This is a genomic window from Xanthomonas sp. CFBP 8152 (assembly GCF_014199025.1).
Classification (GTDB): Bacteria; Pseudomonadota; Gammaproteobacteria; order Xanthomonadales; family Xanthomonadaceae; genus Xanthomonas; species Xanthomonas arboricola_B.
In genome coordinates, this window is record NZ_JACHNO010000002.1 from 57,672 (window position 1) to 115,342 (window position 57,671).

The 57,671-nt window shown below is 64.8% G+C and carries 45 protein-coding genes and 1 pseudogene (2 of these 46 cut by a window edge); 11 read left to right on the top strand and 35 right to left on the bottom strand.

The window, feature by feature from the left end:
- Window positions 1-595 carry the 5' end (the start) of an excinuclease ABC subunit UvrA gene (locus FHT09_RS07740; RefSeq protein WP_104604535.1) on the bottom strand. It extends 1,943 nt beyond the left edge of the window, so the window shows 595 of its 2,538 coding nt (coding positions 1-595); the start codon lies at window positions 593-595; its stop codon lies beyond the left edge, outside the window.
- A gap of 517 nt (window positions 596-1,112) precedes the next feature.
- Window positions 1,113-1,751, bottom strand: coding sequence for an HD domain-containing protein (locus FHT09_RS07745; RefSeq protein WP_104604533.1), 639 nt, complete (start codon window positions 1,749-1,751; stop codon window positions 1,113-1,115).
- Window positions 1,752-1,899: 148 nt separating this feature from the next.
- On the opposite strand from FHT09_RS07745, the gene FHT09_RS07750 reads away from it, so the two are divergent.
- On the top strand, window positions 1,900-2,646 hold the full coding sequence (locus FHT09_RS07750) for an EAL domain-containing protein (protein WP_047124152.1): 747 nt from the start codon (window positions 1,900-1,902) through the stop codon (window positions 2,644-2,646).
- A gap of 147 nt (window positions 2,647-2,793) precedes the next feature.
- Here FHT09_RS07750 and FHT09_RS07755 read toward each other — a convergent pair whose 3' ends face one another.
- Window positions 2,794-4,488 (bottom strand): FAD-dependent oxidoreductase, encoded by a 1,695-nt coding sequence (locus FHT09_RS07755; RefSeq protein WP_184416904.1) that lies wholly within the window; start codon window positions 4,486-4,488, stop codon window positions 2,794-2,796.
- Window positions 4,489-4,862: 374 nt separating this feature from the next.
- Complete coding sequence (locus tag FHT09_RS07760; RefSeq protein WP_104604531.1) at window positions 4,863-5,501, bottom strand: alpha-ketoglutarate-dependent dioxygenase AlkB; 639 nt, start codon at window positions 5,499-5,501, stop codon at window positions 4,863-4,865.
- A 310-nt stretch (window positions 5,502-5,811) separates the two neighbouring features.
- Between FHT09_RS07760 and FHT09_RS07765 the strand changes: the two genes are divergently transcribed.
- Window positions 5,812-8,172, top strand: a complete 2,361-nt coding sequence (locus FHT09_RS07765; protein WP_104604529.1) for a GH92 family glycosyl hydrolase — start codon at window positions 5,812-5,814, stop codon at window positions 8,170-8,172.
- On the opposite strand, the gene FHT09_RS07770 is transcribed toward FHT09_RS07765, so the two are convergent.
- Window positions 8,166-8,873, bottom strand: coding sequence for a DUF429 domain-containing protein (locus FHT09_RS07770; RefSeq protein WP_104604527.1), 708 nt, complete (start codon window positions 8,871-8,873; stop codon window positions 8,166-8,168). The two genes, FHT09_RS07765 and FHT09_RS07770, sit on opposite strands and share 7 nt — an antisense overlap.
- A 186-nt stretch (window positions 8,874-9,059) precedes the next feature.
- Between FHT09_RS07770 and FHT09_RS07775 the strand changes: the two genes are divergently transcribed.
- Window positions 9,060-9,962, top strand: a complete 903-nt coding sequence (locus FHT09_RS07775) for an SDR family oxidoreductase (protein WP_104538309.1) — start codon at window positions 9,060-9,062, stop codon at window positions 9,960-9,962.
- A complete protein-coding gene (locus tag FHT09_RS07780) occupies window positions 9,959-11,764 on the top strand; it encodes a glycoside hydrolase family 15 protein (RefSeq protein WP_104604525.1) in 1,806 nt (601 codons plus the stop codon). Before FHT09_RS07775 ends, FHT09_RS07780 begins: the two co-directional genes overlap by 4 nt.
- 135 nt (window positions 11,765-11,899) lie before the next feature.
- On the opposite strand, the gene FHT09_RS07785 is transcribed toward FHT09_RS07780, so the two are convergent.
- The 3 genes from FHT09_RS07785 to FHT09_RS07795 all read right to left on the bottom strand — a co-directional run bounded on the left by FHT09_RS07785 (window position 11,900) and on the right by FHT09_RS07795 (window position 15,435).
- A complete protein-coding gene (locus FHT09_RS07785) occupies window positions 11,900-13,456 on the bottom strand; it encodes a glycoside hydrolase family 30 protein (RefSeq protein ID WP_258077160.1) in 1,557 nt (518 codons plus the stop codon).
- Window positions 13,457-13,777: 321 nt separating this feature from the next.
- Entirely contained in the window at window positions 13,778-14,647 is an 870-nt protein-coding gene (locus FHT09_RS07790; RefSeq protein ID WP_104604519.1) for an NAD(P)H-hydrate dehydratase, read from the bottom strand.
- A complete protein-coding gene (locus FHT09_RS07795) occupies window positions 14,647-15,435 on the bottom strand; it encodes a histidine phosphatase family protein (RefSeq protein ID WP_104604517.1) in 789 nt (262 codons plus the stop codon). Before FHT09_RS07795 ends, FHT09_RS07790 begins: the two co-directional genes overlap by 1 nt.
- Before the next feature lie 173 nt (window positions 15,436-15,608).
- Between FHT09_RS07795 and FHT09_RS07800 the strand changes: the two genes are divergently transcribed.
- Window positions 15,609-16,238, top strand: a complete 630-nt coding sequence (locus tag FHT09_RS07800; RefSeq protein WP_104604515.1) for a TetR/AcrR family transcriptional regulator — start codon at window positions 15,609-15,611, stop codon at window positions 16,236-16,238.
- Window positions 16,239-16,240: 2 nt separating this feature from the next.
- On the opposite strand, the gene FHT09_RS07805 is transcribed toward FHT09_RS07800, so the two are convergent.
- From FHT09_RS07805 to FHT09_RS07860, 11 genes are all read right to left on the bottom strand, one after another.
- Window positions 16,241-16,510 (bottom strand): hypothetical protein, encoded by a 270-nt coding sequence (locus FHT09_RS07805; protein WP_104604513.1) that lies wholly within the window; start codon window positions 16,508-16,510, stop codon window positions 16,241-16,243.
- Window positions 16,511-16,897: 387 nt separating this feature from the next.
- Complete coding sequence (locus FHT09_RS07810) at window positions 16,898-19,234, bottom strand: restriction endonuclease subunit S (protein ID WP_104604511.1); 2,337 nt, start codon at window positions 19,232-19,234, stop codon at window positions 16,898-16,900.
- Window positions 19,231-20,700: a class I SAM-dependent DNA methyltransferase gene (locus tag FHT09_RS07815; protein WP_104604509.1), complete on the bottom strand. Its 1,470-nt coding sequence runs from the start codon at window positions 20,698-20,700 to the stop codon at window positions 19,231-19,233. The genes FHT09_RS07810 and FHT09_RS07815 overlap by 4 nt, the downstream gene beginning before the upstream one ends.
- Window positions 20,701-20,704: 4 nt before the next feature.
- Window positions 20,705-21,427 (bottom strand): hypothetical protein, encoded by a 723-nt coding sequence (locus tag FHT09_RS07820; RefSeq protein WP_104604507.1) that lies wholly within the window; start codon window positions 21,425-21,427, stop codon window positions 20,705-20,707.
- The gene (locus tag FHT09_RS07825) at window positions 21,427-22,038 is read right to left on the bottom strand and encodes a helix-turn-helix domain-containing protein (RefSeq protein WP_258077157.1); all 612 of its coding nucleotides are present in this window, start codon (window positions 22,036-22,038) and stop codon (window positions 21,427-21,429) included. Before FHT09_RS07825 ends, FHT09_RS07820 begins: the two co-directional genes overlap by 1 nt.
- A gap of 87 nt (window positions 22,039-22,125) precedes the next feature.
- Complete coding sequence (locus FHT09_RS07830; RefSeq protein WP_104604503.1) at window positions 22,126-24,507, bottom strand: DEAD/DEAH box helicase family protein; 2,382 nt, start codon at window positions 24,505-24,507, stop codon at window positions 22,126-22,128.
- Window positions 24,508-24,586: 79 nt separating this feature from the next.
- A complete protein-coding gene (locus FHT09_RS07835) occupies window positions 24,587-24,895 on the bottom strand; it encodes a type II toxin-antitoxin system RelE/ParE family toxin (RefSeq protein ID WP_104604501.1) in 309 nt (102 codons plus the stop codon).
- A gap of 6 nt (window positions 24,896-24,901) precedes the next feature.
- Window positions 24,902-25,165 carry a YlcI/YnfO family protein gene (locus tag FHT09_RS07840; RefSeq protein WP_104604499.1) on the bottom strand — a complete coding sequence of 88 codons (264 nt, stop codon included), beginning with the start codon at window positions 25,163-25,165 and terminating at the stop codon, window positions 24,902-24,904.
- Between the two features lie 314 nt (window positions 25,166-25,479).
- On the bottom strand, window positions 25,480-27,147 hold the full coding sequence (locus tag FHT09_RS07845; protein WP_343125510.1) for an XVIPCD domain-containing protein: 1,668 nt from the start codon (window positions 27,145-27,147) through the stop codon (window positions 25,480-25,482).
- Between the two features lie 23 nt (window positions 27,148-27,170).
- Complete coding sequence (locus FHT09_RS07855; RefSeq protein WP_181141206.1) at window positions 27,171-27,806, bottom strand: hypothetical protein; 636 nt, start codon at window positions 27,804-27,806, stop codon at window positions 27,171-27,173.
- 789 nt (window positions 27,807-28,595) lie between these two features.
- A complete protein-coding gene (locus tag FHT09_RS07860; RefSeq protein WP_104604495.1) occupies window positions 28,596-29,186 on the bottom strand; it encodes a TetR/AcrR family transcriptional regulator in 591 nt (196 codons plus the stop codon).
- Window positions 29,187-29,256: 70 nt separating this feature from the next.
- Here FHT09_RS07860 and bdcA point away from each other — a divergent pair, with 70 nt between their 5' ends.
- The 3 genes from bdcA (at window position 29,257) to FHT09_RS07875 (ending at window position 32,443) form a co-directional block, all read left to right on the top strand.
- The gene (gene bdcA, locus FHT09_RS07865) at window positions 29,257-29,970 is read left to right on the top strand and encodes an SDR family oxidoreductase (RefSeq protein WP_014506929.1); all 714 of its coding nucleotides are present in this window, start codon (window positions 29,257-29,259) and stop codon (window positions 29,968-29,970) included.
- A gap of 258 nt (window positions 29,971-30,228) precedes the next feature.
- Window positions 30,229-31,092 (top strand): hypothetical protein, encoded by an 864-nt coding sequence (locus FHT09_RS07870; RefSeq protein ID WP_104604493.1) that lies wholly within the window; start codon window positions 30,229-30,231, stop codon window positions 31,090-31,092.
- Window positions 31,093-31,117: 25 nt separating this feature from the next.
- Entirely contained in the window at window positions 31,118-32,443 is a 1,326-nt protein-coding gene (locus tag FHT09_RS07875; RefSeq protein WP_181141199.1) for an XVIPCD domain-containing protein, read from the top strand.
- A gap of 179 nt (window positions 32,444-32,622) precedes the next feature.
- Here FHT09_RS07875 and FHT09_RS07880 read toward each other — a convergent pair whose 3' ends face one another.
- The 4 genes from FHT09_RS07880 to FHT09_RS07895 form a co-directional block, all read right to left on the bottom strand.
- Complete coding sequence (locus FHT09_RS07880) at window positions 32,623-32,919, bottom strand: type II toxin-antitoxin system RelE/ParE family toxin (protein WP_104604491.1); 297 nt, start codon at window positions 32,917-32,919, stop codon at window positions 32,623-32,625.
- Between the two features lies 1 nt (window position 32,920).
- Window positions 32,921-33,205, bottom strand: a complete 285-nt coding sequence (locus tag FHT09_RS07885; RefSeq protein ID WP_104604596.1) for a ribbon-helix-helix protein, CopG family — start codon at window positions 33,203-33,205, stop codon at window positions 32,921-32,923.
- Between the two features lie 577 nt (window positions 33,206-33,782).
- Window positions 33,783-35,075 carry an adenylosuccinate synthase gene (locus FHT09_RS07890; protein WP_104604487.1) on the bottom strand — a complete coding sequence of 431 codons (1,293 nt, stop codon included), beginning with the start codon at window positions 35,073-35,075 and terminating at the stop codon, window positions 33,783-33,785.
- Window positions 35,076-35,502: 427 nt separating this feature from the next.
- Complete coding sequence (locus FHT09_RS07895) at window positions 35,503-35,688, bottom strand: DUF2065 family protein (RefSeq protein ID WP_104604485.1); 186 nt, start codon at window positions 35,686-35,688, stop codon at window positions 35,503-35,505.
- A gap of 161 nt (window positions 35,689-35,849) precedes the next feature.
- On the opposite strand from FHT09_RS07895, the gene FHT09_RS07900 reads away from it, so the two are divergent.
- Window positions 35,850-36,965 (top strand): acyltransferase, encoded by a 1,116-nt coding sequence (locus FHT09_RS07900; protein WP_104604483.1) that lies wholly within the window; start codon window positions 35,850-35,852, stop codon window positions 36,963-36,965.
- A gap of 132 nt (window positions 36,966-37,097) precedes the next feature.
- Here FHT09_RS07900 and FHT09_RS07905 read toward each other — a convergent pair whose 3' ends face one another.
- The 5 genes from FHT09_RS07905 to FHT09_RS07925 form a co-directional block, all read right to left on the bottom strand.
- Window positions 37,098-37,961 carry a protease modulator HflC gene (locus tag FHT09_RS07905; protein ID WP_104538330.1) on the bottom strand — a complete coding sequence of 288 codons (864 nt, stop codon included), beginning with the start codon at window positions 37,959-37,961 and terminating at the stop codon, window positions 37,098-37,100.
- Complete coding sequence (gene hflK, locus FHT09_RS07910; protein WP_104538331.1) at window positions 37,958-39,100, bottom strand: FtsH protease activity modulator HflK; 1,143 nt, start codon at window positions 39,098-39,100, stop codon at window positions 37,958-37,960. Before hflK ends, FHT09_RS07905 begins: the two co-directional genes overlap by 4 nt.
- Before the next feature lie 516 nt (window positions 39,101-39,616).
- Window positions 39,617-40,003 carry a twitching motility response regulator PilH gene (gene pilH, locus FHT09_RS07915; protein WP_104604481.1) on the bottom strand — a complete coding sequence of 129 codons (387 nt, stop codon included), beginning with the start codon at window positions 40,001-40,003 and terminating at the stop codon, window positions 39,617-39,619.
- A gap of 385 nt (window positions 40,004-40,388) precedes the next feature.
- Window positions 40,389-41,279, bottom strand: a complete 891-nt coding sequence (locus tag FHT09_RS07920) for a DnaJ C-terminal domain-containing protein (RefSeq protein WP_104604479.1) — start codon at window positions 41,277-41,279, stop codon at window positions 40,389-40,391.
- 140 nt (window positions 41,280-41,419) lie between these two features.
- The gene (locus tag FHT09_RS07925) at window positions 41,420-41,896 is read right to left on the bottom strand and encodes an Hsp20/alpha crystallin family protein (protein WP_104604477.1); all 477 of its coding nucleotides are present in this window, start codon (window positions 41,894-41,896) and stop codon (window positions 41,420-41,422) included.
- Window positions 41,897-42,056: 160 nt separating this feature from the next.
- Between FHT09_RS07925 and FHT09_RS07930 the strand changes: the two genes are divergently transcribed.
- Window positions 42,057-42,539, top strand: coding sequence for a peroxiredoxin (locus FHT09_RS07930; protein WP_016903926.1), 483 nt, complete (start codon window positions 42,057-42,059; stop codon window positions 42,537-42,539).
- 43 nt (window positions 42,540-42,582) lie between these two features.
- Entirely contained in the window at window positions 42,583-43,143 is a 561-nt protein-coding gene (locus FHT09_RS07935; RefSeq protein ID WP_104604475.1) for a ferritin-like domain-containing protein, read from the top strand.
- Between the two features lie 267 nt (window positions 43,144-43,410).
- Here FHT09_RS07935 and pbpC read toward each other — a convergent pair whose 3' ends face one another.
- The 7 genes and pseudogenes from pbpC to prpF all read right to left on the bottom strand — a co-directional run.
- Window positions 43,411-45,831 carry a penicillin-binding protein 1C gene (gene pbpC, locus FHT09_RS07940; protein ID WP_260283658.1) on the bottom strand — a complete coding sequence of 807 codons (2,421 nt, stop codon included), beginning with the start codon at window positions 45,829-45,831 and terminating at the stop codon, window positions 43,411-43,413.
- Window positions 45,832-45,942: 111 nt separating this feature from the next.
- The gene (locus FHT09_RS07945; RefSeq protein WP_258077156.1) at window positions 45,943-46,719 is read right to left on the bottom strand and encodes a CPBP family glutamic-type intramembrane protease; all 777 of its coding nucleotides are present in this window, start codon (window positions 46,717-46,719) and stop codon (window positions 45,943-45,945) included.
- Window positions 46,720-46,854: 135 nt separating this feature from the next.
- A pseudogene (locus tag FHT09_RS07950) lies at window positions 46,855-47,095 on the bottom strand (glycerophosphodiester phosphodiesterase); the annotation flags it as partial.
- 363 nt (window positions 47,096-47,458) lie between these two features.
- Window positions 47,459-52,375: an alpha-2-macroglobulin gene (locus FHT09_RS07955; protein ID WP_181141198.1), complete on the bottom strand. Its 4,917-nt coding sequence runs from the start codon at window positions 52,373-52,375 to the stop codon at window positions 47,459-47,461.
- Window positions 52,376-53,051: 676 nt separating this feature from the next.
- A complete protein-coding gene (locus FHT09_RS07960) occupies window positions 53,052-54,023 on the bottom strand; it encodes a nucleoside hydrolase (RefSeq protein ID WP_184416906.1) in 972 nt (323 codons plus the stop codon).
- Between the two features lie 107 nt (window positions 54,024-54,130).
- Window positions 54,131-56,347, bottom strand: coding sequence for a TonB-dependent receptor (locus FHT09_RS07965; RefSeq protein ID WP_104604469.1), 2,217 nt, complete (start codon window positions 56,345-56,347; stop codon window positions 54,131-54,133).
- A 188-nt stretch (window positions 56,348-56,535) separates the two neighbouring features.
- On the bottom strand, window positions 56,536-57,671 hold the 3' portion of the coding sequence (gene prpF / locus FHT09_RS07970; protein ID WP_104604466.1) for a 2-methylaconitate cis-trans isomerase PrpF. The gene runs 64 nt beyond the window's last position; the window shows 1,136 of its 1,200 coding nt (coding positions 65-1,200); its start codon lies off the right edge, out of view — the gene reads right to left on this strand; its stop codon occupies window positions 56,536-56,538.

The window sequence follows — 57,671 nt, forward strand, 5'->3', positions numbered from 1 at the left end:
CGTGGCCCAGCGTGGTGAGGATGTCGCGCTGGTTCTGGCCGTGCCAGGCACCGGGCCAGGCAGCAACCGCGCGATCGCGGATGCTCAGCGTGGGATCCAGCACCATGGTCGCCTCGGTCGCATCGTAGATGCGCCCCAGGCCATGGCAGGTGGGGCAGGCACCGGCCGGGGTATTGGGCGAAAAGCCATCGGCGTAGATGATGTCCTGCCCCGGCGGGTAGCTGCCGGCACGCGAATACAGCATGCGCAGGGAATTGGAGATGGTGGTGACGCTGCCCACCGACGAGCGCGCACTCGGCGCGCCACGCGCCTGCTGCAAGGCCACCGCCGGCGGCAGGCCTTCGATGGAATCCACTTCCGGCACGCCGACCTGGTCGATCAGGCGCCGCGCATACGGCGAGATCGAATCCAGGTAACGCCGCTGCGCTTCGGCAAACACAGTGCCGAACGCCAGCGACGACTTGCCCGAGCCGGACACCCCGGTGAACACCACCAGCGCATCGCGCGGGATGTCCACGTCCACGTTCTTGAGATTGTGCTCGCGTGCCCCGCGCACGCGCACCAGACCGGAGGACGACGAGATTGCGTTGGACATGACCACCAGACCGACGTTAGACACAACTAGGCTAGCGCGGGACGCATGCAGCCGATGTCGTCGTAGCTGCGTTCAGATGCAGTCGAGTGCTTCAGGTCAACAGCCTGGTCGGTCGAGGGCGCGGTGCCCTCACCGCTCGCGGGATATGCCGTAAACCCGTTCGTGGTGGCTCGGTGGCGGCATCCATGCCACCACACGGTCCCGCAAGCGGCAAGGACACAGCACCAGAAAGTGGGTCGGTCGCTTTGTGAAAAGCGGACCATCTCACCGGTTGCATTGGCTTGCTGATGCATGCCGCAACCACATAAGAGTTGAACGCGTTAAAGGCGCCTCTTGCAGTGCTTGCACCCTGCACACCGACCATCCCGACGGGTCCTTGCCCGCCCACCGTCGCGGGACCTTACGCGGCATGGATGCCGCGTAAGCGCCTACAAGGACGTACGTGCGGCGTGTCCTGCGATGGTGGGCGGGCAAGGGCCCTGCAGCCAACTCACAAACCAGCCGCTCTACAACGCGATCACCCCAGCGCGTGCGCCGGCACCGGCTGCTCGCCGGTCTCCGCCAGCGCCTGCATGCGCGCCACCACACCACTGAACAGCCGTGCAGTCGCCGCGCCACGCGTGCGGAAGATCTCCTCCAGCACGCCGTAGTACCACAACGTGCCGGCGCGCCCGGCGGTGAACACATTGAAGATGTCCTGGCCCACGGCCGGGTTTTGCAGGTCCTGCACGATGGTGCGCGCGTTGTAGAGCTTGTCGCAGCCGGACACCAGCAAGGCGCGCTCGGGCGTGTTGCGCAGGTGCTCCAGGTAGGCCAGCTTGCGCTCGCGCCAGTCGCGTTTGCGTGCGCTGGCGGTATTGTCCACCTCGGCCTTGTCTTCGGCGGTGGCATCGGTACATGCCATCACGATGTCAGCCACCGCATCGCCGAACTGCGCGCGGATCGACGCCTCATGACCGCCGCCGCAATCTTCCACCACATCGTGCAGCAGCCCGGCGATGGCCTGTTCTTCGTCGCCGCCGCATTCCAGCACCAGCGTGGACACACCCAGCAGATGGCTCAGATACGGAATCTGCGTGCCCTTGCGCACCTGCCCGGCATGGGCGATGCGCGCGTAATCCACGGCCAGGGCGTAACGTTCGGTGAGAGCGGTCATGGGGCATCCGATGCGAGCGATGACGCATTATCGCCGAGCCCCGTGGCGCGCCAGGTGAGGATGGCGCGAGCGCGCGTGTGCAGACTCAATGACGCACTGTTGCGGCCGATATGGCTAGGCTACCCCCACGCCGCACGATTGCTCAGCCATGCCCACGCTCCCCGTTTGCAACGCCTGCCGCGACGGCCAGGACTTTCCCACCGCCATCACCATGGCGTTCCAGCCGATCGTGGACGTGTCCACCCGCAGCGTCTACGCCGGCGAAGCGCTGGTGCGCGGCGTCAACGGCGAATCGGCCGGCAGCATCCTGGCCGCCGTGGATGAGCGCAACCGCTACGCCTTTGACCAGGCCTGCCGCATCAAGGCGATCGAATGTGCCGCGCAGATCGCGCTGCCGGCCTTATTGTCGATCAACTTCATGCCCAATGCGGTCTACAACCCCGAGCACTGCCTGCGCGCCACGCTCTCGGCCACCGCGCAGTACGGCTGGCCGCTGGACGCGATCATTTTCGAGGTCAGCGAACAGGAACACCTGGCCGAGCCGGCGCATCTGCTCGACATCATGCGCACCTACCAGGCGCGCGGCCTGAAGACCGCCATCGATGACTTCGGCGCCGGCTATTCCGGCCTCGGCCTGCTGGCCGACTTCCAGCCGGACCTGCTCAAGCTGGACATTGCCCTGGTGCGCGGCATCGACGCCGACCGCAGCCGCCAGGCCATCGTACGCCACGCCACCCGCATGTGCGAAGAACTCGGTATCGCCGTCATCGCCGAAGGCATCGAGCACCCCGACGAATACCGCACCCTGCGCGACATGGGCATCCACCTGCAGCAAGGCTATCTGTTTGCCCGCCCACAGATCGGCGTGCTGCCGCAGGTGCACTGGCCGGACTGAGAAGGCGCGTGCGCAAGAAGCAGGCAAACCGCACCCTCTTCAGCAGATGCGCAATCGCCCAACACACATAACCCGCACCCGAAGAAATCAAACAGCGCGCAAACCGCTTTTCCGAATCCCGAATCCCGAATCCCGAATCCCTATTCCCTATTCCCCAGCACTGGCAAGTTCCGATGCCGGCCCCGGGTTGGCCTGATGTGCCAGGTATTGATGGATCTGCGCGACGACCGCCGCGCCCTCGCCCACCGCTGCGGCCACGCGCTTGACCGAGCCGGCCCGCACATCGCCGATGGCGAACACGCCGGGGCGGTTGGTTTCCAGCGGCAGACAGGCCGGCACGCCATCGCCGCGCGTATTGCCGGTGACGACGAAGCCGCGCGCATCGGTCTGCACGCACTGCTGCAGCCAGCCGGTGTTGGGGTCGGCGCCGACGAACAGGAACAGATGCCGCAATTCCACCCGCGTGGTCTGCCCATCGGCGCGCGTGCGCAACACCGCCGCCTGCAGGCCGCGCTCCGGGTCGCCGTCCAGCGCGGCCACTTCGGTGCCGGTATGCAGCTGCACGTTCGGCAGCACGGCGATGCGGTCGATCAGATATTGCGACATCGACGCTTCCAGCCCTTCGCCGCGAATGATCAGGTGCAGCTGCTTCACCCGCGGTGCCAGAAACGCCACCGCCTGGCCGGCGGAATTGCCACCGCCCACCAGCGCCACCACGCCGCCCTCGCACAGCCGCGCTTCCACCGGCGAGGCCCAGTACGACACCCCATGGCCTTCGAAACGCTCCAGCCCGTCGATCTCCGGACGCCGGTAACGCGCCCCCGAGGCAACCACCACGGTGCTGGCCAGCAGCTGCTTGCCGTCGGCCAGATCCAACTTCAGCGCACCATCGTCGCGCCCGCATTCCAGCGTGCCGGCCTCGATCGGAATCGCCAGCTCGGCACCGAACTTCAGTGCCTGGTTGTAGGCGCGCCCGGCCAGCGCCTGGCCGGAAATGCCGGTCGGAAAACCCAGGTAGTTCTCGATCCGTGCCGAGGCGCCGGCCTGGCCGCCGATGGCGCGCTGGTCCAGCACCAGCACCGACAGGCCTTCGGAGGCCGCATACACCGCCGTCGCCAGGCCGGCCGGGCCGGCGCCGACGATGGCCACGTCGTAGCGCTTGTCCGGGTCGATGTCCGGCGTCATGCCCAGGCAGTGCGCCGCTTCGGCATCGCTGGGCTGGCGCAGCACCCGCCCGCTCGGGCACACCATCACCGGTAGTTCCTGTTCCTGGATGCCGAAGCGCTGCACCAACGCGCGGCCTTCCTCGTCGGAAGCATCGATCACCGTGTTCGGGTAACCGTTGCGGGTGAGAAAGCCCTGCAAACGGGTCAGATGCGGATCGTCCGGCTCGCCGATCAACACCGAGCCCGAGGCATCGCCTTCGATCAAGCCGACGCGGCGCAGGATCAACGCGCGCATCACCACCTCGCCCACTTCGGCCGAGCTGATCATCAGCGCGCGCAGGTGTGCGGTGTCGAACGGCAACGCCAGGCAGCCCTGCGGCCCGGCACGCCCGCCGGCCAGCGACGCGCGCCCGGCCAGCTGGCTGACCTCGCCGGTGAACTGGCCGGGCGTCTGCAAGGTGATCGGCTTTTCGTTGCCCAACCCGTCGCGCCGCACCACTTCGATGGTGCCTTCCAGCACCACCCACACCGGCGCATGCGCATCGCCCACGTCGAAGACGATCTCGCCCGCATCGAAACGCTGCGCCGGCCCGCTGGCAAACCGCCGCGTGATCGCCAATTGGCCCGAGTCCAGCTCGGGAAACATCTGATGGTGGCGGGTATCGGCCAGGGACATGGAATGGCGACGCTAAGGGGGGAGTACATGCAAGCATGGCCAGCCGTGAGGGTGATGGCAATCACCCGGATACGCCATGCCGGGCGCGACAGAGCGACCATGCGCAAGCGCCGCGCGAGCACACCGGTGCGGCGTGTATGCAGGCATGACGCGTCACGCGCGTGCACGTCGTGCCGTGCGCTCACTGGAAGCGGTCGGCACAATCAACCGCAACCGTACGGGCAGAACGTGGCCGACGTAGCTGCCGCGCTGGCGGCCAAACGAACACGGCCCTGGACCCGCACCTGGTACGCAGCACTCGAACGCTCCGGTTGCTCCTGTTACTGCTGTTGCTCGGTTTACTCCGCTTGCTCCGCAGCATGCACCACGTCTTGTCAGCCACGCTGCGGTTGTACCGGCTCCCAATGCGGCCCGTGCTGGCCGGCGGCCATGCGCTCGGCCGGGCGCACGCGGAACACCACGCTGATGCGCTCGCCCACCGCACGTGCGGTCTTGGCGATGCCGTGCTCGTGGCTCAGTTGCGAGGCATGGCTCATCGCCAGCAGGCTGCCGGGCGCCAGCTCCACACCGATCGCACGCGTGTTGCCGTCCTTTGCGCGCAGCTGCATCCGCCGCGTCGCGCCCAGCGACACCAAGGCGATCGGATACGGCGCCTGCAGCGTCTGCAGCTTGTCGTGATGCATCGCCACACTGTCGCGGCCATCGCGATACAGATTCAGGCCCACGGCGTTGTACGGCGCTGGCAATACGGCCTGCACGGCATCGAGCAGCGCCTGCAGCGGCAGCGCGGGCGGCAGCGGCGTATCCAGCCGATACGAGGCCAGCAGGCGCGGCACCTCCACCACACGGTCGTACATCTCGCGGCGCTGGCTGTGCCAGTCGGTGGCCTGGCGCAACGCGGCAAAGCATTGCTGCGCCACGGCAGGCGCCAGCAGCTGCGGCCAATAGCGCACGCCGCCTTGCGTATCGTGCAGCAGCTGCACGGGCGCGGTGGGAGTATCGAACAGATCCATCCCGGTGATATGCGGGCGGTTTGCGCGATTTCAGCAGCCTGCCGTTGCGATCTCCCGCAGACGAAGCGCTACGTTCGCACGCTATCTCGCAGCTGCTGGCATTGCGCTCGTTCCGTGTAGAAAGGCGACCGATCTGTGCACCCGCTGTCTCCTGCGCGCAACACCGGCAAACTCTCAAAGACAGGCGTACGCATCACCGCCGCCCGCCGCGCACCGGTTAGCGAGCTCAACGATGCAGGCATGGACCTCATGCGATCAGGCCCGACAGCTGTGCTACGGTCCGGCGCTGCATCCGCCTGGAACCGTTCGCATGCAGCATCGCTCAATCGCCTTGTCTCCCCTGCGTTGGCTGGCGCTGCTTGCCGCCTGCGTCAGCTTTGCCGGCAACGCGGCGCCACGTGGGGACGACGCGGGCTTCAGCGCGGTCGACCCGTTGATCGGCACCGGTGGCGAAGGCCACACCTATCCCGGCGCCACGCTGCCGTTCGGCATGGTGCAGCTGAGCCCGGACACGCAGATCAAGCCGCGCAAGCAGGCCTACGGCTGGGCCGCCGGTTACCGGCATGGCGACACCACGATTGTCGGCTTCTCGCACACGCACTTTTCCGGCTCCGGGCATTCGGACCTGGGCGATGTGCTGCTGATGCCGCAGACCGGCCAGGTCAGGCTCGAACGCGGCGATGCCGCCACACCGGGCAGCGGCTACACCGCGCAGTTCGACCATGCCAGCGAGCAGGCGCAACCCGGCTATTACGCGGTGACCTTGAAAGACCGCAACATCCGCGCCGAACTCACCGCCAGTGCGCGCGTGGGTGTGCATCGCTACACCTTCCCCAAGGGCACACCGGCACACGTGTTGGTGGACCTGCGCACCAGCCTGTACGACTACCCCGGCAAGGTGCAGTGGTCGCGGCTGCGCGTACGCGGCGATGGCACCGTGACCGGCTTCCGCGAAACACGCGGCTGGGCACCCGGCCGCCAGCTGTACTTCGCCATGCGTTTTTCCCGCCCGCTCACCGCCACGCAATTGCACGACACCGAGCAGGACATCCCGTACAAGGGCTTTCCGCCGCCGGGCGAGAAGAATCCCGCACAGCGTGCACAGATCGAAGGCCGGCAGCTGGTCGGCGTGTTCGACGTCGCCAACGATGGCACGCCGCTGGTGGTCAAGGTTGCGCTGTCGCCGGTCAGCGAGGCCGGTGCCATCGCCAATCTCGATGCGGAGGTGCCCGGTTTCGATTTCGACCGCGTGCGCGCCGATGCGCGCGCGCAGTGGACACAGGCGCTGGCGGCGATCGATGCGCAAGGCACGCCGCAACAACGCACCCAGCTCTACACCGCGCTGTATCACACCCTGCTCGGCCCCACCCTGTTCATGGACAGCGATGGCCAGTACCGCGGGCCGGACAACGCCGTGCATCAGGCACATGGCTGGACCAACTATTCCACCTTCTCGCTCTGGGATACCTACCGCGCGCTGCATCCGTTGCTGACCCTGGTGCAGCCGCCGCAACGCAGCAGCGACATGGTCAATTCGTTGCTCGCCTCGCGCCGCGAGAGCGCCTACGGCATCCTGCCCGTCTGGGCGTTCCACGGCCTGGAAACCTGGTGCATGATCGGCTACCATGCCGTGCCGGTGATCGCCGACGCCTACATGAAAGGCATCGGCGGCTTCGATGCCGAGCAAGCGCTCGATGCCATGGTCGCCAGCGCCAACTACGGCCCCTACGACGGCATCGCGCAGTACCGCGAGCTGGGCTACGTGCCCATCGACGAAGAAGGCGAAGCCGCCTCCAAGACGCTGGAATACGCCTTCGACGACTGGACCATCGCGCGCATGGCCGACAAGCTCGGCAAGCCCGCCATCGCCGCGGAATTCAGCAAGCGCGCCGGCAACTGGAAACACGCCTTCGACCCGGCCACCGGCTACATGCGCGCGCGCACCCGTGCGGGTGACTTCCGCGCGCCGTTCGACCCCTCGGCCAGCGGCTACGGCAGCGACTACACCGAAGGCAATGCCTGGCAATACTCCTGGTACGTGCCGCAGGATGTCGCAGGACTTGCCGCCGCACACGGCGGCGGCGACACGCTGCTCGCGCGCCTGGATGCGGTGTTCGATGCCAAGGTCGACCCCAAGGTGTTCGCGCATATGGAAGACATCACCGGCCTGATCGGCTGGTATGCGCACGGCAACGAGCCCAGCCACCATGTCGCCTATCTGTACGCCTACGCCGGCCAGCCCTGGCGCACCCAGGCGCGGCTGACCCAGATCATGGACACCCAGTATCACGCCGGCCCCGAAGGCCTGGCCGGCAACGACGACCTTGGCCAGATGTCGGCCTGGTACGTGTTCACCACGCTGGGCTTCTATCCGGTGGCACCGGGCAGCAACCAGTACATCCTCGGCCGCCCGTTCCTGCCGCGCGCCACGCTCAAGCTGCCCAATGGCAAGCGCTTCAGCGTGATTGCCGATGGCCTGAGCAAGGCGCGCAGCTACATCGGCAGCGTCACCCTCAACGGCCAGCCGCTGACCCGCGCCTACCTCACGCATGAAGAAATTCAGGCCGGCGGCGAATTGCGCTTCCGCATGCAGGCCACGCCGAACACGCAATGGGCCACCGATCCGGCGCAGCGGCCGTATTCCATGTCCACCAACGCGCTGAGTCAGTAGTGGATGCCCATGCGTAGCCCGCAGGCATCGCGTTCCACCACCGCCGGCAGGCTGCCGGCGGTACCTGCGGCAATGCGCTGCGCGCTCCAGCAGGCCACCAGGGCATCCAGCACATCGTCCGGCTTGGCCAGCGCACGCGGCACCCGCCCCAGCAACGCGGCCACCTGCCTGGCGCCATAGCGCCGGCCCAGCAAGGCGGCGCGCTGTTGATGGCCCGCAGTGCTCTTCTTGCCCGCCGCCAGGCCGTGCCCGCTGGCGAGCACGGCGAACGACACCTCCGGGTGCACCTCGAACACGCGCTCGGCCCACAACGGATCGGCGCGCAAGGCATCGTCCCAGGCGCGGATCTTCGACAGCAGCGCAAACGACTGCACGCCAAAGCCACGCTGCCCGTCGTGGTCCAGCACCCGATGCAACGCAGAAGCGTCCACCTGCGTGCTCGCATGCAGCATGCCGCGCAATGGCGCGGCAAAGATGCTGGATGCGCGGCGCCCACCAACAACGCGCCGCGCCTGCACATCCGCAGCGCGGGGCGCGTGCTCGCTCAAACCGATCGGAATATCCACAGCCAGCACAGCGATGCCGCGTAATGCGTTCGCCACCGCGGCGACGGTGGGGTAGCCGGCAAACTGCAATCCATCGTCGGCCTGCCACACCGCCAGCCAACCGCTACCGGCGCCATCGATCCCTACACACTGCATTGTTGTCCTCCCGGTCGTGGTCTGCAGGCACGGCGCCCGTAGCACCGCTCGCAGGTGATCGGCGTGGCGCGTTCACATCATGCACAACATTCGTTCACCCGCACGCATCGCCAGTGTTTCCAGACTGCTCTGCATCGGGCCGCAGCACGCTGCGCCCTTGCCATCCCCCAATGCAGGAGCCAGTGCATGTCCAGCACCAAGAACCAGTACGAAATGCAGAACCCGCTTACCCAGTTTCCGCAGCCCAAGTTCCCCGAGCAGACCCAGGAAGCACCGGGCACCGTCCATGCATTGCAGCCCAAGGCCGACCATGGCGAGCAGAGCTACCAGGGCTTCGGCCGCCTGAAGGGCCGCAAGGCGCTGATCACCGGTGCCGACTCGGGCATCGGCCGCGCCACTGCGATTGCCTACGCACGCGAAGGCGCCGACATCGTGCTGAACTACCTGCCGGAAGAAGAGCAGGACGCCGCGGAAGTGGTGAAGTTGATCCAGGCCGAAGGCCGCAAAGCCATCAGCATCCCGGGCGACTTGAAGGACGAAGCCTTCTGCAATGAACTGGTCGCACGCGCGGTCAAGGAGCTTGGCGGGCTGGACCTTTTGGTCAACATCGCCGGCAAGCAGACCGCGGTGAAAGACATCGCCGACATAACCACCGAGCAGTTCGACGCCACCTACAAGACCAACGTGTATGCGATGTTCTGGCTGTGCAAGGCGGCCATCCCGCACCTGCCGCCGGGCGCATCCATCATCAACACCGGCTCGATCCAGTCCTACCAGCCCTCGCCGACGCTGCTGGACTATGCGTCCACTAAGGCCGCCATCGTCAACTTCACCAAGGGCCTGGCCCAGCAGGTCGCCGAGAAGGGCATCCGCGTCAACGCAGTCGCCCCCGGCCCGGTATGGACCCCGCTGCAACCCAGCGGTGGCCAACCGCCGGAGAAGATTCCCGAGTTCGGCTCGGAAACCCCGCTCAAGCGTGCCGGTCAGCCGGTGGAGATGGCGCCGCTGTATGTGATCCTGGCCTCGCAGGAATCCAGCTACGTCACCGGCGAGGTCTTCGGCGCCACCGGCGGCCTGCTGCTGTCTTGAGCCGCCACCGGGTCTGCTTCCAACGCGATGCCACCGGTGCCTTGCCGATTGCCGCCTATGCGGCGATCGGTGACGGCCGCTCGGTGGCCCTGTCCGGTGCGGACGGCAGCATCGACTGGTGGTGCGTGCCGAAGATGGACGCACCGCCGTTGTTCGATCGCCTGCTCGATGCCAACGAGGGCGGCTACTTCGCGCTGACGCCACGTGGCCTGCAGCATGTGCAACGCCGCTATCGCGACGGCAGCAACATCCTCGAAACCACCTGCACCACCGACACCGGCATTGCGCGCCTGACCGAATCGCTCAACAGCGGCGAGGCCGGGCTGCTGCCGTGGTCCGAACTGGCCCGGCGCCTGGAAGGCATCGAAGGCGATGCGGTCTTCGATCTGCTCTACCGGCCCGGTACGCGTGCCGGGCAAGCCACGCCCTGGCAAAGCGACACCCCGAACGGGCGGGTGCATCACATCGGCCAATTGATGACCATGCTGCGCTTCGACAGCAACGCCGTGCAGGTCACGCACTGCGACGACCGTGGCGTGCAGGCCACGCTCACGGTGGGCGCGGGCGACACGCATGTGGTCGCCTTGCTGGCTGCCGAAGACGATGCCCTGCCCGTGCCGACGCTGGAGGACATCAACGGCCGTATCGATCGCAGCGACGCCGAGTGGCGGCAATGGAGCGGCAACCTGCGCTACGACAACGGCTACCGCGACGCGGTGATCCGCTCGGCGCTGGCACTCAAGTTCCTGTGGTTCTCGCCCACCGGCGCCATCGCCGCTGCGGTCACCACCTCGCTGCCCGAGCAGATCGGTGAGAACGGTAACTGGGACTACCGCTATGCCTGGGTGCGCGATGCGGCCTACACCACCAAGGCCTTCCTGCGCGTGGGCGCCCTGGCTGACGCCAAGGCCGCCTTCAGCTGGTTGATGCGCACCATCCGGCACCATCGCCCGGGGGTTCGTCCGTGCTACACCCTCGACGGCGCCCTGGTACCGGACGAGCGCGAGATCGACATCCCCGGTTACCGCAATACGCGCCCGGTGCGCGTGGGCAACACGGCCAGCACCCAGTTGCAGCTGTGTCTGTATGGCGACATCTTCGAAATGGCAGCGCGCTTTCTCGATGCCGGTCATATCCTCGACCGGGAAACCGCGCGCCAGCTGTTCGAGCTCGGCAACGAATGCGCCGACACCTGGATGCGCAAGGATGCCGGCTTCTGGGAACTGCAAACCCAAGAGCACTACACCATGTCGAAGGTGGAATGCTGGCTGGCGCTGCGCCGCGCCAGCGAGCTGGCCAGGGCCGGCCACCTCTCCGTCGCCATGTTGCCGCGCTGGGAACGCGAACAGGAACGCATCCTGGAGTGGATCGACGCACGGTGCTGGTCGCAGGCCAAGCAGGCATACACCTTCTATGCCGGCACCGAAGACCTGGACGCCAGCCTGTTGCTGGCTTCGCGCTTCGGCCTGGGCGGCCCGCGCCGCGAGCGCATGATCGCCACCCGCGATGCCATCCGCAAAGAGCTTGGCACCGGCGCGTTGGTGCATCGCTACAGCGGCATGCAGCACCGCGAAGGCGCGTTCATCGCCTGTGCGTTCTGGCTGGTGGAGTCCTACGGCCTGCTTGGCGAGCGTGCCGAGGCCAGGCGCCTGTTCGAGCAATTGCTGCACCAGCTGGGCAACGATGTCGGCCTGATGCCGGAGATGGTGGATGCCACTGACGGCCAGGCCCTGGGCAACCTGCCGCAAGGCCTGAGCCACCTCGCCTTGATCCACGCGGCGCTGGCCGTGGATGGCGATTAGCCGGCGTCGGGCATCACCGCTGCGCGTAACAACCCGGCATCTGCGAATGTGCCTTCTTTTTCCGCAAGGCTGGAGAAAGCGCAGCGCGGCTGAGGGTGCACGTCCTCACCCGCGCGCCCGACGCCACCGCTGGCGCTAGCGCGCCACCACCACTGTCTGAATGGCATGCGCCGGAATGTCCAGTTCGCTCGATGCCTCGCCCACGTACAGGTTGTAACGGATCGCCACATCGCTGGCATTCATCACCACCGTGGCCAGGCTGCCATCGGTGTTGAGAAAGGACGTCGTTGCCAGATTGCTGCGGCTGCTGGCCGCACTCACCCGCCGCGCACCGGGGCGGATGAACTTGGAAAAGTGGCCGATGTACCAATAGCTCGGCGTGTAGATCACCTCGCCGGTGCGCGTGTCGGCATGCACCGGCGCAAAGCAGTAATTGCCCACATGGTTCGGCCCGCCATTTTGATCGAGCAGGATGTTCCAGTCGGTCCAGCCCACCGCACCATGATTGAGATCGTTGATGATGGCGGTGCCATAGCGCTCGCCATTGGGCCAGTACTGCAGCTTTGCCGGGTCGAACTTTTCCACAGCCGCTTCGGTCAGCAGGAGCGGCTTGTCCGGGTACGCCTGCGCCACGGCTGCGACGTTCTCCACCATCGGCGCGAACCCGGCCCAGGTCTCGTACCAGTGGAAGCCCATGCCCCACGCGTATTTCGCCGCTTCCGGATCGTCGAAGATCACGTGCGCGCGGTGCAGCATCATGTCGCGGTTGTGGTCCCACACGATGATCTTGCGGTCGCCATAGCCGGCCTGCGCCATCGTCGGGCCGAGGTGGTTCTTCAGGAAGTCGCGCTCTTCCTCGGCGGAAAACACCATCGACTCCCAGGTCTGCACCGCCATCGGCTCGTTCTGCAGGCTGATGCCCCAGATCGGGATACCGGCTTTTTCGTAGGCCGCAATGAAGCGCGTGTAGTAGGTGGCCCAGGCCTGCGCATACGCGGGCAGCAACTTGCCGCCCTTGAGCATGTTGTTGCTGTCTTTCATGAAGGCCGGCGCGCTCCATGGGCTGGCGAAGGTCGTCAACTTGCCGCCGGCCGCCGCAATGGCCTGGCGCAGCATCGGGATGCGATAACGCTGATCGTGGCTGACCGAAAAGCTCTTCAGCGCCGCATCGCCGTCCTTGATATAGGTGTAGCTGCCACTGCTGAAATCCGAACTGTGGATGGTGGTGCGCGCCAGCGTATAGCCGATGCCTTTTTGCGGGTCGTAGTAGGCAGTGAGCAATGCGCGCTGCGCAGGCTTGGGCAGCTTGGCGAAGGTCTCGGCACTGGCATCGGTGATCGCCCCGCCGATGCCCAGCACCTCCTGGAAGCGCCGCTGCGGATTGACGAAGATGGAGTTCTCTTTCTCGGTCAACGCATGCCGGGCCCTGGGCACCTCGACAGTGCTGACACGCATCTGCTGCGTTGCGCCTTGGGCGGAGGTGTAGACGCGTAGTGCGCCGGCGGGTGCTACTGGTGCAGCAGCAGCATCCGCAGCTTCTACCGCTTTCGATGCGGGCGTGGATGCAGATGCCGTCGATGCCGGCACCGGAATCGGTGTTGCTGATGCTGTTGCTGTTGTTGCTGCAGATGCCAACACCGTCTCAGTCGCAGCACCCCAAACTCCCAGAACTCCCACCATCGACCACGCAATCACTCGCTTCACCGTGCACCCTCCCAGGTTGGTGACCAAGCCTAACCGACCAACGCGGCGCAACATCGCGCAACAAACGAGCGCAACCATGCACCCTTCCACCAATGGACACTCCCTTCTCCCCTCGGGAGAAGGTGGCCGAAGGACGGGATGAGGGTACGCCTGCCAAGAGTGCAACCTGCCCCCTGCAATCAAGGCAACAACATAAACCCCGTCTGGAAAGACAGCCCCACGCCATCAGCAAACGTACCCTCACCCCAACCCCTCTCCGCTGGCGAGGGGCTTTGGGTCTGCGCGCGGCATCACCGCGACGAGCGTCGATCAGCGGCGCGCCAACCGATCCAAAATCCCAGGCACTTCCAACCCAAGCTCCCGCGCCAAAAACCCCACCGGCCCGATCCGCTTGGCCAACTGCCTGCCCGCCGCCGCATGCACAAACACGCCCCATAACGCAGCGCCCAACGCATCGCAGCCGCGCGCGGCAAACCCGGCAATCAATCCCGCCAGGACATCGCCAGACCCGGAGGTGCCCAACCCGGATGCACCCCCGCGATGCATCCACAGCGCACCATCCGGCCCGGCAATAAAACTGTCCGCACCCTTGACGATCACCACGCTGCGCAGCTTCTGCGCAAACTTCAGCGCGTACGCGCCCGGCGCCGCTTCCACCGCCGCCTTGTCGTCGCCGGCCAGGGTGGCCATCTCGCCCGCATGCGGCGTCAGCACGAACGGCCGCCCGATCGGCGCCCGCAGGCCACGCGACAACGCGCCGGCATCCAGCACCAAGGTGCACACCGCCTGTTCGGCAGCGCGCCTGACCATCGCCGTGGTGGTGGCCGACGACGCCATCCCCGGCCCGATCACTGCCGCATCGCAGGCCGCCATCGCCCCGTCCAGCGCGCGGTGCCCACGCACGATCTCGCCCTGCCCGTTCTGCGCCAGCCCCAGCACCAGCGCCTCCGGCACCGCCAAGGCCATGCCCGGCGCCACACTGGCGGCGGTGGCAATCTGCAACTTGCCGGCACCGGTGCGCAGCGCCGCCTCGCCGGCCAGCTGCACCGCGCCCGGCACGCGCATCGAGCCACCCACGATCAACACGCGCCCACGCTGCTCCTTATCGCCCCCCGGGGCCGGCAACGGCATCGACCGCAAGGCCGCAGCGGTGAGCATGCGCATGCGCGGGGCGGCCATCAGCGTGCCCCGGCCGGGCGGTCGGACTCGGTGGTCACCGGCTCGTCGGCCAGCTCTGGCGGCACGAACTTGGTGCGCAGCAATTCCAGCGATTGCCCGTCGGCCGCAGCCGCATAGTCGGTGACGCCGCAATTGGGCACATCGCCCTCGCGGTCGATGCCCAGGATGGTGGCCTCGTCCATCCGCTCGATCAGGTAGCGGAAGCAATTGACGATCACCTGATGCCCCACGATCAGCACCCGCGCGCCCACATGGTTGCGCTGCAGGTCGCCCACCACCCCGCGCAGGCGGAAGATCACATCGCACCAGCTCTCGCCACCGGGCGGGCGAAAGTAGAACTTGCCCACCAGCTTGCGCTGCTCGGCCAGCTCCGGGAAGGTCGCAAGAATGCCGGCCGTGGTGTAGCGGTCGAGCACGCCGAATTCCTTCTCGCGCAAACGCTCGTCCACGCTGACCGACTCGGCCGGCTGCCCCAGCGCACGCGCCACCGCAGCGGCGGTCTGGCGCGCACGTATGTAGGTGGAACTCAGGATCAGCGTCGGGCGCTCCTGCTCGGGCAAGCCGGCCATCCACGCCCCCAGCGCCTCGGCCTGGCGCTCGCCAAGGTTCGACAACGGCACATCCGCATCGCGGTGCTCCAGGTCGATCAAGGCCGCCCCGTTGGACTCGGCCAGATCACGCGCCACATTGCCCGCGCTCTGCCCATGCCGCACCACCCACAACCGCGCCGGCCACTGCGCCGAGACACCGGCTACCGCACTGTTCTCACTCACATGCTTCTCCTGCACAACGTCGGCCTCACGTGTCGCACAGCCGCCGTGAAAACATGGTCGACCAGCGCATCCGTGACCGGCGTTTCAATACGCACGCGCATCCATGACTGATGGCACAGCAACAAGCGAACGCAACGGATGGGTAACGCCGCGCCGCTATACTGCAGCCCCCCACCAGCCCGCCGCCCATGTCCAACGTCCTGGTGCTGCGCACGGCAAAAGAGCGCGAAGAACTGCTGCTGGAAGAGGTGCTGGACGCCACCGAGCAATGCATCGACGCCATCGGCCTGGGCGCCACCAGTTTCGAATTGATCGCCGAGCGCGCAAGGGTCAGCTGCGGCAGCCTGCTGCAACGCTTCGAAGACAAGGACGCGCTGGTGCGCGCACTGCTGGAGCGCAACTACATGCGCGCCATCCGCCAGATGTGGCTGGTGGAACGCCCGGCCAACGTGCACGTGGTGGATTTCATCGCCGGCCTGCTCGAGGAATGGCTGCTGCAGGAAATCAACATCAAGCGCACCCGCATCGACCTGGAACTGCACCTGGCCACCCTGCGCGACCCGGTGCTGGCCGCCTTCATGCGCCGGCAGAGCGCATCGCTCATCGAACACCTCAGCGCCCTGCTCAAGCGCCTGCTGCGCGGCCACGCCGACCCGGCCAGCAGCGAACAGGAATTCCAGGCCCGCGTCTTCGCCGTCGCCGCCATGTGCGGCGGCCTGCACAGCGTGATGACCAGCGGCATGGAGCTCAACCGCATGCATCTGCAGTTGATTCTGCGCGAGAGTTTGTCGGGGATTTTAAAGTCTGCGCCTGTGTAGCGTCAGCCACTTTCCGCCTGGTCTTCCAGACTCGCCGGCCACTGCACCTGCTTCAGCGCATGGGTCATCTGATCGGCAAGCAGCTCCAGACAAAACGCCAGCTCGTCCATGCAGATGGCCGGCTGACGCAATTGCTCTTCGGCCTGCGTGCGTGGCTGCGCCAAACGCGCCAGAAAGCGCATGTGGTCGCGTAATTGCTGCAGGCGGTATTGCGCGCCTTCTGGCAGGTAGTAGCCCGGGTGTGGCTGCCCATCGCGTACAACGTCCGTCATGGCCTGCTCCTCATTCCATGGAATCAGCCCGCCCGCCGCAAGGCGACGGACGGGAAGTCGGGAGGCTCGAAACCGCGTGTAGCCGGCGGGCGTATTCCCCTTACGAGTGTTGTATTAGCCGCCCTCCCGACGCAGGCATCACGTCGGTTGCACCCACAAAAGTTGCAGGCACAAAAAACCCACCGGTTTGTCGGAGGTGGGTACCGCTACACGTAGAGTTTCGAGGCTCCGTGCAGAAAGATTGCTACCGAAAAATTTCTACGTCAAGCATGGATAACGAACGCCGCTGTGAGCTGGAAGACGCATCATTGGCCAGCGACAACGAGGTTTCCCCGTCGGAGCTCAACCGACTCGTTGCCATCAGCCCGTACCCCGCACACTGCAGATTCAATTGAACAAGAAAGCTGCCTGTGACTTCGTCACCGCACTGTTACCCGTCGGGACCAGTCCATTCTCGCGCATCCAACCAAGCCACTTAGCTAAGGTATCCGGTGCGAAGCGCTCCTTCGCCTCATGCCAGTTGCTGCGAAACTCGCTGATCAACCACTCGTCATTGGGATGAAGCCCCCCGGCAAGCGCGTCGTTCCAGACCGCGTACAGCGTTGCGACAGCCTCCAAATCTTCAGTCTTACGCCCCTCAAATAGCGCGATAAGACGATCCAACTCCTTCTGAGCAGAACCGAGTGCGGAAGCCGCTGTTTCGACAGAGCGACTGATGTTCGCCCCGATGTGATAGGAGACCTTTTCCTGCCCCGATTTGAGCACCTCGATCGAGGTCGAATACAGCCCTTCTTGAGCGGCACGCTCCTCCACTCTATAAATCGTCGTATCGAGCGGACCCGCAGCATGGCGACGATATCCATCCATCAAACCCAAGCCCAGATGGGAATCCGCCAAAAACAGCAACTTCATATGCGCAACACGCCCAAAGGTGCGTCGTGACGCGAGCTTTGAAATCAGGTAAGCACTGAAGTCAACAACCTCAGCCCTTGACTCCCTCCCACCATTCAGAGCTTGGCCAATCAACGCATTAGCCAAATTCCCATGCACTTGGCGGGCCTCGCCGAGGCGGGTTTTGAGTTGGTCGCAGAGCGCCATCAGTTGATCGACCTTGGCAACGATGCGGTGTTGTTCGGCAATTGGCGGAACCGCAATTGGCATTTTCAGAAGAATGCCGTGATTTAGATTCACCATGGTAGTACCCACGGCTGCGCCGGCCAGATAAGTGCGAACCGAATGGCACCGTAACAGAATCCAGACATAGGCCCTTGAAATTTCCGACGTAAATCGGAGAACGAAGCTTCCGGTTCCACAGAGCCAACCCTCCTCCGTTTCGGTGACCAGTGCCGCGCGCCCAACTTCACCACGTCGAGCCATAACAATGTCACCAGCCGATAGTCGGTATGAATCAAGGCTTTTAGCCATTTCGAGTGAAAGAGACACAGAACTATCAGCAACTATGCGCCCATCGATCATGTGAGATGGGTTCACCAAGGGAACCCCCCCATCTACATAGTCTGATTGATGTATCAACGATCCAAATGGACCAGTAGAAACATCCAATGCAAGTTCGACAAAGCGTTTCCACCTCCAGCCCAAAGGAAGCTCAAATGACATTTCGGACTCATCAATCTCAGCGAGCGGCTTCTGCTTCTTGAGCTTACCATCAGCCACCAAACTGGTCTTTTCCTCAGCAATACGCTTGAGCAACTCGCTCGCCAGCTCATCGCCAGGATCTTGCGGCACCAATTTCCCCATAACGGCCAGTTGCAGCAGGGTTTGCTTGAGGGCGTCGATGCTAGATTCAGTGGTGAAAAGGGTGTGGAAGTGCTCGGCCAGGCGCTGCCAGTTCTGCGCGAAGTCTTCGGCATCGCGGGCCTGTGTCAGGCTACCCAGCAGCGCCTGCACCAGTTGGGCGTGGGCGCTATCGGCATCGGCCTGCCGGGCTTCCAGACGGTCGCACAGGGCCATCAGCTCATCGACTTTGGCGACGATGCGGCGTTGTTCGGCGAGTGGCGGCAGTGGGCAGAGTGTTTCATTTGCTCTGGCTATAGTGAGCGTGTGTACTGTCGTACCCATGCTCTCAGCGTGAATTTTCTCTATCCATAGCGGAGAAACGAAGTACTTAATAAGATAGCCTGAATTATCCGCTATATGATTTTTGAAAATCAGGACGCTGGCATCCTTAAAGTAAAAACGATCTGTTTTCTGTACGCGGTATGGGACACCAATTGTCCCTACACCTGTCAGCATTATGTCTCCTACTTTCGGCGCTGACTCTCCTGTGGAAAGCTCTTGATATAGAGCCTCCGAAATAAATAATTCGTTTTCGACAAAACCATCTTTGGATAGCCGAACTATTTCCCGGGCACGGTAGAAAGGAATACCGCTAGTTTGCCAGTCTTTCTGGTGTACACGCGAACTAGACCCGACTAAACCCAACTCTCCAAGACGCGTCCACGCCCAGTTGGTAGGCACTTCAAACGGTGTCTCTTCTTCGCCAATCTCGGCAAGTGGCTTCTGCTTCTTGATCTTCCCCTCAGCCACCAACCGCGCTTTTTCCTCCGCAATCCGCTTCAGCAGCTCACTCGCCGGCTCATCATTCGGATCTTGCGGCACCAGCTTGCCACGCACCGCCAGCTCCAGAATCAGCTCGCGCAGCTTCTTGATACCATTGGGCGCGCCTGCCAGCAGCGGCAGATTGCGGGTAAGCAGCGTCGTCATACCCGGCGCTCCAGCGCTTCGGCCAGCACAGCCTTGAGCTGGTCACGCAACCCGTCAATCGCGCCTTGCAGGGCGGCATAGCCGCGCAGCAGCTCGTCCGGGTCGTGGCTGATCTGCTCGCCCACATGCGGGTTCTTGCTGTCGAGGTTCCAGTTGCGGCTTTGTAGCTCTTCGAAGCTGACCTTCCAGGCGAATTCATTTTCCTGGCGAGCAGCAAAGCCATCGGCCTCGCTGCCCCACCAGGCTTCCTCAACGGCGAACTCCTCGACGCGCATGGGCTTGGTCTTGGAGTAACTCTTGTACCCGGCCGGGTACTGGTGCTCGTAGAACCACACGTTCTTGGTGGGCGTGCCCTTGGTGAAGAACAGCAGGTTGGTCTTGATGCCGGTGTAGGGGTTGAACACGCCGTTGGGCAGGCGAACGATGGTGTGCAGGTTGCACTCGGTGAGCAGCTTTTCCTTGATACGGCTCTTGATGCCCTCACCGAAGAGAAAGCCATCGGGTAGCACCACGGCGGCGCGGCCACCGTCCTTGAGCAGGTGCATGATCAGCACCAGGAACAGGTCCGCGGTTTCACGGGTGCGGAAGGCGGCGGGGAAGTTGCTTTCGATGCCGTCTTCTTCCATGCCGCCAAACGGTGGATTGGCGACGATGCAGTCGACCCGCTCGCCCGGCCCCCAACTGATCAGCGGGCGCGCCAGGGTGTTGTCGTGCTTGATCTGGCTGGGCACCTCGATGCCGTGCAGCACCATGTTGGTGGTGGCCAGAAGGTGCGGCAGCGGCTTCTTCTCCACGCCGAAGATGCTGGCCTGCAGGATGGCCTCGTCCTCGGCGGTGCGCACATAGCGTTGGCGCTTGTGCTCGATGGCGCAGGTGAGGAAGCCGCCGGTGCCACAGGCAGGGTCCATCACCTTTTCATGCAGCTTGGGGTCGACCATGCGCACCATGAATTCGGTCACCGGGCGCGGCGTGTAGAACTCGCCTGCGTTGCCGGCGCTCTGCAGGTCGCGCAACAGCTGCTCGTACATGTCGCCGAACGCATGGCGCTCCTGCGCCTTGTTGAAGTCCACACCACTCTGGATCTTGTTGAGCACCTGGCGGATCAGCTGCCCGGACTTCATGTAGTTGTAGGCGTCCTGGAACACATCGCGCACGACAAAGCCCAGCGGCTTGCTGTGGCGCGGTGTCAGATCGCGCAGATCGGGAAACAGGTCAACATCGATGAAGCTTTTCAGCTCATCACCGGTGATCCCTTCCGGATCGGCCGCCCAGTTGCGCCAACGCAGCCGCTGCGGCAACGGCGAACGGTAGTCCTCGTGGATAAGCTCCCATTCCTGCTCACGGTCATCGAGGATTTTGAGGAACAACATCCACACCAGCTGGCCGATGCGCTGGGCGTCTCCGTCGACGCCGGAGTCCTTGCGCATGATGTCCTGGATGGATTTGATGGCACCGCTGATCGACATCGTGTTACCTGTTGAAGGATGCAAGTGCGTCCAGCCGCGTGAAGATCAACTCCTCGCGCTGGCGGTTGTTGTTGGAAGTAGCCTGAACGGCATAGTTGAAGTCGCGGTGGCGCAGGAGTTCGGCGATCCCCTGTGCGATATCCAACTGCAATGTCGTTGACGCCTGCGCGACCTCATCGCACAGGCTGGCGCGGCCATCCACGACATTGAGGATGTCCTCGACATCCCGGCTGGCCAATGGATCACGGTTGCCGCGCCCCCGGTAGGCCTCCAGCTTGGTGCCCAGAAAGTAGGCTGGAGCGACCACGCGGATCTTCACACCGGTCGGCAGTGCGTGATCGTACGCCTCACGCAGCGCATCGGCATACCAGCGATTGCTGAATCCGAGGACGGCAGCGTCATCAGGCATGAAATCGACGATCAGCTCGCTGGCATGTTGATCGCGCAAGCGGGTGCGGCAGACGACGTCGTCATTGGGCGAGGTGCGAAAGCCCTTACCGGCCAGTAACTGCTGCAGGCGGTACCAACTGCCCAAGCCCATGACGTGCACGATCAAGTCGACGTCTTCGGTAAAGCGAACAGCTTCCCGGCTTACCGAGTCTGTCATCAGCAGACCGGTGGTGCAGCCGCCAACGAAGGCGACTTCCGGCAGCAGATCCGGCCCAAGCGCTTCGGCCACGCGTGCCAGCATGTGCTGCTGGATATCCCAGTTTCCAGGCGTGCCCATTACGGCACCTCCCGCAGGTATTGGGTCAGCACACTGCCGGCAAGCGCCGACTCACGCTCACGCCCCAGCCGGATCGCGTCCACCAGCGCCAGCATGGCGTACAGCTTCGCATCGCGACGTACGGCACGCGGCACGCTCTTGTAGAGCGGCTCCACGCGCTGGCCCTGCTCGCTGCCGTAGCCGTCCTCCCAGACGTAGATGTGTTCGCCTGCGGACAACAGGCGATCGACCAGCACCGGCGCGGCGTGTGCCGTGGGAATGCCGCGGACGATCGGGCCCGGGCGCGCCGGGAACACATACTTCAGCCCATTCATCACAAAGCCCAGCAGGGCGCGCGTGTTGGCGCGCGGGATGCCGCTGCCGCGCTCGGCCACGACCAGCCCCACGTCGGCGCAACGCCGGAGCGCCTGACTGACTTCCGATTTGCTGATGCCGGTGGACTCCTCAAGGCCGCGCACGGAGAACGCGTCTTCGGCCAAGCCGCTCGCCCCCCCATCCTCCTGAGCCGCCGACATGGCCCAGCCGCGCCAGTCATCGGGAATGCCGAGCGCTGCTTTCTCGCCGCCTACAGGGACCGATTGCTGGCGCTCAAGGCTGACCAGCTTCAGCAAGAGCAGGATGTCTTGACTTTTCATGAGTAACGGAAAGGGCCCGTCCCATGTCCTGAAACAGAGGACAAGAATACTATGGAACGCAGGTCAGGCAACGTCCGCACTACTGTATAGCTGGCTTTCCAGGTCCAGGATGGCCCGCTGGTAATTCGTCTTGCCGCCAAAGGCCGCCACAAGTTCGACCGGTGCTCCAAGGGTACGAAACGGGTCAAGCTGCAGGATCCTGATGTCCTCGATGTGCTCCACCCCGGTGTCGGCGTACTTGTCCAACAAGCCTTCGAGTACCTGCCGCGCCTTGCCCTGATACCTGGCGAAGTAATTGCGCTTGCGCACACCCTCCGCCCGCTCCCTGCGCGACAGCGGCGGTTGATCAAAGGCCACGTGACAGATCAGATCGAACGGATCGAGCGACTGGCCGAGTTTCTTCTCGACCTCGCCGGCCAGCTCTTCCCATAACACGCCCTGTGTGGCCAGCTCATCGATGATGGCCTTCTTCTGCTGCGCATCGCTCCAGCGCCGCAAGAAGTCATCAAGCGATGCGAACTGGCGCAGGACGCGCTCACGGGTGTAATCGCGCAGCGACTCGGTGATGAGCTTGCCATCGGATCCGTAATACAGGACGCGCTCGGCCACGACCGATACCGGCAATTTGTCGATGACGTATTTGATGCGCTTCGGCCCACCTTCACCTCCGGTGGTGACGTCATCACCGCCATCTGGAGGATCGCCGACCACACCGCCGTCGCCACCCTCGCCGCCCCCGATCTCAGGCGGTACCGGACTGTCATTGGGCGAGGGGTTGTAGATCACCTCCGGGTCTCCGTCGAATGATGGATCAGCGAACAGTTCGGTTGCCTTCTTGAAATCCATGATGGTGAACCAGTACTTGCCGTAGTCCTCATTGATGCGCGTCCCGCGACCGATGATCTGCTTGAACTCGGTCATCGACCTGATGTGCTGGTCCAGCACGATGAGCTTGCAGGTTTGCGCGTCAACGCCGGTCGTCATCAGCTTGCTGGTGGTGGCGATGACGGGGTAGCGCATTTCCGGATTGATGAAATTGTCGAGCTCGGCCTTTCCCTCGTTGTCATCGCCGGTGATGCGCATGACGTACTTGCGATTTTCCGCAACACGCTGCTGATTGAGATTCACCAAGGCCTGGCGCATACGCTCGGCATGATCGATGTCGTCACAGAAAACAATGGTCTTCTGGAATGGACCGGTGGCAGTGAGGAATTCGGTGACTTTCTGCGCGACCAGATACGTCCGCGCTTCGACCACAAGCTGGCGATCCATATCCCGCAGGTTGTAGATACGATCTTCGATCAACTCGCCGTTCTTGTCGCGCATCCCTTTAGGTGGCCGCCAGCCCTGCAGATCGACATCGAAGTCGATGCGCACCACTTTGTACGGTGCCAGGAAGCCGTCATCAATGCCCTGCTTCAGCGTGTAGCTGTAGACGGGCTCTCCAAAGTAAGTACTGCTGGAGACTTCCTTGGTCTCCTTTGGCGTCGCGGTCAGGCCGATATGCGTGGCACCAGAGAAATACTCCAGGATCTCCCGCCACGCAGAATCCTCAGCCGCGCTGCCACGATGGCATTCATCGATGACGACAAGGTCAAAGAATTCCCGAGAGAACTGCTTGTAGATGTTCTTGACGTCCTCTACGCCGGTGACCGCCTGGTACAGGGACAAGTAGATTTCGTAAGACGTATCGATCTGGCGCTTGGTGATCTTGGTCATCGCCGTGCCGAACGGCTTGAAATCGTTGTTTTTTGTCTGATCGACCAAGATGTTGCGATCAGCCAGGAACAGGATGCGCTTCTTCTGGCGCGACTTCCAAAGCCGCCAGATGATCTGGAAAGCGGTATAGGTTTTGCCGGTTCCGGTGGCCATCACCAGCAGGATGCGGTTTTGACCATTGGCCACAGCTTCGATCGTTCGATTGATCGCATTGATCTGGTAGTAGCGCGGCGAGCGACTGCTGCCATCATCGTAGTACGGGGACTCGACCATCTGTCGCGCGTCCTCACCAAGCCCCTTCCAGAGGCAATAGCGACGCCACAGTTCCTCTGGCGAGGGAAACTGATCCAACGTCAGTTCGGATTCGACCTTGTCGCCGGTTGCGGTTCTATCGTGGAAAAGAAATCCGTCGCCATTGCTTGAGAACACAAACGGAACATCCAGCGCATCTGCATATCCCAGCGCCTGTTGCATGCCGGAACCAACGGTATGCTTGTTGTCCTTTGCCTCGATCACGGCCAAAGGAAGATTGGCGCGGTGGTACAGCACGAAGTCGGCACGACGCGCCAACCCTCGGCTGTGCAGCTTGCCGCGAACGACAACACGCCCCTTGGTAAAAGCGACCTCTTCGCGCACCTGGAGATCCAGATCCCAGCCCGCAGCGACGATCGACGGAATGATGAATTTCGTGCAGATATCGCGCTCGGTTAACGACGACTTGTCCATTCAATCCCCTGTGTCTCCACCTTCCCGTCATTGGCGATGCGCCCCGGGCACAGACGCCACTTATCGATTGACTCGCCGCCTAATGATAGTCGTCTTCACGCTGATGCCTGATTGCTAAAACGGTGACGACCTGATCGCTTTCCACCTCAAACAGCAGTACATAACCGCTGGCACCGAAGCCGATCACCAGCTCCCGCAAGAACGGATCTGCCACCCCTGCCTTGCGGCAACTCAACGGGGCCAGTTCAAGCACGGTGACGCCATCGCGGACGGCCTGCAGCGCGCGCTCGGCCATGATGAAGTCGCCTTCGGCACGCTGTAGCAGCCAGTCGTAAAGACGCGCGAGATCGTCGCGCGCTTGCTGAGTGAAGCGGACAGAAAATCCCACCTTGGCTTAGCCCTTGCGCCCCTTGTCCAGCTGGGACTGCAGCCCGGTCAGCACACCCTTCGCGTCGATGTACCGGCCGGATGCCTTGGCGCTGTCACGCGAGGCCAGCCCACGTGCAATGAAGGCTTCCTGTTGCTGGCGCTGCTGCACCTGGGCGCGCACGGAGTACTCGACGAAGCTGGACAGCGTCTCACCCTCCTGCAACACGGCTTCGGCCGCTTCGCGCAGCGCCGGGTCTACCCGGAGCGATGGAAGAGATGCGGATTTCATGGCAGACCCAGTGCGTTGCAATTGCGATGCATCATCGCAAGCGGGCGCCGGTGCTTCAAGGTTTTGTTTGCAAACCTAAGCCGACGATGTCGCATACACAGCACTTCTCCAAGGGATGCATAGGTCGAGGCCCGCCTGGGCAACCCTGCTCGTGTGGCACCACGAGATCCTTGGGCTTCAATGCCACAGCCGAGTCTGCCGCGTTCCATATTCCGGAATATGGAATGCGGCGAACAACGTGTTTGTGCAGGCAGTCTCAGCTACACGCTGCCTGGAGCGGTGGTCTACAGGTCAAAAGCAAAAGCCAAAAGCTCTCACCCAATGCTTCGTGGCTTGACAGCCTCTTCCTGCGCCACAAATCTTTCCTGCGCCTGACTCTGCGCTTGCGCCAAGGTACGCGCATCTAGCTCTTGCAGCTTTGCCAGCGATTGCTCCACCGGCGTACTGACGGCCACGTCAGTGGGCATGCTGGCGCGCAGATGGGCCGGGTTGCTGGGTTCGCCCTGTACCACGAACACGGTGGCACCAGCCGCTGCACGCGGAGCCTGGTTGCTCAGCATTACGTGGTCGATGCGTTCGAGCCCGTGCTCTTTTGCCAGGTGGGCCAGGCTGGCGCTCATCCGCTCGCTGTGCGCATCGCTGGCGCGGCCCATGCTGGCGTCCAACCGGCCAACCAAGGTGCTGGCCTGTGCATGCAACGGATGAGGCGCGGGGTGGGCGTCTTCCGCGTCTGCGTGTCGCGGCCTCCCAGGCGCAGGCGCTGCAGGCCCGCCGTTCTGCCGCTGCGGCTGGGCCGGCGGATGCCCCCGCTCCTCCTGCCCTGGCTGTACCCCTTCACGCCCTCGCCCTTGGTCCTGATGCTGCTCCCGCACCGGCCCGGGCGTGGTGCTGGTCAGCACGTATTGCCAGCGCGTCTGCGCGGGGTTGCCTTGAACCGCCGCGATGAACCCATCGTACTCGGCTGGATGAATTGTCTGGCAGCCAGCCGAATCGGTACTGCCGCTGGAACCGCGATGAATCTTGAAGGTGTCGTTGAGATTTTGCACACCGTTGACATCGGCTTGATCAAACCAGCCGTCCGCATTGCTATCCCGCTGTACGCCGCCCCTCCCTGCATCGACTGCCGCCTGACTTGGGCGTAATGCGTTGTCTTGGGTGCCTGGCCGGCTGGGATTTGGGTGCTGCCCCATCCGCATCTCGATGGTGCCTTCGCTCAGGCGACCGAGATCCCTGATGCCATCGGCATTGACATCCTCGCCTTCGATCTTCCTGGGCCTGGTGATGCTTTCAAAGCCTGGCGACGGTGCAAATGTCCTGTTCTCCATGCCGCCTTCCGCACGCGGGCGCCGCCCCGTGTTGCCTGCATGATGATCGTACTGCGCAGTCGGCTCGGTGTTTGCTTGTTGGGCGACCTGCGTATGACGCGTGCCATCGGCATCCTTCCACAGTACGACCAGGCGGTCGTTGTAGACGCCCGTGCCGCCCTGAGCTTCGTTGATGGCAGGGGTTGCCGGATCGTCGCTCCGCAAGCTTCCGGCATGCGCGCGATCCTGCATGGCCGCAAGCGTTGAGTTTTCCTGGCGAAGGCCTAATACCACGCGCTCGTTGGGTCGCGAGAGTGCCTCGTGCGCGGCTTCGTTACCTCTCACCTGTACGATGCTGGCGTAGACGTCATAGCGCTGTGCGTCGCTCAAGGCAGCCATTTGCGCTTGCGGCGGAATTGCTGGCTGATTCGACGCGGCTAGTTGCAAGCGTTGCAGCACACTGGCATCCGCGGCGGCGACCGGCCCTTGTTGTTGATTGGCGATTGCACCGGCGGACGCTGCGCCGATATAGCGATCCAGTGCGTCACACACGACCTCTGCCTGGCCTAGTCTGCGCTCATCAAGCATGCGCAGCGCCTCGGCCTGTCGATTGGCGTTGAACAACGCAGAAATCTGGTCGGCAGTCGCGCGGATGTCTAAATCGTTGGATCTCGCCATTTCGATGCTCCTTGCAGAAGTGGTCACTCGCTGATGAAACGGTCCTCACCATCTGGATAATCCGCACATGCCGGTTCGCCTGTGCGCTGCTGGCGACACGGCCACTGCGCTCTAGCGACTCGTTCTACCAGCTCGAAGCGTTCGCCTGTCCACCGGAGAAAACCAAAATGGGCGTAAGACCCGACGCGCTTTGGGTCATCGGTGGCCAGCGGCTGGTCAGGATCGAATTCCATCAACCATCGCATTGTCGGCGCCAAGGGCAGCTTGTCATCGAACAGAAAAAGCTCCGAGCCGCCGTGATCGTTTTGCCGGGCGACATCTTCTGCAGTCAGGCTAGGCGCTGGTGGAAACACCGCTGCGCTGACATCGCGTGCGGTGCCGTCCTTGGTGACGCGATACGCCTTTCGCCCCTTGCCTGACTGGCACGCAAGGCCTGCCTCGCCCGCGCCACATTTCACCGGCCAGACCAAGTACACCATTTTGTCGGGATCAGCACTTTCAAACGAACGGATCGTCAGATCACCCGCCACCACGGTGAAGTCCGCGCGCCGTCCCAGGCCGGGTGCGGCCACGTAGACGGCATCGCGCAGGCCCGCTTCGCGCGCTTGCGGCGAGGCATCGACCGCATCTGCAGGCAGAGCAAGCAATGCAGCCGCCATATGCGCAGGTGCCGGGCCTTTGCAAAACCCGTCCCTTAGCAAAGGCGCAGGTGAGGAGCCCTGTGATTGCGTACGGTCCACACAGACGGCGCCCATCTGCCGTTCCAGTTTGAAGGACACCCAAAGTGAAGGCGTGGCAGCAGGCGCCTGAGGAAAAGACGATGCTTTTTGTGCACCACTTGGGGGTTTTGCGGCAGCCTGTTCCATCGAAAGCCGTGCACACCCAAGCGTCATGATGGGCGCCAGCGCGGTCGCCACGATGCAATGCGTCAGCTTCTTCACGGGCATCCTTGAACGGAGAGGACGAACGCCACGGACTGTGGCCGTATGAGCAGGCTCGGTCAAGTGATTGATCGCTGACGAAAACGGTTCAGCGACACTCTCATTTCGGGACCGAAATAGACGCTGCATCCCGCAACGACGCCATCTGGTATGGACTCAGCGCGACTGTCCGGGGTGAGCAGCAATTCGGATAGTTTGAAACGTTTAACCAACACGCTGCGCGCGGCTCCATGTGCTCACCAGCATTGCACAAGGAGGTTGAAGTGGCCTGTGTTAAAGCCAGCCTAGAACATGGATGTCCCACAGGCGCTGCCCCGTCCCTTCCTGATTTACCGCACCAATCATCCGTCAACGACTTCGCCTGAGCGACGGCCGATCACGATCGTCTCGTACCACCTGCCCATTGACCGTACTGGGTAGGGGCAAGCGCACCTCGATTAGCGAGCAGGTGCGCGCACGCCATCGAAAGCCCTCTGCCCGCTCGCACCTTGCCTACCCGCGCCCTGCCTAGCCGCGCAGCGCCACCCGAAGCGCCTCCCCCGCCAAGCGCGCACTCGCCAACAGACGCTCCAGGCTCTGCCCATGCCGGGCGCTGGCCGACAGCCCGGCCATGGTGGTGCTGACGAAATCCGCCAGCCGGTCGGCGTCGTGCGGGCGCTGCTTGGCGATGTGGGAGCGGATCAACTCCTGGGCGGCGACATGAAAACCACAGGCCGCCTCGCGCGCCTGCGCGTCGTTGCTGCGCGTGCCTTCCAGCACCAGGCAGCCGGTGGCAGCGGGGTCTGCGGCGTAGCAGCGCGCGGCCTGCTCCAGCACGTCGGCCAGGGCGTCGGCCAGCGGGCGGGCGGTGTCCAGGATCTGGGGCAACGGGATGGCCCCGGTCTGCGCGTAGCGGTCGAGGATGCGCGCATACAGGCCGGCCTTGCTGCCGAAGGCGGCGTAGAAACTGGGCGGGTTGATGCCCAGTGCCTGGGTGAGGTCGGCCACGCTCAGTGCGTCGTAGCCGCGCGCATGGAACAGCTGCTGCGCGGTGGCGACCGCTTGATCCGGGTCGAATGCGCGCGGCCGGCCGCGCGCCCGGGAGGTTTCTGTAGTCATTGTTACAAAATCCTTGACGGCAGGCGAAATCTATTATGTATTACTCGCTACATTAATTGCGAGGTGATGCATGTCAGCGTTCAAAGACAAGTCGGTGTTGGTGCTCGGTGGCAGCCGGGGGATTGGGGCCGCCATCGTGCGGCGCTTCGTGGCCGAGGGCGCGCGGGTGACGTTTACCTATGCCGGCTCTGCCGAGGCGGCGCAGCGCCTGGCCGGTGACACCGGCAGCACCGCGGTGCTGGCCGACAGTGCCGACCGCGATGCGGTCATCGACACGGTGCGCCGCAGCGGGCCGCTGGATGTGCTGGTGGTCAACTCCGGCATCGCCTTGTTCGGCGATGCCCTGGACCAGGATCCAGACGCGGTGGACCGGCTGTTCCGCATCAACGTGCACGCGCCCTACCACGCCGCCGTGGAGGCAGCGCGGCAGATGCCACCCGGCGGGCGGATCATCGTGATTGGCTCGGTCAACGGCGACCGCATGCCGCTGCCCGGCATGGCGTCCTACGCGCTGAGCAAATCCGCACTGCAAGGGCTGGCGCGCGGGCTGGCCCGCGACTTCGGGCCGCGTGGCATCACCATCAACGTGGTGCAACCGGGCCCGATCGATACCGATGCCAACCCGGAAAACGGGCCGATGAAAGACCTGATGCACAGCTTCATGGCGATCAAACGCCATGGCCGCGCCGACGAAGTGGCCGGCATGGTGGCCTGGCTGGCAGGCCCGGAAGCGAGCTTTGTCACCGGGGCGATGCATACGATCGATGGTGCGTTTGGGGCATGACGCGGCGACGTCTGCATTGACCACGCTGCAGCTCGACACTTAGTGCGATCAAGGGCAGCAAACGCCCTTCTTCAGCACACGTGGCGAGCTGCCGTTGCACCGCCCGCGTTTTGATCCACGCGCCTTTCCTTCCGGCAGAGCGTGATCGCATTCCCATGTCGTGCGGCGCATGGCACGGACAATCGCAGGCTTGGCCCTTGCTGTCGCGCTGATCCCAAGTTGCCTATAGTTGCGGCGAACCCTGCAATGGATTGACCAATGCACATGACGTCATCCGGCCGGTGCCTGGCCCTTGCACTCGCCGTCGCTGTCACCGGCAGTGCATGTGCACGGACGCCATCACCCGAACAAAAAAGGACTTCCCCCATGTCAGGCACCGTCACCACAGGCCGCACCATCAACGGGCACACCTATTCGGACGCGCCGGTTGACGTAAAGCTGGGGCCGAACACCTTCCGCATCCCCGCCAACTATCTGGACAGCCAGATCGCACCATGGCCGGGCGAAGGCGTGACGCTGGTTATCGAATGGCCGGACATGACCCCGACCCCGCCCGGTGCGCGGGCCAATCCGCGTACGAATGATTTCCGAAAGGAGATACACGCATCGATTGACTACGTTGACCGGGTCCCTATTGAGGCATTGCTGGCACGTTATTCATCCAACGAAGCGCTTACCAAGGCTGATTGGGTCGAAAGAGGTAATCCTGTGGAGAGACTCGATCTCCGGATTGCACAGCCTGAAACACTGGGACTGATTCCCTATGCCATCGATGAGGAGAAGATGGATGAGTATGTGGAAGCGTACAAAGCCCACTACGGCAAGCCTCCAGCGCGCAACCCTGCGCTTGAGTATGACTGGTATGTGGCACGAGACGACGGCGGTAACTTGACGACGTTTATCAAATGCGACAGCGCCAAATTTCGCAAGAACGGCATACGGATTGAGGGCAATCAGGTTATTGACGAGGAAGGCTCGGTTGTCGCCGATTGCACTCACTACTTTGTCGATGTAGAGAACAAGCTGTCCATTACGCTTCACTACTACCGGGCATTTCTGAAGGACTGGGAGCGCATGGAACACGCGGTGAAGGACGTACTGGCACGAACCAAGGTCAGATGACCGGCCCATTGACAAGGAGTGAAATATGAGTGGGATGACCGAGGACGATCTCAGAATCCTTTCCAACTATGCAGATAGAGGCAACCGCGAGCTGTATTGGAACTATCTTTCGCAGCTAGATGGTGCAGACGGCTACGGCACGCTGGCGCTGGGCGTAGTGAGAAACGACAGTTTGCCCGGCCAGGTGGCCAACAGTTACGCGCAAGACTACGCCAGGTCCCAACACGATAATGGCTCACGATTTGCCAATGCTCACCTGACCGAGCGGCAATGGGAAGAGTTCGGACAGACGCTACTCACAAAGGACCTGGAACTTAGGCAAACATGGCTCCGTCGAGATCGCCCAGATCTGGCACTGAACCTACCAGGCGCCTCCGTCATGCTCGCGCACGACCGCGCATTTGAGCAGCATCGTCTCGACCCCAACTGCTGGACCCCACGCGTCCTCCTGCAAGCGGCCCTGGAAAAAAGCGGCCCCCAGAAGCTGGAACAGATCTGGACCAACATGCTCGACAACGAATACGCCGGCGTCAGCCGCGTCAGCAATACGGGCTACGAGACCTTTGCGCAGATGGGCATGGCGGCCGGCAGCCAGTATCTGGCCAAGCTCGGCACCACCGAGGCGATCCAGATGCTGGAGGGCCGCTCAGCCGTCGACCCCAACGTCATCGGCAGCAACAGCTTCTACGCGATGTACTTCGAAAAAGAGCAGAAATGGGTAAACGTCAGCGCAGGCGGCGGGCATCTTTCCATGCGCGAGGAAACAAATCCCGGCCGTATCGCCGAACTCGACGATGCCCGCGCCGTGCGTCTGGAACGGCAGCAGAAAGCCACGCAGTTCCATGAGGACGATCCGCACCGCTCGATCACCCGCAGCCCGCTCACGGCATCGGTCGACGGGCTGCCCGATCGGATGCAGCCGCCCAGCAAACTCGCCGATATCGGCCCTGAGCACCGGGACTACGCATTGCTGCAGCAGGTGCGCGCAGGCGTGAACGCGATCGATGCGCACGCCGGGCGTACGCCGGACGAGAACAGCGAACGCCTCATCGCCAGCGTGATGACCCTCGCCCGCCAGAACAACCTGGACCGGGCCGACCATGTGGTGCTGAGCCAACAGACTGCAGACAGCCCCGCCGGCCGCCACGTGTTTGTGGTGCAGGGCGAGTTGAACGACCCGGCGCACCTGCGCGCCCACATGCCGACCGATGTGGCCGTGCAGACGCCGGTGGAAAAATCGCTGCAACAACTGGAAGTCGCCACTACCGATCGCCAGCAGGCGTTGGCGCAGAGCCAACAGCAGGAGGTGGATACCCGGCAGCGTGAGAGTGCGTCGATGCGCATGGGATAACGGCAGCGCTGGGCCGACAGCAAGGCGTTGCGGCGTTTTTTGTCCATGATGTACAGGCAGCCGCGGTTGGTAGCGCCGGCGCGACGCGCGGCGATCCCCGGTAACGTCTTGCGCGGGTCGGGTGGCAATGCATCGAATAACAGGGGCGCCGGGCTACAGCGATCAGAGAACTGCGGACGTCACGGCCCCGCAAAGCCCGCCTCGCGTTGCGAGCGAACGGCCAGCACAAACACCGTGTCGAACTGCGCGACATGGCAGTACAGCGCCAAATAGCCGTGCGCACCGCGACCGATCACCAGTTCGCGCGTGTCGCCGCCAGCCGGCCGGCCGATCAGCGGATTGGTTTCCAGCACATCGATTGCCGCAATGATCTCGCGCAGGCGTGCTGCGACATGCGCCGCCTCGTGGCGCTGAAGGTGGTCGAAGATCCGCTCAAGATCCTGTGCAACCTCCGGTGCCAGCTCGATACGCGCCATGCTACCGGGCTAGTTTGCGGGCCGTGGGACGCTTTGCCGGCTCGCCGGCCATGCGCTTTTCCAGATAGCCACGCATGTCGTCCCAGGCGATGGTCTTTCCGGACGCGACAATGCCGGCATACCGCTGCTCGGCAACCGCATCGAAATCGGCACGACGCTCGACCGATTCCGCCTTTTCGGCGATCGCTTCCAGGATGAAATTATGTGCCGTCGTGCCGCCCCGCTTCGCCGCTGCAGCAACGCGCATCTTGAGTTCGTCTGGAAGACGGATGGTTGTAGTGCTCATGAAATCCTCGAGCTTATGGGTTGCGCACGCGCAAATGTAGCACAGCTGTGTCACAGCACCTTGCATCTACACCGCATGCCGGTTGCCTGCCTGCTCGAAAGCGACCGCGTCCGGGCGGGCGCCTACGCGCCTCTCCCACGGCGGACCAGGGCACCCCACTGACAGCGTGAGGCACCTAAAGCACCGCAACCATGCGTGCGAGTCAGGGTCCCCGCACCCCTTCTGCTTTTGCAAGCACGCCTCGCTCCCCACCTCCAGGTGACTGCCGGCGCGGCAAAGTGAGTCAATGGCGTGGTGGCTGGGCTTGGCGATGCGCGGCACCTGGGTGGTGATGGCCGATGTGGCGGTAACCGGTGCGGATTCGGCGGCGTGGGCGGTGCCGGTCAGGGCGATGACGATCGCCAGGGGAAGACGCATGCGAGTTCCCGTGGACGGGGCAAAGGCGCAGGCTTTGCAGTGCCGGCGATGACCCTCGCTCGCGCATCGCCAAAGGTCTTGCCACTGCTCAGCGATCCTCAAATGCCAACGGCCCGGGCAAGCCGGGCCGTTGGACGATGCCGCGTCTGGGGTCAGCCGATCAGGCGAACGGATCCTGCAGCACCATCGTGTAGTCACGATCCGGGCCGGTGGAGACGATCGAGATCGGGCAGCCGGCCAGTTCTTCCAGCGCGCGCAGGTAGGCACGCGCGGCCACCGGCAGCTTGTCCCACTCGGTGATGCCGTGGGTGTTTTCGGTCCAGCCCGGGAACTCCAGGTACACCGGGGTGCACTCTTCCCAGCCCTGCGCGTCCAGCGGGGCATACTCGGTACGCTTGCCGCGGTATTCGTAGGCGATGCAGACCTTGAGCTTTTCCATGCCGTCGAGCACGTCGAGCTTGGTGATGCACAGGCCGGAGATGCCGTTGATGGCCACCGCACGCTTGAGCGCGACGATGTCCATCCAGCCGCAACGACGCGGCCGGCCGGTGGAGGCGCCGTACTCGGCACCGCGGTCGCGGATGCCCTGGCCCACTTCGTCGTCCAGTTCGGTCGGGAATGGGCCACCGCCCACGCGGGTGGCGTAGGCCTTGGCGATGCCCAGCACGTAGTCGATCGCATCGGCGCCTACGCCGGTCCCGGCCAGTGCGCCGCCCACGGTGGTGTTGGAGCTGGTGACGTACGGATAGGTGCCGTGGTCGATGTCCAGCAGCGCGCCCTGCGCGCCTTCGAACAGCACGCGCTTACCCTGCTTGCGCAGGTCGTGGAGGATGCCGGCCACGTCCGACTTCATCGGCTGCACGTACTCGCCGAAGGCCAGCGCTTCGTCAAAGGTCTTCTGGAAGTCCACCGCTTCCACGCCCAGGTACTTGGTCAGCACGAAGTTGTGGTAGTCCAGCGCGGTACGCAGCAGCTCTTCCAGCTGCGGCGGGTAATGCAGGTCGGCGATGCGGATACCGCGGCGGGCAACCTTGTCTTCATATGCCGGGCCGATACCGCGGCCGGTGGTACCGATGGCCTTGCCGCCGGCCGCCTTCTCGCGCGCCTGATCCAGGGCGATGTGGTACGGCATGATCAACGGCGCGGCCGGGGAGATCTTCAGGCGCGAGCGCACTTCCACGCCGGCACCTTCCAGCTCGCTGATTTCCTTGATCAACGCGGCCGGGGAGATCACCACGCCATTGCCGATCAGGCACAGCGCGTCGTCGCGCAGGATGCCGGACGGAATCAGGTGCAAGACGGTCTTCTTGCCGTTGATGACGAGCGTGTGGCCGGCATTGTGACCACCCTGGAAGCGGACCACCGCACCGATCTCTTCGGTAAGCAGATCGACGATCTTGCCCTTGCCTTCATCGCCCCACTGGGCACCGAGCACGACAACTGACTGACCCATGACGGGTGAACTCCTGAGTTTTGCTGCGGCCATCGGGGCCGCGGGATGGGACCGGTTCACGACTGGCGGCGCCACCTTGCGCGCGGCTCCATCGGGGAGCGTTGCAGCGGCGCGTGAAGCCCTGACACGGAAAAAGCCGAACGAGGTGCCCTATATGAGCGTGCCCGGCCGGCTTTTGTGCATTATCCGGGTTTCCGGTGGCATGCACTACCCCTGGCGGACGGCGGATCGGAGGCTGGTCAGATTGCGGCTGGCCGTCGGTTGCGCGGTGCTCCGAGCGCTGCCGGCCCCTAGCTGGGAGTATCACCGTAGCGACAATCCCAATGGCTCGTAGGAGCGCACCAGGGCGCGACAGGCATTACCGGTAAAGCCGTCGCGCCCGGGTGCGCTCCTACGCTGCCCGTTGCGGTCGGGATGGACCACCACCTCAGTGGCGCACCACCCACAGCGCGATCGCGCCCAGCACCAGCGTCACACCGCCAATCGCACGCAGCTGCGCAGTGGGCAGACTGAACAGTTGCTCGGCCATGCGCTTCCAGGCGGTGGGCGCGGCAAACAGCAGCAGGCCTTCGATGAGGGCAACCAGACAGAGAGCGGTGAGGAAATCGTGCATGGGCTGTACCGCGACATCGTGGGAATGGGAGTGTGCACGGTTGGGAGATGCAGATGCGTCGGCGCCGCGATGACCACTTTTTAGCGGTTGTGGCACGTGCCATTTGAGCTGATGCGCAGTAGCGTCTATGGTTGCCCCCTTTTCTGCATGAGCAAGGACGCATGATCAAGAACGACAGATTGGTTTTTCTTGATGCACTACGCGGCCTGGCGGCCCTGTACGTGGTGTTGTTCCATGTCATGGCAATGCCGGCACCGGCTATTTCTCCGGGCCCATTACTGACGCCGGTGCTGTCGGCTGGCGGCGGCGGGGTTGCGCTGTTCTTCGTCATCAGCGCATTTTCGCTGTGTTACACGATGCCCCGCCACGTGGCCACCGGCAGACCGCTGCTCAGCTTCTATTTGCACCGATTCTTCCGGATCGCCCCACTGTTTTATTGCTGGCTGGCTTTCTCGCTCTATCGGGATGGCCGCGGTGCACATGCCGGCCATCACTGGACGGAAATCGCAGCGAACCTGTCGTTCACCTTCAATCTGGTGCGTGGATGGGAAGCCGGCATCGTCTGGGCCAGCTGGGCCATCGGCGTGGAAATGCTCTTTTACGCGGTGTTTCCATTGCTTTTTGCAGTCGTCCGAAGCCTGACCACTGCGGTGGCACTGGCGGTGTGCACGCTGGTTGCTGCAGGTCTGGCCGCCTCGGGAATGATGGGCGAGCTCGGCACCGCGCTAATTGACGACTACGGCTTGTTACGCCATCTGCCGGTCTTCGCAATCGGCCTGTGCACCTTCTTTGCCTACGAAAAATTCAGCGCGACACAGCCTGAAAAAGCGCGGCGATGGGGAACGTTATTGATTGCAGCCGGACTGCTGGGCCTGGCAGGGGCCATTGCACTGCAGACACTGGGATTGATCAAGCCCGCAGCGTGCTGGATCGTCAGCGGACTGATGTATGCGCTATTGCTGGTCGGCATGTCGCAGTCGCCGCTGCGCTTGATAGTCAATGCAGTGACTGGCTTCCTTGGCAATATCAGTTATTCGATCTACTTGGGCCACCCGGTGGTGATCGCAGTCCTTGTGCCGTTGTTCCGGCGCATTCAAGAAACGATGCCGAATCCAGCACTCTCATATGCAGCGTGTGCAGCAGCGACGCTATTGGTCACGTTGCCGATGGCGTGGCTGACGCACAGATTCATTGAGGCGCCGGCCATTGCCATGGGCAAGCGGCTGGGGCCAAAGATCGACCGTACCGCACTAGCAAATGCAATTGCCAAACGTTGACCAGACTCAACCCTGAGCGGATGTCGTGCTCGATGTTAATTCGTTGTTGATGGGCGACTTGCTTAGTTACAGCAATCGCCAGAGACGACAACGCCCGCATCACGCGGGCGTTGTCGATTCAAAGCAGAGCGATCAACGATCGCTCTTGAGGTACTGCAGGAACGGATCGTTCTTATCCAGCACCACCACGCCGTTGCCATCGGTCATGGAACTGCGATATGCCTCCAGGCTGCGATAGAACGCGTAGAACGACGGATCCTTGGATCCGGCCTGGCCGTAGATGCGGGCTGCGTCGGCATCGCCTTCGCCGCGCAACTTCTGCGCATCGCGCTCAGCGTCGGCCACGATCACGGTGGACTCGCGGTCGGCCTGGGCGCGGATGGTCAGGGCCTGCTCCTCGCCTTCGGCGCGCAGCTTGCTGGCTTCCTGCTTGCGCTGGGCGCGCATGCGCTCGTAGACGTCGGTAATCACCTGGCTGTCGGTCGGCAGATCGATCTGCTTGATGCGCAGGTCGGTGATCTGCATGCCCAGGCCCTTGATCGCGCCGTTGATGCCCTTGAGCTGGTTGGCGATCAACTCGCTGCGATCACCGGAGACCAGCTGCTGCAACGTGCGCGAGTTGATCTGGTTACGCAGCGAGTCGGTGATGATCGGGGCCAGGCGCGAATTGGCCACCGACTCCTCGCCACCGGTGGCGCGATAGAACGCCCGCACATCGGAGATGTAGCCGATGGCGAAGAAGTCCACGCTGACGTCTTTCTGCTCGGCAGTGAAGTAGCGCGCCGGGGCGGTGTCCAGCACCTGGAAGCGGCGATCGAACACGCGCACCGATTCCACCACCGGGATCTTGAAGTGCAGGCCGGGCTTGAGGTCGGCACGCACCACGCGGCCCAGGTTGAGCACCATGGCGGTCTGGTCCTCGCGCACCACGAACACCGAGCCCATCAGGGTCAGCAACACGGCGACGATCAGGCCGATGACTAGCGAATTCTTCATTGTTCGGTTCCTTCACGGCCGGTCGGGCGCGGGCCGCGCTCCGGATTGCGGATGCCCTCGCTGCCGCCCGTGGCTTGCGGCGGATTCAACAGCACATCCTGCGGCACCATCGACGGCATGCCGCTGTTGCCCGCAGCACCGCTGGTGCTGGCGGACTTGCTGGCGTCGGCCGGCAGCGGCACGTAGATGACCTGGCGGCCATCGCTGCCGATCACCTTGCGGTTCTCCGACAGCACCTTCTGTACGGTTTCCAGCCACAGGCGCTTGCGCGTGACCTCCGGGGCGTTGGCATACTGCTCCTGCAACAGCGTGAAGCGATCGGCGTCGCCCTCGGCCTTGGAGATCACCGCCTGCTTGTAGCCTTCGGCGCCGGTGCGGGTGCGCGCACCTTGGCCGCGTGCCTCGGGCACCACCTTGGCGGCGTAAGCCTGGGCTTCGTTGATCAGGCGCTCACGCACCTGCTGAGCGCCGTTGACCTCGTCGAAGGCCGGCTTCACTTCTTCGGGCGGACGCGCGTCCGGCAGGGTCACACCGGTGACGGCCAGACCGGTGTTGTAGGCATCCAATGCCGCCTGCAGGCGGTCCTTGGAGGCAATGGCCAGCGGGCCGCGATTGTTGAGCACGGTATTGAGGTCGGAACGACCGACCTGCTCACGTACCGCACTCTGCGCGGCCTGCTCCAACACCAGATCGGCATTGCGCGAACCGAACAGATACTTGCGCGGGTCGCTGATCTGGTACTGCACGTTGAGCGAGACGTTGACGATGTTCTCGTCGCGGGTCAGCACCGGCACCTGGTTGCTGAAGGTCTTGATCTCGGTGGCGTTGACCTTGCGCACCGACTCGACCGGCCAGGGCAGCTTGAAATTCGGGCCGGGCTGCAGGATGCGCGAGAACTGGCCGAAGCGCAGCACCACGCCACGCTGCTGCTCGCCGATGAGCTGGAAGCTGGAGAACAGCACCATCAGCACCACCGCAACCAGAATCCAGCGCCCCACGCCGCCATCGAACAGCTCTTTCAACGGGGCGGGCAGATTGCCCCAGCCACCACCGTTGCCACCACCGCGCGGGTCCCAGGACCTGCGACGGTTGGGGTCCGGGCCGTCTCCGCCCTTGTTGCCGGGTGTGTTCCAGGCCATGCACGCTCCGTGATCGAGGGGCTGTGCGGGCCAGTCCCGCAGTGCCGCCGTGTTGTGTGATTCGATGATTCTACTAGATGGGGCAGACCGACCGTTTTGAAAGGCCTCAACCGGCGCATGCCGATTTAGCCGCCGGGGTGCATCGAGCGGAGGGAGGGGAATCGGGCGATGGCAGGGCGCGCACCGCCGATGCGCTCTTGCGGGCCGGAAAGGGGCCGACGTTCCGGCCTTGGCTGTCGGAGCAGCCAGACGATGCAACCGGGCCTGTGGGCAATCAACCTGCCGCCTGCGGGCGATCGCCCAGCATGCCGCCGATGGCCTGCGAACACTGATGGGCAGATGGCGGGGAACGCGTCGTTGGTTATGGCATCAGCATCGGGGGGCGCGAGTCGCCGGCACTGGCCCACGCGGCCGGACGCGGTCGGACGCGGTCGGTTAAGCATGCCTTCGTCGATCGCGCCGGCCGCCATCGCGCGCCGCTTCATCACACTGCCAGGCCACACCGCGCCCAAGTATTTATACGGTCGGCGGTTCGTCTCTCTGGTTGAACACGCGCTCCATCACTTCCAGCAACTCGTCTGCGGAGAACGGCTTGGTGATGTAGGCGCGCGCGCCCTGGCGCATGCCCCACATGCGATCGGTGTCCTGGTCCTTGGTGGTCACCAGGATCACCGGGATGTGCTGGGTGGCCGGCTCGCGCTTGAGCGTACGCGTGGCCTGGAAGCCATTGAGGTTGGGCATCACCACATCCATCAGCACCAGATCCGGCAACGAGGACTTGGCCGCTTCCACGCCGGCAGCACCATCGGTTGCGGTGATCGTTTCGTGCCCCAGCTTCTCGACGATGCGCTGAATCCCCAGCAGCTGCGACGGCGAGTCGTCGACGATCAGAATGCGTGCCATGCGTTTCCCCTAGTGTGCGCGGCGAGTGTAGTGCGCCGGCCGCGCTTTCGGTAGCTGGGCCAGGCGGTGCGCCAGGCGATGCGGTTGCGATGTGTGATCCGGTGGCGCGTTGCTGGTGTGCTGTCCAACGCGTACTACGTTGGACAGGGCGCAGCTGGATTCAGCAACATCGCAGAAGGTCGTTGGTCCATGCATCGCATGCATGCTGGCCCCTCAATCCCTCACCCACAGCAGAGGCGATCGGTCCCTTCTCGCATCGGGTGAAGGTAGCGCGCAGCGCCGGATGCGGGTACGGCGGCGTTTTGCCGCCGCAGATCGGCGTTCGCTGGCGCGCCACCTGCCCAAAACCGAACCCTCACCCCTTCCCCGCGGCGGCCCACGCGGCCTATACCGATTCGCCGAACGCCTTGGCCAGGTTGCGGTAGGCTTTTTTCTGCGCATCGTCTGTGGGAGCCGGGGCCAGGATTTCCAGCTCCACGATCTGGTCGCCCGGCGCGGTACCCGGCAGGCCGCGGCCGCGCAGGCGCAGCTTGCGCCCGGCGTCCGAGTCGGCCGGCACCTTCAACTCCACCGACCCGCCCAGGGTCGGCACGTTGATGGTGGTGCCCAGTGCCGCCTGCCAGGGCATGACCTGCAGGGTGTACAGGATGTTGCGCCCGTCCACCTCGAACTGCGGGTGCGCGGCGTATTCGATCTCCAGCAGCAGGTTGCCGCCGCCATTGCCCTGCCCGCTCAGGCGGATCACCTGGCCAGGCTGCACGCCCTTGGGCACGCGCACATCCAGCTGCTTGCCGTTGATGGTGATGCGCACGCTGTCGCCCGCATGTACCGCTTCCAACGGCACCGCCAGCTTGGCGCGGGTGTCGCCGCGCGCCTGCGGCCCCGCGCCGGCACCGGTCCCCTGGCCACGCGGACGGCCGCCGCGCTGGCCGGCAAACAGGCTTTCGAAGAAATCGCTGAAGCCTCCACCGGCGCCGCCGTTGCCGAACACTTCCTCGTAGTCGTAGCCCTGCCCGCCGCCGTAGCTGGGCGGGGCCTGGAACTCGTCGCCCGGGCGGAAGCCCTGCGCCTTGAGCTGGTCGTAGGCCTTGCGCTTGGCCGGGTCGCGCAGCGCCTCGTAGGCTTCGTTGATCGCCTTGAACTTGTCTTCGGCGCCAGCCTCCTTGCTGACGTCGGGGTGGTACTTGCGCGCCAGCCGGCGGTAGGCGGTCTTGATCTCCGCATCGCCTGCGCTGGGCTCCACGCCCAGCGTTGCGTAGTAATCCTTGAATTCCATCTAATCACCTCTGAAAAAAACGGCCCGCAGCCGAGGCCACGAGCCAGTCATATCGCAGCCGGGCGGGCAACCGCACCTATTCTACGGTGCAGTTGCCGCCGGGGAGCGAAGCACGCCGCTTCGCTCCAGGGTTTGCTGCCTTACTGTACGGTGCTGCCGCCGGTGTCCTGGCCATTGCCGACCTGGATGCGGCGCGGGGTGGCCGCCGGGCGCTTGGGGATGCGGATTTCCAGCACGCCGTTGTGCCCGGTTGCGGTGATGCCGTCGGCATCGGCACTGTCGGGCAGCGCGAAGCGACGATGGAAGCTGCCGTAGCGGCGCTCGATGCGCGAGAAGCGCTCGGTTTCGGTGCTGGATTCGCCCTTGCGCTCGCCCTTGATCGACAGGATGCCCTTGTCCATCTGCACCTCGATCTGGCCAGGATCGATGCCCGGCAGGTCGGCATACAGCACGAAGTGGTTGGCCTCTTCCTTGATGTCCACGCGTGGCACCCACTGCGCGGTCACCACCGCCGATTCGTCGGTGTCGCCGTTCTGCTCGAAGAAACGGTCGAATACGTGCTTGATCTCGTTTTGCAGCGCATGGGTGGGCCACTGGGGATAACGAACGATGTTCATTGCAAGCCTCCAAAAGGTTGGGTGAGGGGCCGGCTGCCGCGGCGCACGCCGCCGCGCCGGCCATGTGCGTCAGATAGGCGTGCCGCCGTGGATTTCAAGCGCGTTGACGCGCTTTTCCCCCGCCCCTTCCTAGACTTCGTTCAGCCGCAGGAGCCCCCCCATGACCATCCACGTTGGTGACCGCATTCCCGAAGTCGTGCTCAAGCGCCTGCGCGAGGGCATCGAGGCGGTGGATACCCACAGCCTGTTCGCCGGCCGCAAGGTGCTGCTGTTCGCGGTGCCGGGTGCCTTCACCCCGACCTGCTCGGCCAAGCACCTGCCGGGCTATGTGGAGCACTTCGACGCATTCCGCAAACGCGGCATCGAGGTGCTGTGCACCGCGGTCAACGACCCGTTCGTGATGCAGGCCTGGGGCCGCAGCCAGCTGATCCCCGATGGCCTGCACCTGCTGCCCGACGGCAATGCGGAACTGGCCCGCGCGCTGGGCCTGGAGATCGACGCCAGCGGCTCGGGCATGGGGCTGCGCTCGCGCCGCTACGCGCTGTATGCCGACGACGCCGTGGTCAAGGCCCTATTCGTCGAAGAACCCGGCGAATTCAAGGTCTCTGCCGCCGATTACGTGCTGCAGCACCTGCCAGATTGATGCATTGATTCCCCCCAACCACTCAGAAGGAACACGGCCAGCCATGTCCAACCAGCCAGCCAAGCAACTCCCCGACGGCATCACCGATACCGCCACCTTGCGCAGCCGCGCACGCCAGAGCATCGAAGACGGTGCCATCACCGAGAGCTACCACGCCGACCGCGAGGCGGTGATCGACCTGCTCAACACCGCACTGGCCACCGAATACGTGTGCACCTTGCGGTATTACCGCCACTATTTCATGGCCAAGGGCATGCTTGCCGACGCGGTCAAGGGCGAGTTCCTGGAACATGCGCAGCAGGAACAGGCGCACGCGCACAAGCTCGCCGAGCGCATCGTGCAACTGGGCGGCGAACCGGACCTCAACCCGGACACCCTGACCAAGCGCTCGCATGCCGAATACAAGGAAGGCACCGACCTGCGCGACATGGTCAAGGAGAACCTGATCGCCGAGCGCATCGCCATCGACAGCTACCGCGAGATGATAGATTTCATCGGCGACAAGGACACCACCACCAAGCGCATCCTGGAAAGCATCCTGGCCCAGGAAGAAGAGCATGCCGATGAGTTCGCCGACATGCTGGAAGGCTGGATCGGCGAGTGAGCCGAGCGATTGCAATGCAGTGATGCGTTGCGAGCGATGATCGGTATCGACATCCACAGTGACGTTGAGAGTTGAAATCGACTCGATGATTTAAGCAAACAGGGCGCCTTGAGCGCCCTGTCTGTTTTCTGTGCCGCAGGATGGTGTGTGGTTGCCTGTGGCGGTAGGAGCGCACCCGGGCGCGACGTGGCATTCCCGGTAACGCCCCATCGCGCCCGGGTGCGCTCCTACGGGTATGTGCACTGGCCGGGCGCAGCACGTGTCCGGTCAACGCAATACGCGGAAGCGAAGCTGCGTCCAGGCACCGTCGCTGGCCATTGCGGTGAGCGTATGCGTGCCGACCTCTTCGAAATCGCGCTGAAATCCCTGGCGTGCGTTGGTCTGTGCGATCCAGCGGCCGTCCAGCAACCAGTCGATGCGCGCGTCACTGCCCAGGGCACGCAGCTGCAGCCGCACCGGACGCGCTGTGGCGTTGGCACGCGCCAGCGTGGCGCGATCGCTCAACCCGTCGATACGCAGCACACCGCCACCGGTGATGCGCCCATCCGGCAGACAGTCCGCCGCCAGCGGCGGCAGTTGCGCGGCATTGCGCTCGGCCGCGCTGAGCCAGGGCGAGACCAATGCCGGCCAGCGCGCCACTGCATGCGGCACGCGCTCATGCGCCTGGCTGCACTCCTGCGACAGCCGCTGCCCGCTGACCGCATCCACATCGAAATGCAGCTGCCCGCTTTGCCACAGCCGCGCATCGCGCTCGGCAAAGGTGGGCGGTACTGCGCCATCGAGCACGTAGGCGTCGGCACGGCGTGCGCATTGCGCCGCTGGTGTCTGGTCGGCCGCGCCGCCGAGCGGCCAGCAGATATCCAGCGCCTGCACGGTGGTCGGCATCGGCACCGGCACGCTATCGCCGGCGCTGCGCGGCAAGGCATCGATGACTTCGAACATCAACGGCAATGCGGTGACCGCGCCGTACTGGCCCGGCAGCGGCGTGCCATCCGGACGCCCCACCCACACCCCCACCGTGTAACGGCGAGTGCCGCCGATCGCCCACGCATCGCGGTAGCCGTAGCTGGTGCCGGTCTTCCAGGCCACGCCCGGACGCGCGGCGGTGTCGAAGGTCCCGCTGCCATACCCGGGGCGCGGATTGCGTTGCAGGATCTCGCGCACGATCCAGGCCGCACCCGGCGACATCAGCCGGCGCTCGATGCGCGGGGCGTCCGGTGTGTAGCGCACGCGCCCGGCGATGCCGCCGCGATTGAGCGCCGCAAATGCGCCGACCAGTTCCTGCAATTGCGCACCGGTGCCGCCCAGGATCAACGCCAGATTGGGCACGCTGCCGCGCGCAAAGCGCAGCTCGATCCCCGCGTTGGACAGCCGCGCGGCAAACCGCGCCGGGCCGATCCGGTCGAGCAGGTCCACCGCCGGCACGTTCAACGACAACCGCAACGCCGTCGCCGCGCTCACCGGCCCGTTGAAGGCTGCATCGAAATTGCCGGGCCGGTAGCTGCCAAAACTCTGCGGCGCATCCACCAACAGGCTTTCGGAATGGATCAACCCATCGTCCAACGCCATGCCATACAGGAACGGCTTGAGTGTGGAACCGGGCGAGCGCCAGGCCTGCACCATGTCCACATGCCCCAGCCGCTTGCGATCGCCGAAGCTGGCCGAGCCCACATACGCGCGCGCTTCCATGGTGGCGTTGTCCACCACCAGCAATGCCGCAGAGGTGCGCTCGGGCAGCTGCGAAAAGTACGTCGCAACGCGCTCTTCCAGGGTGCGCTGCAGTTCCACATCCAGCGTGGTCGCGATGCGCGCCGCGCGCGGGTGCGCGCCGTGCAGGCGCTGCGCGAGCAAGGCCGCGTGCAACGGCGGTTTGAGCGAGCGCGTCACCACCGGTTCGATCCGCGCATCGTCCACCTGCGCGCGCGACCACACGCCCAGCTCCACCATGCGATCGAGCACCTTGTCGCGCGCGCGTTGCGCGGCCTCGGGATGGCGATCCGGGCGCAGGCGGCTGGGCGATTGCGGCAACACCGCCAGCAATGCAGCCTCGGCCTGCGACAAGGCCCTGGCCGGCTTGCCCAGGTACGCCCAGCTGGCCGCTTCCACGCCTTCGATGGTGCCGCCGTAGGGCGCGCGCTCCAGATACAGCGTCAGAATCTCGCGCTTGCTCAGGTGCGCTTCCAGCTGCAGCGCACGCAGCAGCTGCTTGGCCTTGCCCCACGGCGTGCGCGTATGCGGGTCGAGGATGCGCGCCACCTGCATGGTCAACGTCGAACCGCCGGAGACAATGTGCCCCTGCCCGATCCACTGCCCGCCGGCACGCAGCAGGCCCCACGGATTGACCCCGGGATGGCGCCAGAACCAGCGATCCTCGTAATTGAGCAGCGCCTGCAGATACAGCGGCGACACACTCTGCGGGCTGGCCGGATAGCGCCACACCCCATTGCGGTCGGCGAACGCGCGCAGCGGCGTGCCATCGCGTGCCACCACCAGCGTGGAGGTGTCGCGGGATTTGGGTAGCGGCAGTGGGAAGGCCAGGTCCAGCAGCAACACCGCAGACAACAGTGCCACGGCGCTCCAGCGCAGCCCCGTCAACCAGCGCCGGCCACGCCGGGCCACAGCATCCTTGCCAGCGGCGCGTTCCTGCGTCCGGTCGGTCCTTGCCTGCGCGTACTGCTGCTCATCCATCCTGCCAAGGATGCAGGGCAAAACGCATTTCGGCCACCATCGCGCGCGGCGAGCCGCAGCATTGAGCGATCAACGTGACTGCACGCTCCTGCTTGCGCGACGACAGGCGCGCTAGCCCGCCACGCCCGCGTGCGGCGAGCGACGCGGCCTTACGAACAGCCGCAGCAACCCCATCGCCAGGAACACCGCAGACAGGCGCAACGCAATGCCGAGCCAGCCGCTGGCCGCCGAATCGGAGACCGCAAAGACCGTCCAGGCCGCGTTGAGCGAGACGTGCAACACCCAGCCGCTCCAGATCGTGTAGCCATCCTGCGCGTCCACGATGGCAAACAGCAGCGCACCGATGCCGGTAATGGCGAAGATCAGCAACGCCTCACCGCCTCCACCGCCCGCCCCGAGCCAATGCACGCCGCCAAACACAACCGCCTGTAGCAGCGCAGCGGTTGCCGGACGCCAGGCCAGCGCACGGCAGGCAAAGACGAAGCCGAAACCGCGAAACACGATTTCCTCGGCCAACGGAAACAGCAGCGCCAACCACAGCAGGCCCAGCAGATCGTCGGTGCCGGCCGAGCTGGACTGCGTCCACAGCCCCAGCCAACACGGCAGTGTGGCCAGCAGCGTCAGCACAGGGCCGCGTAAGCCGTTCCAACGCAACCCCAGACGCGTCGCGAGCTCGCCTGGCATGCCAGGACGCAGCAACGCCGCTGCGACGAGCACGACCACGACGCTGAGCAAATTGTCGACAATCCCGCCGCCGTAAGGCACCGGGATTTTCGGGATTGGAAAACCAAGCGCTTTGGCCACATCGCGCACCTGCAGCGCGACCAGCAGCATCAATAACCAGACGACATGCGGCGTGAGGCGGCGCAGGGATGTATCGAATGGCATGCAGACGTCCTTGCGTGCAAACAGGACCTGACTATACCGCTGGCAACGACATCACCGCCGTACCAGGCCGCACGCGGCGCGACGACACTGCGCTCGCCTCGCGCGCCAGCTGCATGCGGCGATGCAACGCGACGCTCACCGCTGCTCCAGCGCAGCGCGATAGCGCAGCAAGGCCTCCGGCGCGTCGGTCTGGATGATCGACACGCCCTCGCGGTACGGGCGGCCCCAGACCCTGTCGGGAATCACGCTCGGCATCGGCGTCGCCACCGTAGCCGGCGATGAAGCCTTCCCACAGCGCGTTGACCATCAGCCGCACGCTGTACGCCTTGCTCGCTGCAAACAACCCCGGCAGCTGCGCTGCCGACATCTTGGGCAGCCCGAGAGCGCTGATCATCGCTGCACGCTGGCCCAGCCACGCAAACGCTTGCATCGGCGTCGGACGCTCGCTGCGGTGAGGAAATCCCGAACGTAGGAGCGGGGGGGGGGGGGGGGGGGGGGGGGGGGGCATGTATTTCCAACCCGCGGCGGGGGGGGGCGCCGCCCGGGGGGGTGGGGGGGGGGGCACGCGCAGGAGGGGGGCGGGGGGGGCCCCCGCCGCCTCGGGCCGGCCGCGTCCAGCCTCTAACCCCCCCCCCCCCCCCCCGGGGGCGCGGGGGGGGGGGGGCCCCCCCCCCCCCCCCCCGCCCGCCCCCCCCCCCCCCCCCCCCCCCCCCCCCCCCCCCGCTCCTACCTCGTTGTGCTACGGCTGCACTACCGTCATCGTCGCAGGCGTGCTGCGCCCCACGCCGCGCAGCTCCGGGCGATACATGTCTTCCACCAACGATGGCGGCACCGTGTACGTGCCCGGGGTGACTGCGCGCACCAGGTAATACAGCTGCGCCTTGCTCCCCGAGGACAGCGCCAGCGCGGCCACATAGCGGTCGTCGCGGAATTCTTCGTGCTTGACGTCGGCGGCGCTGGAACGCTCGCTGATGCCGATGCCGTCCACCACCACGTCGGCCCACTGCTTGGCATCGCCGAGGTTGAAGTTCTCGATCTCCAGACCGGCCGGCAACAGGTCGGTCAGCAGCGCGTCCGGCATGTTGCTGTTGGCGGTGATGGTGACGCGCACGATCAGCGCTTCGCCTTCCTTCAATGCACGCGGGGTCCATGGTTTGCCATCGGTGGTGTACCAGCTGCGCTCCACGCTGAGGTTGCGCGTGTCCGGCTCCGGCGCGCTGCGCGGGATGCCGGCCACTTCCAGGCTGGCGTACATCGGTGCCTGGCCCTGCGGTGCGAACTGCACGCCGCGCGCCAGGGCGGCGCTGTCGAAACTGCGCCCGAACAGGCGTGCCGGCGCAATCTCCTGCGTCTCGCCGCCAACAGTCAAGGTACCCGATACCTGCTTGCCCTGCCCGACCATCAAGGCCTTGCCCAAGCGCGCCAGCGCCACCTGCTCCTGCGTGCTCAGCCACAGCCAGCCGGTGGCGCGACGTGCATCCAGCGCGCGGCCCAGTGCCACTGCGCGGGTGTCGTACTCGGGTTTGGACAAGCCACGCTCGTGCAGCAGCGCCATCATCAAGGCATCGTCGCGGATCGCGCTGCCGTAATCGGCGAAGTACGGCGGACGCTCGCTGCTGTCCTTGGCAAAGCCCGCCTTGATCGCCGCCTGCCCACGTTTGGTGTCGCCCTGCAGCGACAACGCCGCGCCCAGATGCACCAGCGACAGGCCGGTCAGCGCCTTGTCGCGCTGGTTGTCGTACAGCGCGCGCAGCGTGCCCAGCGGGGCGCGGTTGACGCGTGCCAGCACATAGCCGGACCAGGCCTGGTTGGCGAACTTCAGGCTATCGCGGCGGTCCTGCCCGTAGAACTCGTTGCCACCGGACAGCAGGTCCTCGCTGAGCCGATTGAGCGCCTTCTGCAGCACATTGTCGGGCACCGCAAAACCGGCGTCCTTGGCGTCGAGCAGGAACTCGGCGATATATGGGGTCAGGCCCGGATTGACGTAGCCGTCGTCGCCCCACATCGAGAAATGCCCGCTGGCGATCTGCATCGAGGCCAGGCGGCCGAATGCGCCTTCCATGCGCTCGCGGCGCTTGGCCGCTTCCAGCCCCTTGGTGCCCAGCGCCCTGGCGGTGGCATCGTCGAGCAGGAGCGCGGCGTAGCCCTTGCTGGTGGTCTGCTCGGCGCAGCCGTACGGATAATCCAACGCACCCTGCAAGGCGCTGGCGAACGGAATCGGCGGCAGCGGGCTGACCACCATGCGCGCGGTTACCGAGCCGGCCATCAGGCCATCGGCAAAGCCGCTGTCCAGGGTGATCGGCGCCAGCGGATCGAGTACGCGCGTCTGTGCACGCAACACCTGCGGCCAGCCGGCACGCACCGGCAGGTCGTAGCTGCGGTCGGCCTTGAAGCCGTTGCCGTCCACGCGCACGCGCACCTTGGCCACGCCATAGCCTTCGGTGGCGCTCAGCGGGAAGCTCAGCGTCTGCTTGGCGTCCACCCCGAGCTTGACGCTGCGCGCCGCCTCGGCGATGGCCAGCGGGCCGATCCCGTCCACGCGCACAGTGAACTCGCCCGGCTTGCCGGTGAAGTTCTGCACATCCAGCGTCACCGTGCTGCGGTCGCCCGGTGCCATCACGCGCGGCATGCTGGCCTCGGCCAGGATCGGGGCACGCACCACGGTTTCCACCGCGTGGTTGCCGAACCGCGTATCCGAATACACCAACGCCGACACCCGCAGCGTGCCGTTGAAATCCGGCACCGGCAGTTGCACGCGCGCATTGCCCTTGGCATCGAGCTTCACCGAGCCGGAGAACAGGTCCACGGTCTGCACGCGCGCGGTCGGGCGCTTGGCCTGCGGCAAGGCTTCCAGCGCCATGTCGCCGCCGAACTTGAGCCTGCCGCTGGCGCCTTCGAAGCTCTCGATCACGCGGCCATAGATGTCGTAGGCATCGGTGCCCAGACGACGCTGCGCGAAGAACTGCGCGTTGGCATCGGGCACCGGGAAGCGGGTGATGTTGAGGATGCCCACGTCCACCGCCGAGATGGTCACGTGCGCCGCCTTGCCGGCCAGCTCCGGCACGCTCACCGTCACCGGCAACGCCTGCTCGGGGCGCATCTGCTTGGGCGCGGCCAGGCCCACCGCCACGCGTCGCGCCTTGCGGTCCATCGGCACATACGCCACGCCCACCGCGCGCGCCGGGGTGATCTTGCTCGGCGCACTGCCGCCGCGGAACACCAACGCGGTGACGTACACATCGTGGCGCTCCCACGCGTCGGTCACCGGGATTTCGAAGCTGCTGCCCGGCTTGACGTCAATGTCCTGCACGTACAGCAGCTTGTCGCTTTCCACCAGCAGCACGCCCTTGCCGGCATGCGGCGGGGTCAGCGTGACGGTGAGCGTGTCGCCGGCGCGATAGGCGGTCTTGTCCAAGGCCAGCTTGACCTTGTCCGGGCGCGCATCCAGGCCGCGATTTTCGTCGTTCCAGCTCCAGCCGGCGCGGAACGGGTAGCGCGTGGTCAGCCCGGTGGCCGGGTCGAACACGTCCAGGCGGTACTCGCCCCACTCCACCGGGACCTCGAGCTTGGCGTTGCCGCCGGCAATGTCGAGCGTGCGCGTGTCCTTGTTCTCGAAGCGGCGGGTGAAGTCGTAATCCCAGTGGTCGTCGGTGTAGTTCCAGTGGTAGTCGCGCAGCTCGCGCACCAACGTGGCCTTCAGGCCCTTGGCCGGTTGCGGCCTGCCATCGGCATCCACGCGGGTGATTTCGAAGCGCGCGGTGCCGTTGGCGTCGGTGCCGTCCTTGTCATCGAACAGGGGGCGCACGCCGACCAGCGCCTTGGCCGGCCACAGCACGCGCTTGACGCTGCGGGTGACCGTGCGCCCGCCGGTCTCGTACACGCTGCCCGAGACCACAGCGGCAATCGTGCTCACCGGCTTGGCTTCGGCAGGCAGCGCGATGTCTTCGCGCAATACGCCATCGCTGCCGAACTCGGTGTCGATCACGTCCTTGGCTTCGCGCGGCAGTTCCAGCGTGGGGTCGCCGAAGAACCAGCCCGGCAAGGAGTCGAGCGGATGCTGCTCGACACTGACCGCAAGCTTGGCGGTGAAGCGGTTGCCATCGGCCGGCGCGCCATACAGGTACGCCGCATTGGCGACCAGCGTGAACGGCTGGCCGGCGCTCAGGGTCTTTTGGGTGCTGTCCAGATCCAGCTTCATGCGCTCGGGCAGGAACTCTTCCACGCGCACGCTCATGCCCTGCACGGCGTCCTTGCTGGCCGGATCGGTGCGGAATTCCACCTGCCAGCGGCCGGTCGGCGCATCGGCCGGAATCTGCTGGCTGAACTCGAAATAGCCCTGCTCACCCGGCTGCAGCTTGGTCTCGCGGAAGGTCTTGCCGTCCGGCTGCTTGAGGCGCAGGAACACCGGCTGCCCGCCTTTCGTCGGCCCGGCGGTCGGCTTGCCGTCGTTGTCGCGCAGGATCGCCGACACGCGCATGGTCTCGCCGGGGCGATACAGGTCGCGGCCGGCCCAGGCGAACACGTCGAACCAGGCGCTCTCGCGCCCGGCCACTGCGAATTCGCTCAGGTCCAACGCCGGTTGGTTGAACGGCAGCACCGAGATATCGGTCTTGCTGCGCGCCACCAGCACGTGGCCGGCATCGAGCGTGTAGTTGAGCAGCGCATTGCCGTTGCCGTCGGTGGCGCCCTTGAGGAACAGCTCGCCCTTGGCGTCGAGGACGCGCACTTCCACGTTCTTGATCGGCTCGCCGCTCTGCAACGAGGCGGTGTGCACGAACAGCTTGTCCTTGTAGGCGCGCGTGTGCAGGCCGATGTCGCTGACAGTGAAGAACGCGGTGTCGAAGCCATTGTCGAAACTGCCGGCGCGCTTCATCACCGCAAAGTACAGGCCCGGCTCCTGCAGCTCCTTGATGTCCTGCGTGGGCAGGTAGGTCAGCACGCGCTCGTTCTGCTTGCCGCCGAGAATGAAACGATTGACGTAGACCGGGTCGGCCAGCCTGGACAACGGCTGCTTGTCGCTGTAGTCGCTCTCCAGCTCCCAGCTGCCGCGACGACCGCCGCGCTGGAACTGCTGGAAGAACGCCGGCAGCGACTTCTCGCGCACGCGCAGGAACTCCACGTCCACTTCCGGCACGTTGACCGACACCACCGGCAGACCGCGGCTCTCGCGTGCCGGCAGCACGCTGCCTTGCGAAGCGAACCCGGCCACCGGCGTGAGCGCGCCGGTGTAGACCTTCTGCTTGAGCGGCTTGCCCAGGCGGCTGCCATCGGCGGCCAGCAGGTTGGCGTCGACCAGCACGGTGTAGTCCTTGGCCGCTTCCACGTACGGGTAGCGCAGCGTCTTGCCGTCATCGGACAGCGTCCAGCTGCTGTCGCCGGTGCCGACCTTTTCCTCGAAACGCACCAGCGCATCGAAGTCTTGCGTGCCCACCAACGGCCGCGAGAATTCCAGCGCCAGCGACAGGCCGTCGCCGGTCTGGTCGGGATAGGCGCGCGCCAGCGCAAAACCGGTAATCGCCTGCGTGTCGGCCTTGATCGCCTCGCCACTGGCGGCAGGCAGCTGGCCGCTTTCGTTGCGCTTGCACGCCACCGCACCGATCGCCACGCCCAGCAAGACCACCCACAGCAACACGCGCCGCGTACCCGACCACTTCATCCCTGATTCCCGGCTGTCCATTCGCACTACCCCATGACTGAGGACGCAAGTATAGCGATGCCGTTCACGTCACCGATGGCGGCATGAGGCGACGCAGGGACTTGCCGATGGGCGGCGATGATGCGCCACTGGGCCAGCGCTGCGATGGCACCTGCGCGCCCGACCGACGGTGAGCGCAGTGGTTTGACGCCGGTCCATGGCAGGTCGCTGAGTTGCGGCTTGGCTGCAGGGCCCTTGCCCGCCCACCATCGCGGGACACGCCGCAAGTACGTCCCTGTAGGCTCTTACGCGACATCCATGCCGCGTAAGGTCCCGCGACGGTGAGCGGGCAAGGACCAGTCGAGATGGTCGGTGTGCAGGGGCACACAGGGCATGGCGTGCATTGTTCGGAGAATGGTGCGTCCAACAACCGTTCCATCACAAGCAGAGCAACAAGCAGGCGTTCAACCAAGCAACCGACGCATTTTCTGGTGCGGTGTCCTCGCCGATTGCGGGACCGTGTGGCGGCATGGATGCCGCCACCGAGCCTACAAGGACGTACTTGCGGCGTGTCCCGCGAGCGGTGAGGGCACCGCGCACACGACCAACCAGGCTTTTGACTGCATCCCAAAGTACGGCCAATGAAACCACTGCGCTCGCCACCAAGCGGGCGCTCACCACATTTTGACATCCACTCCTAGCGCAACTGCAGCACCGTGCGCATGTACATCTCGATCAACGCCGGCCGGTCCGCGCGCAGGCAGGCCTGCACGTTCGGCGTGCCTGCGCCTTCGCGGGTGTAGCCCTGCGCATCGACGTCCAGATGCAGCGGCGTGGTCGGGCACAGGTCGGGGCGCAGCAGCCAGGCCACCGGCACTGCGTCGAACAGGGTCGGCGTGGCGCTGGCCCAGGGCTGGTCGGTAATGCGCCACTGGTAGTACAACTGGGTGAGCGCGTCGGTGAGCCCGTCGCCGTACGCAAACACCGCGACGCGCTCGGGTTCTTCCAGCGGAATCTGGGTGGCGTCCAAGGGCAGTAACACGATCGGCACGCCGGCCGCGAACACCCGCTGCGCCGCCGGCACATCGGCCAGGATGTTGTACTCCGGCGCTGGCGCGCTGGCCGGCCGATAGGCCGACTTGCCGTAGCCGACGCGTACCGAGCCGCCCATCGCCACGATGCGCTTGAGCTTTGCAAAGCCGGCCGGGTCGCGCTGCTGCGCCAGTGCGGCGTCGGTCATGGGTCCCAGTACCAGCAAGGTCACCTGACCGGGATGCAGGCGCGCCTGCTGCAGGATCATCGCCGCCGCATCCGGCAACTTGCCTGGCAACTGTCCCTTGGCCGCCCATCGCGCCTGGCTGAAGGGGATCGCGCTGGCGGTGCGTGCGCCCACCGCCAACGGAATCTCGCTGCGCCCGGCCTGCAGCAACAGGCGCTGCAGCAGCTGCGCACGCAAGCTGGTGTCGCCCCAGGCTGATGCGATGCCCAGCACACGCAGTTGCGGGCTACGCAGCAACAGCCCGAGCGCAAACGCATCGTCGATGTCGTCGCCGATATCGGTGGAGACCACCAGCAACTCGGTGGATGTGGGCGATGGCGCCGTCTGCGCTGCAGCCGCGGCAGGCGTCTGCGCCAACGCAGCTGCCGACGCACACCATAGCCCCAGCATCCACCATGCGTTTCGCCATCTTCGCTGCATACATCCACTCCTGCGACCATAAAAAAAACCGCCGGCATGTTGGCCGGCGGTTCAATCGTGCTACCCCACGACGCCGATCAGAAGTTGGCGCGGAACTGCGCACCGACGATGCGCGGGTCGTTGATGAACCCGGTGAGGTTGTTGAAGTCGATCGCACCGGTCACGCGGATCTGGTTGGTGCAGTTACGGCAGAACACCGACAATTCGTACGCACCCGCGCCCCAGTTGTAGCCGATCTTGGCGCCGCCTTCGACCAGCGGCTGGCCGGTGAACTCCTTGGAGTCGTACAGGAAGAAGTTCACTTCGCTGCGGTAGGACCAGTCGGTGTAGAAGAACAGCTCGCCGTCGTTGCCCATCGGGATGCCGTAGCGCAGGGTGGCGTTGGCCATCCACTTGGCTGCCTGCGGCAGATCGTTGCCGTCGATCAGCGCGCGACCGGCCGCATTGAGCGGGTCGGTCACGGTGCAGGTGCGGCACACGCCCACCGACAGGGCCGGGTCGTCGATGCGGGTCCAGTTGTAGGCGCCGCCGGCGGTGACGCGCAGGTTCTGGGTGAGCAGCGCTTCGAAGTCGAACTCGGCGCCGCGCGCCTTGGTCTTGTCGGCATTGAGCAGACGCACGTCGTTGGAGGTGCCGCCCACCGCGGTGAGCTGCTGGTTCTTGACGCGGAAATCGTAGATGTCGAAGCTCAGACGCGCGCGGTTGTCGAACAGGTCGGACTTGATGCCGATCTCGAACGAATCCACCGTCTCCGGCTCGGCCACGGTCAGCGGCGCGGTGCCCGAGGGCACGCCGAAGCTGGCGCCGCGGAAGCCGCGTGCGGCACGGGCGTACACGTTGACGTCGTCGTTGATGGCGAAGGTGGCCGCCAGATCGCCGGTGACCTTGGAGTTGTCGGTTTCGCCGCTGGACGGCTCGACCAGCGTGACGCGGTCCAGCGCCAGCACGTCGAAGGTCTTCTTGTCGTAGGTGTAGCGGATGCCGGCGCGCAGGTTCAGGCGGTCGGTGGCCGCATAGTTCAACGAGCCGAACGCCGCCCACGAGGTGTTGCGCTGGCGGGTCAACTGGTAGCTGGCCAGATCGCCGCCGCTGAAGGTGTTGTACGTGTAGTTTTCGCCTTCCACATCGTCGTGGAAGTAGTACAGGCCGGCCTGCCAGTTGAGCGGGCCCTCGTACTGCGATTCGGCACGCAGTTCCTGGCTGTACTGGTCCAGGCTCTTGATGCCGCCGGCGGTTTCCACCGGGAACGGGATCACGCCCGGGCCGGACGGCGGTGCGAACACCGCGCCGAAACCGCCATCGATATCGCCGCGGCTGTAGTACTTGCCAATGCCTTCGTAGGCGGTGATCGAGTGCAGCGCGATGTCGCCTAGGTCCCAGGTCAGATTGGCGCTGCCGCCGTAGGTCTGCAGTTCCTGGTTGTTGGCGCCGTCGATGAAGGACTTCTCTTCGTCGAAGCCGTCCACCAGCTGGTTGGTGCCGGGCTGGATGATGTTGGCGCGGAACAGCCGTGCGGTGCCGTCGAGATGGCGCGCGTGCGCATTGAACAAGGCGCTGAAATCGTCGCTGGCCTGGTACAGCAGCTGCAGGCGCACGGCCGAATCGGTATAGCCTTCCAGATCGCGGCCATCGCGGTTTTCCACCCAGTCGTCGCGGCGCTGGCCCAGCGTGGACAGACGCGCCGCCCAGTGCTCGCCCATGGCGATGCTCAGGCCGCTTTCCAGGGTCATGGTGCCGTAGGTGCCGTAGGACAGGCTGGCGTAGCCGTCATTGGCGCCGATGGCCGGCTTGACCGAGTTGAACTTGACCACGCCGGCCGGCGTGTTGCGGCCGAACAGCGTGCCTTGCGGGCCGCGCAGCACTTCCAGGCCTTCCAGATCGAAGATCGGAAAGCCCTTCAGGAAGGCGTTTTCCTGCACCACGTCGTCATAGATCAGCGACACCGGCTGCGAGGCATAGGTGTTGAAGTCGGTGTTGCCGTAGCCGCGGATGTACACGCGCGGGAACACACGGCCGTTGGACGATTCGATGTTGAGGCTGGGCGCCTTGCCCGCCAGCACGCGGATATCCGAGCCGCTGGTGGAGATGGCATCCAGGAATTCCGGACGCAGCACCGATGCCGAGACCGGCACCTCCTTGGAATCTTCCGAGCGGCGCTCGACCGTGACCTTGACCGCGTCCAGACGCACGACACCGTCGTCGCCGGGCGCCTGCTGGGCAGCGACATGGAACGGAAGAAGGGAAGCGACGGCAACGGCAAGCGCGCTGATCTTGAACGACCGGCTGGCGGACATGGAAAGACTCCGAATTCGGTTGGCGGAGCGGCCTGATCTGCGTGCCGCGTTGCAACAGAATTAACACGATTTACACAAATTTGGCAGAGCGCGTGCGAAAAAGTTTTCCGAATTCCAAAAGGTGTTCGAATTAATGCAACACACCCATGCAATTTGTACGTTGGGGCGTGCCCGGTCTCAGCGGGAAATCAGCCAACTCCGGCGGCGTCGAATGGCACCCGCACCCAGCCTTCCATCAGCACCCGCGCACTGCGGCTCATCAGCGCCTTGGTCACCTGCCACTGGCCGTCCACCAGCTGCGCCTCGGCACCGACGCGCAAGGTCCCGGAGGGATGCCCGAAGCGCACCGCAGCACGCGCCGCGCCGCCTGCCGCCAGATTGACCAGGGTGCCGGGCACAGCGGCTGCGGTGCCGATCGCCACGGCGGCGGTGCCCATCATGGCGTGATGCAACTTGCCCATCGACATCGCGCGCACCAGCAGATCGAGCTCGGCGGCGTGCACCGGCTTGCCGCTGGAGGCGGTGTAATCGGCCGGCGGTGCCACGAACGCCACCTTCGGCGTGTGCTGCCGTGTCGCTGCGTCTTCCACCTTCGCAATCAGGCCCATCCGCACCGCGCCGTGCGCACGCAAGGTCTCGAACATCGTCAATGCTCGCGGGTCGCCATTGATCGCCTCCTGCAGCTCGGTGCCGGTATAGCCCAGGTCGCGCGCGTTGACGAAGATGGTCGGGATGCCGGCATTGATCAGCGTCGCGGCAATCGTGCCCAGCCCGGGAATCTCCAGCTGATCGATCAGCTTGCCGGTGGGGAACATCGCACCGCCCTCGCCTTCGGCATCGTCGGCCGGGTCGAGAAATTCCAGCTGCACTTCGGCGGCAGGAAAGGTCACCCCATCCAGTTCGAAGTCGCCGGTTTCCTGCACCTGGCCCTCAGTCATCGGCACATGCGCCACGATGGTCTTGCCGATATTGGCCTGCCAGATCCGCACTGTCGCCACGCCGTCGCGCGGCACCCGCGCGGCATCGACCAGGCCATTGGCGATCGCAAACGGCCCCACCGCCGCCGACAGGTTGCCGCAGTTGCCGCTCCAGTCCACGAATGCGCTGTCGATGGACACCTGCCCGAACAGGTAGTCCACATCGTGCCCGGCGCGCGTACTGGCCGACACGATCACGCCCTTGCTGGTGCTGGAGGTCGCCCCGCCCATGCCGTCGATCTGCTTGCCATAGGGATCGGGGCTGCCGATCACCCGCAGCAACAACGCATCGCGCGCAGGCCCAGGCCGCTGTGCGGCAGCGGGCAGATCCTGCAGGCGAAAGAACA

Bases quoted from the DNA above. Each gene is read 5' to 3' on its own strand.
- FHT09_RS07925 (WP_104604477.1), bottom strand. From the start codon at position 41,896: ATGAACATCGTTCGTTATCCCCAGTGGCCCACCCATGCGCTGCAAAAC.
- FHT09_RS07965 (WP_104604469.1), bottom strand. From the start codon at position 56,347: ATGTCCGCCAGCCGGTCGTTCAAGATCAGCGCGCTTGCCGTTGCCGTC.
- FHT09_RS07905 (WP_104538330.1), bottom strand. From the start codon at position 37,961: ATGAAGAATTCGCTAGTCATCGGCCTGATCGTCGCCGTGTTGCTGACC.
- FHT09_RS07935 (WP_104604475.1), top strand. From the start codon at position 42,583: ATGTCCAACCAGCCAGCCAAGCAACTCCCCGACGGCATCACCGATACC.
- bdcA (WP_014506929.1), top strand. From the start codon at position 29,257: ATGTCAGCGTTCAAAGACAAGTCGGTGTTGGTGCTCGGTGGCAGCCGG.
- FHT09_RS07920 (WP_104604479.1), bottom strand. From the start codon at position 41,279: ATGGAATTCAAGGATTACTACGCAACGCTGGGCGTGGAGCCCAGCGCA.
- hflK (WP_104538331.1), bottom strand. From the start codon at position 39,100: ATGGCCTGGAACACACCCGGCAACAAGGGCGGAGACGGCCCGGACCCC.
- FHT09_RS07875 (WP_181141199.1), top strand. From the start codon at position 31,118: ATGAGTGGGATGACCGAGGACGATCTCAGAATCCTTTCCAACTATGCA.
- FHT09_RS07840 (WP_104604499.1), bottom strand. From the start codon at position 25,165: ATGAAATCCGCATCTCTTCCATCGCTCCGGGTAGACCCGGCGCTGCGC.
- FHT09_RS07750 (WP_047124152.1), top strand. From the start codon at position 1,900: ATGCCCACGCTCCCCGTTTGCAACGCCTGCCGCGACGGCCAGGACTTT.
- FHT09_RS07860 (WP_104604495.1), bottom strand. From the start codon at position 29,186: ATGACTACAGAAACCTCCCGGGCGCGCGGCCGGCCGCGCGCATTCGAC.
- FHT09_RS07790 (WP_104604519.1), bottom strand. From the start codon at position 14,647: ATGGCCGCCCCGCGCATGCGCATGCTCACCGCTGCGGCCTTGCGGTCG.
- FHT09_RS07820 (WP_104604507.1), bottom strand. From the start codon at position 21,427: ATGGGCACGCCTGGAAACTGGGATATCCAGCAGCACATGCTGGCACGC.
- FHT09_RS07870 (WP_104604493.1), top strand. From the start codon at position 30,229: ATGCACATGACGTCATCCGGCCGGTGCCTGGCCCTTGCACTCGCCGTC.
- pilH (WP_104604481.1), bottom strand. From the start codon at position 40,003: ATGGCACGCATTCTGATCGTCGACGACTCGCCGTCGCAGCTGCTGGGG.
- FHT09_RS07895 (WP_104604485.1), bottom strand. From the start codon at position 35,688: ATGCACGATTTCCTCACCGCTCTCTGTCTGGTTGCCCTCATCGAAGGC.
- FHT09_RS07945 (WP_258077156.1), bottom strand. From the start codon at position 46,719: ATGCCATTCGATACATCCCTGCGCCGCCTCACGCCGCATGTCGTCTGG.
- FHT09_RS07845 (WP_343125510.1), bottom strand. From the start codon at position 27,147: ATGGCGAGATCCAACGATTTAGACATCCGCGCGACTGCCGACCAGATT.
- FHT09_RS07760 (WP_104604531.1), bottom strand. From the start codon at position 5,501: ATGGATCTGTTCGATACTCCCACCGCGCCCGTGCAGCTGCTGCACGAT.
- FHT09_RS07765 (WP_104604529.1), top strand. From the start codon at position 5,812: ATGCAGCATCGCTCAATCGCCTTGTCTCCCCTGCGTTGGCTGGCGCTG.
- FHT09_RS07890 (WP_104604487.1), bottom strand. From the start codon at position 35,075: ATGGGTCAGTCAGTTGTCGTGCTCGGTGCCCAGTGGGGCGATGAAGGC.
- FHT09_RS07810 (WP_104604511.1), bottom strand. From the start codon at position 19,234: ATGACGACGCTGCTTACCCGCAATCTGCCGCTGCTGGCAGGCGCGCCC.
- FHT09_RS07955 (WP_181141198.1), bottom strand. From the start codon at position 52,375: ATGAAGTGGTCGGGTACGCGGCGCGTGTTGCTGTGGGTGGTCTTGCTG.
- FHT09_RS07800 (WP_104604515.1), top strand. From the start codon at position 15,609: ATGTCCAACGTCCTGGTGCTGCGCACGGCAAAAGAGCGCGAAGAACTG.
- FHT09_RS07830 (WP_104604503.1), bottom strand. From the start codon at position 24,507: ATGGACAAGTCGTCGTTAACCGAGCGCGATATCTGCACGAAATTCATC.
- FHT09_RS07880 (WP_104604491.1), bottom strand. From the start codon at position 32,919: ATGGCGCGTATCGAGCTGGCACCGGAGGTTGCACAGGATCTTGAGCGG.
- FHT09_RS07775 (WP_104538309.1), top strand. From the start codon at position 9,060: ATGTCCAGCACCAAGAACCAGTACGAAATGCAGAACCCGCTTACCCAG.
- FHT09_RS07755 (WP_184416904.1), bottom strand. From the start codon at position 4,488: ATGTCCCTGGCCGATACCCGCCACCATCAGATGTTTCCCGAGCTGGAC.
- FHT09_RS07815 (WP_104604509.1), bottom strand. From the start codon at position 20,700: ATGTCGATCAGCGGTGCCATCAAATCCATCCAGGACATCATGCGCAAG.
- FHT09_RS07885 (WP_104604596.1), bottom strand. From the start codon at position 33,205: ATGAGCACTACAACCATCCGTCTTCCAGACGAACTCAAGATGCGCGTT.
- FHT09_RS07805 (WP_104604513.1), bottom strand. From the start codon at position 16,510: ATGACGGACGTTGTACGCGATGGGCAGCCACACCCGGGCTACTACCTG.
- FHT09_RS07930 (WP_016903926.1), top strand. From the start codon at position 42,057: ATGACCATCCACGTTGGTGACCGCATTCCCGAAGTCGTGCTCAAGCGC.
- FHT09_RS07770 (WP_104604527.1), bottom strand. From the start codon at position 8,873: ATGCAGTGTGTAGGGATCGATGGCGCCGGTAGCGGTTGGCTGGCGGTG.
- FHT09_RS07855 (WP_181141206.1), bottom strand. From the start codon at position 27,806: ATGGCGGCTGCATTGCTTGCTCTGCCTGCAGATGCGGTCGATGCCTCG.
- pbpC (WP_260283658.1), bottom strand. From the start codon at position 45,831: ATGGATGAGCAGCAGTACGCGCAGGCAAGGACCGACCGGACGCAGGAA.
- FHT09_RS07960 (WP_184416906.1), bottom strand. From the start codon at position 54,023: ATGCTGGGGCTATGGTGTGCGTCGGCAGCTGCGTTGGCGCAGACGCCT.
- FHT09_RS07900 (WP_104604483.1), top strand. From the start codon at position 35,850: ATGATCAAGAACGACAGATTGGTTTTTCTTGATGCACTACGCGGCCTG.
- FHT09_RS07745 (WP_104604533.1), bottom strand. From the start codon at position 1,751: ATGACCGCTCTCACCGAACGTTACGCCCTGGCCGTGGATTACGCGCGC.